This is a genomic window from Mycobacterium paraense (assembly GCF_002101815.1).
Taxonomy (GTDB): Bacteria; Actinomycetota; Actinomycetes; order Mycobacteriales; family Mycobacteriaceae; genus Mycobacterium; species Mycobacterium paraense.
Window position 1 is genome coordinate 1 of the sequence record NZ_LQPM01000025.1, and the last position, 56,602, is coordinate 56,602.

General features: G+C 68.8%; 51 protein-coding genes, 1 tRNA gene and 2 pseudogenes (1 of these 54 cut by a window edge). 29 read left to right on the forward strand and 25 right to left on the reverse strand.

Going from position 1 to position 56,602, the window contains the following annotated elements; genetic code table 11:
• From AWB89_RS27720 to AWB89_RS20020, 3 genes and pseudogenes are all read right to left on the reverse strand, one after another.
• Positions 1–188, reverse strand: a pseudogene (locus AWB89_RS27720) (cutinase family protein); the annotation flags it as partial.
• Positions 189–246: 58 nt separating this feature from the next.
• Positions 247–570, reverse strand: coding sequence for a DUF202 domain-containing protein (locus tag AWB89_RS20015; protein ID WP_085176001.1), 324 nt, complete (start codon positions 568–570; stop codon positions 247–249).
• Positions 567–935, reverse strand: coding sequence for a YidH family protein (locus AWB89_RS20020; protein ID WP_085101811.1), 369 nt, complete (start codon positions 933–935; stop codon positions 567–569). Before AWB89_RS20020 ends, AWB89_RS20015 begins: the two co-directional genes overlap by 4 nt.
• A gap of 65 nt (positions 936–1,000) precedes the next feature.
• Here AWB89_RS20020 and AWB89_RS20025 point away from each other — a divergent pair, with 65 nt between their 5' ends.
• Positions 1,001–1,708, forward strand: a complete 708-nt coding sequence (locus tag AWB89_RS20025) for a haloacid dehalogenase type II (protein ID WP_142282584.1) — start codon at positions 1,001–1,003, stop codon at positions 1,706–1,708.
• A gap of 51 nt (positions 1,709–1,759) precedes the next feature.
• Here AWB89_RS20025 and AWB89_RS20030 read toward each other — a convergent pair whose 3' ends face one another.
• The 4 genes from AWB89_RS20030 to AWB89_RS20045 all read right to left on the reverse strand — a co-directional run bounded on the left by AWB89_RS20030 (position 1,760) and on the right by AWB89_RS20045 (position 4,412).
• Positions 1,760–2,299 (reverse strand): ester cyclase, encoded by a 540-nt coding sequence (locus tag AWB89_RS20030; protein ID WP_085176003.1) that lies wholly within the window; start codon positions 2,297–2,299, stop codon positions 1,760–1,762.
• Positions 2,300–2,323: 24 nt separating this feature from the next.
• Positions 2,324–2,680, reverse strand: coding sequence for a hypothetical protein (locus AWB89_RS20035; RefSeq protein WP_085102090.1), 357 nt, complete (start codon positions 2,678–2,680; stop codon positions 2,324–2,326).
• 76 nt (positions 2,681–2,756) lie between these two features.
• Positions 2,757–4,052, reverse strand: a complete 1,296-nt coding sequence (locus AWB89_RS20040) for a cytochrome P450 (protein ID WP_085176005.1) — start codon at positions 4,050–4,052, stop codon at positions 2,757–2,759.
• 12 nt (positions 4,053–4,064) lie between these two features.
• On the reverse strand, positions 4,065–4,412 hold the full coding sequence (locus tag AWB89_RS20045) for an MmpS family transport accessory protein (RefSeq protein WP_085101805.1): 348 nt from the start codon (positions 4,410–4,412) through the stop codon (positions 4,065–4,067).
• A 93-nt stretch (positions 4,413–4,505) separates the two neighbouring features.
• Here AWB89_RS20045 and AWB89_RS20050 point away from each other — a divergent pair, with 93 nt between their 5' ends.
• Positions 4,506–5,591, forward strand: coding sequence for an NAD(P)H-dependent amine dehydrogenase family protein (locus AWB89_RS20050; protein ID WP_085176007.1), 1,086 nt, complete (start codon positions 4,506–4,508; stop codon positions 5,589–5,591).
• Between the two features lie 119 nt (positions 5,592–5,710).
• On the forward strand, positions 5,711–7,432 hold the full coding sequence (locus AWB89_RS20055; RefSeq protein ID WP_085176009.1) for an Hsp70 family protein: 1,722 nt from the start codon (positions 5,711–5,713) through the stop codon (positions 7,430–7,432).
• Positions 7,433–7,445: 13 nt separating this feature from the next.
• On the opposite strand, the gene AWB89_RS20060 is transcribed toward AWB89_RS20055, so the two are convergent.
• From AWB89_RS20060 to AWB89_RS20070, 3 genes are all read right to left on the reverse strand, one after another.
• A complete protein-coding gene (locus AWB89_RS20060; RefSeq protein ID WP_085101801.1) occupies positions 7,446–7,835 on the reverse strand; it encodes a hypothetical protein in 390 nt (129 codons plus the stop codon).
• Between the two features lie 74 nt (positions 7,836–7,909).
• Complete coding sequence (locus AWB89_RS20065; RefSeq protein ID WP_085176011.1) at positions 7,910–9,016, reverse strand: class I SAM-dependent methyltransferase; 1,107 nt, start codon at positions 9,014–9,016, stop codon at positions 7,910–7,912.
• A gap of 13 nt (positions 9,017–9,029) precedes the next feature.
• Positions 9,030–9,986: an SDR family oxidoreductase gene (locus AWB89_RS20070; RefSeq protein ID WP_085176013.1), complete on the reverse strand. Its 957-nt coding sequence runs from the start codon at positions 9,984–9,986 to the stop codon at positions 9,030–9,032.
• Between the two features lie 114 nt (positions 9,987–10,100).
• Here AWB89_RS20070 and AWB89_RS20075 point away from each other — a divergent pair, with 114 nt between their 5' ends.
• A complete protein-coding gene (locus tag AWB89_RS20075) occupies positions 10,101–10,832 on the forward strand; it encodes an SHOCT domain-containing protein (protein WP_085176015.1) in 732 nt (243 codons plus the stop codon).
• Between the two features lie 260 nt (positions 10,833–11,092).
• Positions 11,093–12,199, forward strand: a complete 1,107-nt coding sequence (locus tag AWB89_RS28325; RefSeq protein WP_085176017.1) for a PE family protein — start codon at positions 11,093–11,095, stop codon at positions 12,197–12,199.
• Between the two features lie 20 nt (positions 12,200–12,219).
• On the opposite strand, the gene AWB89_RS20085 is transcribed toward AWB89_RS28325, so the two are convergent.
• On the reverse strand, positions 12,220–12,843 hold the full coding sequence (locus AWB89_RS20085; RefSeq protein ID WP_085176020.1) for an MBL fold metallo-hydrolase: 624 nt from the start codon (positions 12,841–12,843) through the stop codon (positions 12,220–12,222).
• Positions 12,843–13,928 (reverse strand): S-(hydroxymethyl)mycothiol dehydrogenase, encoded by a 1,086-nt coding sequence (locus AWB89_RS20090; RefSeq protein ID WP_085176074.1) that lies wholly within the window; start codon positions 13,926–13,928, stop codon positions 12,843–12,845. The genes AWB89_RS20085 and AWB89_RS20090 overlap by 1 nt, the downstream gene beginning before the upstream one ends.
• 179 nt (positions 13,929–14,107) lie before the next feature.
• Between AWB89_RS20090 and AWB89_RS20095 the strand changes: the two genes are divergently transcribed.
• From AWB89_RS20095 to AWB89_RS20105, 3 genes are all read left to right on the forward strand, one after another.
• Entirely contained in the window at positions 14,108–15,127 is a 1,020-nt protein-coding gene (locus tag AWB89_RS20095) for a class I SAM-dependent methyltransferase (RefSeq protein WP_085102086.1), read from the forward strand.
• Positions 15,127–15,948 (forward strand): serine hydrolase domain-containing protein, encoded by an 822-nt coding sequence (locus AWB89_RS20100; RefSeq protein WP_085176022.1) that lies wholly within the window; start codon positions 15,127–15,129, stop codon positions 15,946–15,948. Before AWB89_RS20095 ends, AWB89_RS20100 begins: the two co-directional genes overlap by 1 nt.
• A gap of 146 nt (positions 15,949–16,094) precedes the next feature.
• Positions 16,095–16,607 carry a DUF3145 domain-containing protein gene (locus AWB89_RS20105; RefSeq protein ID WP_067160110.1) on the forward strand — a complete coding sequence of 171 codons (513 nt, stop codon included), beginning with the start codon at positions 16,095–16,097 and terminating at the stop codon, positions 16,605–16,607.
• Positions 16,608–16,630: 23 nt separating this feature from the next.
• On the opposite strand, the gene AWB89_RS20110 is transcribed toward AWB89_RS20105, so the two are convergent.
• Positions 16,631–17,110: a MarR family winged helix-turn-helix transcriptional regulator gene (locus AWB89_RS20110; RefSeq protein ID WP_085176024.1), complete on the reverse strand. Its 480-nt coding sequence runs from the start codon at positions 17,108–17,110 to the stop codon at positions 16,631–16,633.
• A 98-nt stretch (positions 17,111–17,208) separates the two neighbouring features.
• On the opposite strand from AWB89_RS20110, the gene AWB89_RS20115 reads away from it, so the two are divergent.
• From AWB89_RS20115 to AWB89_RS20125, 3 genes are all read left to right on the forward strand, one after another.
• The gene (locus AWB89_RS20115; RefSeq protein ID WP_085176026.1) at positions 17,209–17,832 is read left to right on the forward strand and encodes an NADPH-dependent F420 reductase; all 624 of its coding nucleotides are present in this window, start codon (positions 17,209–17,211) and stop codon (positions 17,830–17,832) included.
• A 72-nt stretch (positions 17,833–17,904) separates the two neighbouring features.
• Positions 17,905–18,804 (forward strand): TIGR03619 family F420-dependent LLM class oxidoreductase, encoded by a 900-nt coding sequence (locus tag AWB89_RS20120; RefSeq protein ID WP_142282585.1) that lies wholly within the window; start codon positions 17,905–17,907, stop codon positions 18,802–18,804.
• A complete protein-coding gene (locus AWB89_RS20125; RefSeq protein WP_085176031.1) occupies positions 18,791–19,525 on the forward strand; it encodes an SDR family NAD(P)-dependent oxidoreductase in 735 nt (244 codons plus the stop codon). The genes AWB89_RS20120 and AWB89_RS20125 overlap by 14 nt, the downstream gene beginning before the upstream one ends.
• A 15-nt stretch (positions 19,526–19,540) precedes the next feature.
• Here the strand turns inward: AWB89_RS20125 and AWB89_RS20130 are convergent, their stop codons facing one another.
• Both AWB89_RS20130 and AWB89_RS20135 read right to left on the reverse strand, forming a co-directional pair.
• Positions 19,541–20,452 carry a diacylglycerol kinase gene (locus AWB89_RS20130; RefSeq protein ID WP_085176033.1) on the reverse strand — a complete coding sequence of 304 codons (912 nt, stop codon included), beginning with the start codon at positions 20,450–20,452 and terminating at the stop codon, positions 19,541–19,543.
• A complete protein-coding gene (locus AWB89_RS20135; RefSeq protein WP_142282588.1) occupies positions 20,449–22,029 on the reverse strand; it encodes an FAD-binding oxidoreductase in 1,581 nt (526 codons plus the stop codon). The genes AWB89_RS20130 and AWB89_RS20135 overlap by 4 nt, the downstream gene beginning before the upstream one ends.
• A 47-nt stretch (positions 22,030–22,076) precedes the next feature.
• On the opposite strand from AWB89_RS20135, the gene AWB89_RS20140 reads away from it, so the two are divergent.
• From AWB89_RS20140 to AWB89_RS20175, 8 genes are all read left to right on the forward strand, one after another.
• On the forward strand, positions 22,077–22,646 hold the full coding sequence (locus AWB89_RS20140; RefSeq protein ID WP_085101775.1) for a TetR/AcrR family transcriptional regulator: 570 nt from the start codon (positions 22,077–22,079) through the stop codon (positions 22,644–22,646).
• A complete protein-coding gene (locus tag AWB89_RS20145) occupies positions 22,643–24,178 on the forward strand; it encodes a glycerol-3-phosphate dehydrogenase/oxidase (protein WP_372515249.1) in 1,536 nt (511 codons plus the stop codon). The genes AWB89_RS20140 and AWB89_RS20145 overlap by 4 nt, the downstream gene beginning before the upstream one ends.
• 52 nt (positions 24,179–24,230) lie before the next feature.
• The gene (locus AWB89_RS20150) at positions 24,231–24,851 is read left to right on the forward strand and encodes a TetR/AcrR family transcriptional regulator (protein WP_085176039.1); all 621 of its coding nucleotides are present in this window, start codon (positions 24,231–24,233) and stop codon (positions 24,849–24,851) included.
• A gap of 77 nt (positions 24,852–24,928) precedes the next feature.
• Positions 24,929–26,533: an FAD-dependent monooxygenase gene (locus AWB89_RS20155; protein ID WP_085176041.1), complete on the forward strand. Its 1,605-nt coding sequence runs from the start codon at positions 24,929–24,931 to the stop codon at positions 26,531–26,533.
• On the forward strand, positions 26,530–27,273 hold the full coding sequence (locus AWB89_RS20160; protein WP_158089838.1) for an SGNH/GDSL hydrolase family protein: 744 nt from the start codon (positions 26,530–26,532) through the stop codon (positions 27,271–27,273). The genes AWB89_RS20155 and AWB89_RS20160 overlap by 4 nt, the downstream gene beginning before the upstream one ends.
• A gap of 76 nt (positions 27,274–27,349) precedes the next feature.
• Positions 27,350–28,066: a TetR/AcrR family transcriptional regulator gene (locus tag AWB89_RS20165; RefSeq protein WP_085176043.1), complete on the forward strand. Its 717-nt coding sequence runs from the start codon at positions 27,350–27,352 to the stop codon at positions 28,064–28,066.
• On the forward strand, positions 28,059–28,826 hold the full coding sequence (locus AWB89_RS20170; protein ID WP_085176078.1) for a class I SAM-dependent methyltransferase: 768 nt from the start codon (positions 28,059–28,061) through the stop codon (positions 28,824–28,826). Before AWB89_RS20165 ends, AWB89_RS20170 begins: the two co-directional genes overlap by 8 nt.
• Positions 28,827–28,840: 14 nt before the next feature.
• Positions 28,841–29,956, forward strand: a complete 1,116-nt coding sequence (locus tag AWB89_RS20175) for an amidohydrolase family protein (RefSeq protein WP_085176045.1) — start codon at positions 28,841–28,843, stop codon at positions 29,954–29,956.
• Between the two features lie 21 nt (positions 29,957–29,977).
• On the opposite strand, the gene AWB89_RS20180 is transcribed toward AWB89_RS20175, so the two are convergent.
• The 7 genes from AWB89_RS20180 to aceE form a co-directional block, all read right to left on the reverse strand.
• Complete coding sequence (locus AWB89_RS20180; RefSeq protein WP_085176047.1) at positions 29,978–31,399, reverse strand: acyl-CoA carboxylase subunit beta; 1,422 nt, start codon at positions 31,397–31,399, stop codon at positions 29,978–29,980.
• Positions 31,400–31,442: 43 nt separating this feature from the next.
• The gene (gene kasB / locus AWB89_RS20185) at positions 31,443–32,696 is read right to left on the reverse strand and encodes a 3-oxoacyl-ACP synthase KasB (protein WP_085101758.1); all 1,254 of its coding nucleotides are present in this window, start codon (positions 32,694–32,696) and stop codon (positions 31,443–31,445) included.
• 35 nt (positions 32,697–32,731) lie between these two features.
• The gene (gene kasA, locus AWB89_RS20190) at positions 32,732–33,982 is read right to left on the reverse strand and encodes a 3-oxoacyl-ACP synthase KasA (RefSeq protein ID WP_085101756.1); all 1,251 of its coding nucleotides are present in this window, start codon (positions 33,980–33,982) and stop codon (positions 32,732–32,734) included.
• Complete coding sequence (gene acpM / locus AWB89_RS20195) at positions 33,979–34,326, reverse strand: meromycolate extension acyl carrier protein AcpM (RefSeq protein ID WP_003872368.1); 348 nt, start codon at positions 34,324–34,326, stop codon at positions 33,979–33,981. The genes kasA and acpM overlap by 4 nt, the downstream gene beginning before the upstream one ends.
• 81 nt (positions 34,327–34,407) lie before the next feature.
• Positions 34,408–35,316 carry an ACP S-malonyltransferase gene (locus AWB89_RS20200; RefSeq protein ID WP_085101754.1) on the reverse strand — a complete coding sequence of 303 codons (909 nt, stop codon included), beginning with the start codon at positions 35,314–35,316 and terminating at the stop codon, positions 34,408–34,410.
• A gap of 151 nt (positions 35,317–35,467) precedes the next feature.
• Positions 35,468–36,784, reverse strand: a complete 1,317-nt coding sequence (locus AWB89_RS20205) for a PucR family transcriptional regulator (RefSeq protein ID WP_085176049.1) — start codon at positions 36,782–36,784, stop codon at positions 35,468–35,470.
• Between the two features lie 145 nt (positions 36,785–36,929).
• Positions 36,930–39,719: a pyruvate dehydrogenase (acetyl-transferring), homodimeric type gene (gene aceE / locus AWB89_RS20210; protein ID WP_085176051.1), complete on the reverse strand. Its 2,790-nt coding sequence runs from the start codon at positions 39,717–39,719 to the stop codon at positions 36,930–36,932.
• A 104-nt stretch (positions 39,720–39,823) separates the two neighbouring features.
• Between aceE and AWB89_RS20215 the strand changes: the two genes are divergently transcribed.
• The 4 genes from AWB89_RS20215 to AWB89_RS20230 all read left to right on the forward strand — a co-directional run bounded on the left by AWB89_RS20215 (position 39,824) and on the right by AWB89_RS20230 (position 41,510).
• Positions 39,824–40,414 (forward strand): hypothetical protein, encoded by a 591-nt coding sequence (locus AWB89_RS20215; RefSeq protein WP_085101748.1) that lies wholly within the window; start codon positions 39,824–39,826, stop codon positions 40,412–40,414.
• A gap of 93 nt (positions 40,415–40,507) precedes the next feature.
• Entirely contained in the window at positions 40,508–40,930 is a 423-nt protein-coding gene (locus AWB89_RS20220) for a DUF3052 domain-containing protein (RefSeq protein WP_085101746.1), read from the forward strand.
• Complete coding sequence (locus AWB89_RS20225) at positions 40,930–41,391, forward strand: peroxiredoxin (RefSeq protein ID WP_085101744.1); 462 nt, start codon at positions 40,930–40,932, stop codon at positions 41,389–41,391. The genes AWB89_RS20220 and AWB89_RS20225 overlap by 1 nt, the downstream gene beginning before the upstream one ends.
• A gap of 47 nt (positions 41,392–41,438) precedes the next feature.
• A tRNA-Val gene (locus AWB89_RS20230) sits at positions 41,439–41,510 on the forward strand.
• Positions 41,511–41,531: 21 nt separating this feature from the next.
• Here the strand turns inward: AWB89_RS20230 and AWB89_RS20235 are convergent.
• Positions 41,532–42,272 (reverse strand): SPW repeat domain-containing protein, encoded by a 741-nt coding sequence (locus tag AWB89_RS20235; RefSeq protein ID WP_241520543.1) that lies wholly within the window; start codon positions 42,270–42,272, stop codon positions 41,532–41,534.
• A 212-nt stretch (positions 42,273–42,484) separates the two neighbouring features.
• On the opposite strand from AWB89_RS20235, the gene lipY reads away from it, so the two are divergent.
• Both lipY and AWB89_RS20245 read left to right on the forward strand, forming a co-directional pair.
• A complete protein-coding gene (gene lipY, locus AWB89_RS20240; RefSeq protein WP_085176053.1) occupies positions 42,485–43,810 on the forward strand; it encodes a triacylglycerol lipase LipY in 1,326 nt (441 codons plus the stop codon).
• A gap of 28 nt (positions 43,811–43,838) precedes the next feature.
• The gene (locus tag AWB89_RS20245; protein ID WP_085176055.1) at positions 43,839–44,624 is read left to right on the forward strand and encodes an alpha/beta hydrolase; all 786 of its coding nucleotides are present in this window, start codon (positions 43,839–43,841) and stop codon (positions 44,622–44,624) included.
• Positions 44,625–44,636: 12 nt separating this feature from the next.
• On the opposite strand, the gene AWB89_RS20250 is transcribed toward AWB89_RS20245, so the two are convergent.
• Complete coding sequence (locus tag AWB89_RS20250) at positions 44,637–47,801, reverse strand: ATP-binding protein (RefSeq protein ID WP_085176057.1); 3,165 nt, start codon at positions 47,799–47,801, stop codon at positions 44,637–44,639.
• A 134-nt stretch (positions 47,802–47,935) separates the two neighbouring features.
• Between AWB89_RS20250 and AWB89_RS20255 the strand changes: the two genes are divergently transcribed.
• From AWB89_RS20255 to AWB89_RS20265, 3 genes and pseudogenes are all read left to right on the forward strand, one after another.
• Positions 47,936–50,554: a LuxR C-terminal-related transcriptional regulator gene (locus AWB89_RS20255; protein ID WP_085176059.1), complete on the forward strand. Its 2,619-nt coding sequence runs from the start codon at positions 47,936–47,938 to the stop codon at positions 50,552–50,554.
• A 90-nt stretch (positions 50,555–50,644) separates the two neighbouring features.
• Positions 50,645–50,854 carry a hypothetical protein gene (locus tag AWB89_RS20260; RefSeq protein WP_085176061.1) on the forward strand — a complete coding sequence of 70 codons (210 nt, stop codon included), beginning with the start codon at positions 50,645–50,647 and terminating at the stop codon, positions 50,852–50,854.
• A gap of 585 nt (positions 50,855–51,439) precedes the next feature.
• Positions 51,440–51,756: pseudogene (locus tag AWB89_RS20265) on the forward strand (integrase core domain-containing protein); the annotation flags it as partial.
• 146 nt (positions 51,757–51,902) lie between these two features.
• On the opposite strand, the gene AWB89_RS20270 reads toward AWB89_RS20265, so the two are convergent.
• Entirely contained in the window at positions 51,903–55,178 is a 3,276-nt protein-coding gene (locus AWB89_RS20270) for a helix-turn-helix transcriptional regulator (RefSeq protein WP_142280327.1), read from the reverse strand.
• A 259-nt stretch (positions 55,179–55,437) separates the two neighbouring features.
• Here AWB89_RS20270 and AWB89_RS20275 point away from each other — a divergent pair, with 259 nt between their 5' ends.
• Positions 55,438–56,602, forward strand: the 5' portion of a protein-coding gene (locus AWB89_RS20275; protein ID WP_085176064.1) for a cytochrome P450. The gene runs 74 nt beyond the window's last position; the window shows 1,165 of its 1,239 coding nt (coding positions 1–1,165); it begins with the start codon at positions 55,438–55,440; its stop codon lies beyond the right edge, outside the window.

Below are 56,602 nucleotides of genomic sequence, written 5' to 3' on the forward strand. Positions count from 1 at the left end.
CCGGTCGGCCCGACACCCGGCGGCTCACCCGTACCCCGGGCGAACACCACCTGGACGTCCGGGCATTGGGCGGAGGCCAAGGGGAGATCAGGCGCGAGGACCGAAGCGCTCAGACCGGACGTCGCGCAGACTGCAGGGACAAGGAAACGGGTGATGTGACGTGCGATCATGCCGCAAAAATCCCCCAACGAGCGCGTCCCAAACCTGGGAGTTTGCTTGGGCTTTCATGCTTAAATGCTTAGGCCGTCAGGCCGCCAGCTGGGCGACCGTCGTCACCACGATGAGCGCCAGCACGGCGGTCCCGATGACGTGCACCGGGCGGCGCGGGTTGATGTCCGCCGGGAGGGGCCGCTGCTGCAGCGTTCGCTGGCGTCGCAGCGCGATCAGGTAGGTGCCCAACGCCACCGCGGCGGCCAGGTAGGCGGGCAGCAGCTGCAGCGGCCCGACCGGGCCGTGCAGGTTCTTGATCATCAGCAGCGCGCCGTTGCCCAGGAAGGCAAAGGATGTTCGGGTCCAGGCCAGCGTGGTCCGGTCCTCGGTCTGCCCGGGCGGCGGCCGGTAGTCGCTCAACCGACGACCGCCTTGGCGATCACCAGCCCGAGCGCGACCAGCCCGACGACGCTGAGGCCCACCGCGAGGTAGGCCGGGGTGGGGTGGCGCGGCAGCGGATCACCGTGCCGCATGGCGCGATCCGCCTGCTGCCAGCGCAACAGCCCCATCCCGCTGGTGAGCGTCGCCAGCGCCGCGAGCCCGATGCCGAGCGCGCGCCGTGCGCCGGGAACGGTCAGCTCCGGAACCAGCTGCACCAGCGCGACCGCCGCGGCGAGCAACCCCAGCGCGGTGCGCTGCCAGGCCAGGAACGTGCGCTCGTTCGCGAGGGTGAATCGATAGTCGGGCTCGCGCTCGTCGTGCCCGGTCTCGGTGTCGTCGGCCACGGGCCACCTCGCAGGACGTCAGGGGTCAAGCGTTTGGACGCCGCAGAGTCTAATCGCCGGGGTGCATGATGAGCCTTGTGGTCAAGGCGCTGTTGTTCGACGTGCAGGGCACGGCAACGGATTTTCATTCGACGGTGTGCGACGAGGCGGCGCGGATCAGCGCCGGGCGTCATCCGGACGCCGACTGGGGCGACCTCGTGCGGCGTTGGCGCGCAGGCTACTTCGCGGCGTTGGAGGCCGCGCAGGGCAACGGATGGGTTTCGGTGCACTCGGTGTATCGCCGCGCGCTCGACACCGTCCTGGACGACTGCGGCATCGTCGGCTTCTCCGGCGCCGACCGCGACGAGCTCACCCTGGCCTGGCAACGGCTGAGGCCCTGGCCCGACGTGGTGCCCGGGCTGACGCGGCTGAAGACCGCCTACACGCTGGCCACGCTGTCCAACGCCGACGTGTCAGCGGTGGTCAACCTCTCCAAGCGCGCGGGCCTGCCCTGGGACGCGATCTTCGCCGCGGAGATGGCCGGGGTGTTCAAGCCGGATCCGGCGATCTATCGCCTGGCCGCGACCTACCTCGGCCTGGATCCGGCCGACATCATGATGGTCGCCAGCCACAAATACGACATCCGCGCGGCGGGCCGGCTCGGCTTCGCGACGGCCTTCGTCGCGCGCCCGCTGGAATTCGGGGCCGACGGCGACGCCGACGTGGCCTACTCGGACGAGTTCGACGTCAACGCGTCCGACTTCCTCGACCTGGCAGCACAACTCGGCTGCTAGCGGCGCGCCGACCCGGTCAGCCCGCGCGCTTCGGACCCGCATTGCCGCAGTTTACGCGGAAGTCAGTGCGGGGTCGGGCTTTTCCGACGACATCGACAGGAATCCGCGCACGCAACGCGCGGCCAGCAACCAATTCGCCGGCTTCTTCATGTCCAGCCCGCCCAGCAGCTGCTTGATCATGGTCAGGGTGTCGAAGTAGATGCGTTCGCAGACAAGGGTTTCGGTGTCGTCGAACACGAAGTAGGCGTTCATGCGGACCCGGAAGCGGCTGCCGGTCGGCGGGACCTTGCCGAGATAGCCGCGGTGGGTGCCCATCAGCCAGAACTCGACGATCACCGCGTCGGCGCTGTGCCGCAGCGCGATGATCTCGTGGTCCTGGTCGGGAAACGCGGTCCGGGTGTAGACGTAGTAGCCGCGCACCGCCTCGTCGCCGTCGTGGACGACCATCTGCGGGATCAGCTCGTAGCGCGGATGCGGGAAGGTCGCCAGCACGTCGTCCCAGTCCTGGCGGACCTCGTCGTGAAAGTGGTCGAGCACGAGTTTCTCGCGGGCGGCGAGGACCTCGGGAGGAGGGAACGCGGGAATGGTCACTGGGTCAGGGTAAACCTGGTGGCGCTACCACCGCTGCAGCGAAAAGGGATAAGTGTTCACCCCACCCGGCGACCCGCCGCAACCCGTCGCGAACGTCGACTCCACCTGCCCCTGCAACGTCACCGCGTCCCACGAATAGACGTCGTGCGAGGGGAAGAACGCGACCACGCAGCGCACGCCGTCGGGCACGTCGACGGCCAACGTGTAGCGGCCGTCGGACAGATACGCATTACCGTCGTACGGCGCGGCCTGCCCGTTGGGCTGCGGAACCGCCGAAACGTGAACGCATCCCGCCGGACCGTCGACGCACTGCCGAACCGACCACAGCCACTCGTGTCCGGGATCCCGGTTGGTGTTCACCTTGTAGTTGCCGAGCACCATGCCGGCGTGCGCGGTGGGCGCCAAAGTCACTGCGGCGACGGCGAACACAACGACTAGCGCGAACCTTTTCACAGCCTCAGCTCCTGGGGGTCCACGCGACCGGCAGCCGCTTGATGCCGTGGATGAACTGGGACAGCAGCATCGAGGGTTCCTCGACCGCGACGATGTCGGGGATCTCGCGCCGCAACTCGTCGAACACGACCCTGATCTCGCGGCGGGCCAGGTTGGCGCCCAGGCAGAAATGGGCGCCGCCGCCGCCGAAGCCGAGATGCGGATTGGGGTCGCGGGCCACGTCAAACATCCACGGGTTGGCGAACTTCGACTCGTCGCGGTTGGCCGAGTTGTACCACAGCGCGGCCTTGTCGCCGGCCGCCATCTTGACGCCGCTCAACTCGATGTCGCGGGTCAGGGTGCGCCGCATGTAGACCACCGGCGAGGCCCACCGCACGATCTCCTCGACCGCGGTGGGGGCCAGCGCGTCGTAGTTGGCCCACCACTTCTCCCGCTCGGCGGGGTAGCGCGACAGCGCCAGCACCCCGTGGCTGATCGCGTTGCGGGTCGTCTCGTTGCCGGCGACCACCAGCAGGATGAAGAACGACGCGATCTCCGACGACGACAGCTGGTCGCCGTCGACCTCGGCCTCGACCAGGCTGGTGGTCAGGTCGTCGTGGTGGTTGACGCGGCGATCCTCGGCCAGCGCGGTGGCGTAGGCGCCGATGTCCATCGAAACCTGAAGGAACTCCTCATAATCCGTCGCCAGGTCCGGGTCGCCGAACCCGAGAATGACGTTCGTCCAATGGAACACCCGCTGATGGTCCTCCTCGGGGATCCCCATCATGTCGCAGATGACCTGCTGCGGCAGCGGCCCGGCGAGCTCGCTGACCAGGTCGGCCTCGCCGTCGGGATGATTGGCGATCAGCGACGACACCAACCGGTGCGCCCGCTCGCGCACCGACGCCTCGATGCGGGCCACCACCTTCGGGGTGAACGCCCGGCTGACGATCGAGCGCAGCCGCTGATGCCGCGGATCGTCCGTCACGATCATCGAACCGAAGTACTCCGCCAGCTCCGGCATCTGGTCGTTGATCGTGATCCCGCCGGCCGAGCTGAAGACGTCCGGATGGCGGCTCGCGTAGTGCACGTCGTCCAGCTTGGTCAGCGCCCAGTACCCGGTGCCGGCCTCGAACCCCTCGTACTCGACGGCGGGCCAGAACGAGATCGGCGCCTCGCGGCGCAGCGTCGCGAAGGCGCCGTCGCGGTAGTCGTCGTCGCGCCCCCAGAACTCGAGCGACTCGAGATGAATGTCGGCGAGCGGCACCTCGGGCGGTGGCGCCCCGTTCACTCGCGTCGCGATACCGGTCGTGAGTGGCACGGCAAACCCCTCTCAGTGGGTGCAGACGGTCCTGGCCGGCGCCCCCACCGTTGCCGTCGCATCACTCACGACGTTGCCGTCCATCAGGATCTTGCAGTTGATCGGCCCCGGCCCTTGGGCGCTGATCACCAACACCTCGCCGCCGAAGGAGGTGAACTGCGTCGACCAGGGCAGCTTCGCGTTCACCGCGCGCTGCTGCCCGCCGTCGGTCTGGTAGGAGATGTACTCCGCGACACCGGGGCCGCTGACCTCGTAGCGGACTTGCGGGTTGTCGTTCGCGCTCGCCACTCCGCCGCAGAAATTGGCGACCCCGACGCCGATGGCGAACAGGATCGCGGGCCCCCTGAGATAACTGGTCATGGTTTCACATCGTGTCATTACCGACATTGCCTGGTCTAGATGCGATCAGAGGCAATGCTTAGGGTGAACCGGGGGCTGATGAGGAAGGTGTGTATGTCGCAAAGCGGCTCAAAGCGCGTGGTGGTCTGGGGTACCGGCTTCGTCGGCAGGATGGTGATCGCGGAGATCGTCAAGCATCCGCTGTTCGAGTTGGTCGGCGTCGGCGTCAGCAACCCCAACAAGGTCGGCCGCGACGTCGGCGATATCTGCGGGCTGCCCGAACCGGTGGGCATCACCGCGACCGACGACGTCGACGCCCTGATCGCGCTCAAGCCCGACGCCCTGGTGCACTACGGCCCGACGGCGATGCACGCCAAGGACAACATCGCGCTGATCACCCGCTTCCTGCGGGCCGGCATCGACGTGTGCTCGACGGCGATGACGCCGTGGGTGTGGCCGACGATGCACCTCAACCCGCCCAACTGGATCGAGCCCATCACCGAGGCCTGCGAGCTCGGCGAATCGTCCTGCTTCACCACCGGCATCGACCCCGGCTTCGCCAACGACCTGTTCCCGATGACGCTGATGGGCCTGTGCTCGGAGGTGCGCCGGGTGCGGGCGTCGGAGCTGCTGGACTACACCAACTACGAGGGCGACTACGAAGTCGAGATGGGCATCGGCCGCGAGCCCGAATACAGCCCGCTGCTCGAAGACTCCAACATGCTGATCTTCGCGTGGGGCGCCACCGTCCCGATGATCGCCCACGCCGCCGGCATCATGCTCGACGAGATCACCACCACGTGGGACAAGTGGGTGACCCCGACCGAGCGCACGACGGCCAAGGGCGTCATCAAGGCCGGGCACGTCGCCGCCGTCCGGTTCACCATCAACGGGGTCTACAAGGGCGAGACGCGGATTCAGCTCGAACACGTCAACCGCATCGGGCTCGACGCCGCGCCCGACTGGCCGTCGGGCCACGACAACGACGTCTACCGGGTGGACATCGAGGGGACGCCGAGCATCTTTCAGGAGACCGCGTTCCGGTTCACCGACGGCTCCGGGCGGGACGCGGCCACGGCCGGATGCCTGGCGACCGGGATGCGGGCGCTCAACGCGGTTCCCGCGGTCAACGACCTGCGGCCGGGCTGGGTCACCCCGCTGGACCTTCCGCTGATCGCCGGGGCGGGCGCGATCCGCTGACCAAACCCGCTCCCGGAGTCGCACAGCTCACGCATAGCTGGCGCTACGAATGGCTATAGGAATCGGCGACACAATTGCGCAAAGGTGGAATACGCGCCGCTGACTACGGGGATGGGTAGATGGCCGACAGAGCGACACCGGCGCTGGGCTTGTCGATTGGTTCCACCAACTTGGCGGCCGTGACCGCCGATCTCGCGATCACCCGTAAGCCCGTCCTCACGCTGTATCGCCAACGCCCGCCCGAGGTCGGCGTGCCCTCGGAGAATCCCAAGCTCGACGAGCCGGGCCTGGTCGTCACCGGCTTCGTGGACCGGGTGGGAGACCCGGCCGGAATCGTGGCGGCCGACGGCTCCGTGCACCGCAGCGACGCGCTGCTCGCCGACGGCCTGCGCGCGCTGGCCTACGCCGCCAGCGGCGGGCGCCCGTTGCCCGACAGCGTCGCGGTGACCTACCCGGCGCACTGGTCCGCCCCGTCGGTCGACGCCCTGAGCGCCGCGCTGGCCGGGGTGTCGGAATGGTCGGACGGCGCCCGGCGGCCGATGGTCATGCCCGACGCCGCGGCGGCGCTGGCCGCGGTGCGGACCAACCCCGGCATCCCCGCGCACGGGACCGTGGCGGTCTGCGATTTCGGCGGCAGCGGCACCAGCATCACGCTGATGGCCGCCGCGGGCGGGGAGCCCCTCGCCCCGACCGTCCGGCATCACGACTTCAGCGGCGACATGATCGACCAGGCGCTGCTGAGCGCCGCCATGGCCAACATGCCGAGCACGGGCGCGTTCGTTCCGGGCAGCTCGGCCGTCGGCTCGGTGAGCCGGCTGCGCAGCGGGTGCCGCAGCGCCAAGGAGCAGCTCTCGTCGAACACGGTCGCCACCCTGGCCGACGTCCGGCTCACCCGCGACGAGCTCGACGACGCGATCCGCGGGCCACTGACCACCTTGGTGGCCGTGCTCGATGACGCGTTGCGGCGCAACGGCATTCGCGATCTCGTCGCGGTGGTGTCGGTGGGCGGAGGGGCGCACATCCCCGTGGTCACCACGCGGCTGTCCGGCCATCTACGCGTCCCGGTCGTCACGACGCCCCGCCCGCAACTGGCGGCCGCCACCGGCGCGGTGCTGCTCGCGGCCTACCGTCCCGACGACAACGGCCCGACCGCGCAGGCCCCGGCGGCGACGGCCACAGCCACGGCGGCCGCCTTGGTGCCGGCCGCGGTGTCGGGTGGGATGCCCGCCCGGGCCTGGGCGCAGGACGGTGCCGGCTCGGGCGCCATGCCCACCGCCGCGCGCCCGTGGCCCAAGCCCGCCAGCTCCGGCCAGACGTCGGCGGGTCCGGCGCTGAAGGTCGAGCAACCCGAGCCCGCCGCGCCGGAGCCCGAGAAGTCGGAGCCCAAGAAATCTGTTATTCCGTGGCGGCGGGTGCCGATGATCCTCACCCTTGCCGCCCTGGGGGTGGTGGTGCTGGCCGGCGTTGCCCTGGCGATCGGGCTGGGCTCCAAGAACCAGCCGATGACGAACCCGGGCGGCAGCACGGCCCCCGCCTCGCCGGCGCCGCCGACGACCACCACGACCGCCCCGCCGCCGCCGACCACCCAAGAGGCGCCGCCGCCGTCGAGCCCGGACACCAATCCGCCGCCCGCACCGGACACGCCGACCCCCGTCGCACCGCCGGCGGCTCAGGACGTCCCGGCGGCGCCTGCGCCTCCGCGGGCCCAACCCGTGATTCCGCGCATCCCGCGCATCCCCGAGATCCCGCCGCTGCCGCCGATACCCGGGCTCAACGAGCCGATCCCCGGCTTCCCGGGGATCCCCACCCTAATCAGCCAGATCGCGCCGCGGGCTCACTGAATGAGCTTTCAGCTCAGCGCTTTTCGCCCTTGTTCTCGGCCGCCGCGGCTTCGCGCAGTTCCTCGTTGAGGGCCTTGTCCTTCTCGATCTGCTCTTTGCGTTCCTCGTCGTCCCGGCCCTCGTCGGCCTTGGCTTGCTCGTCGGAGCCGCCGCCCTCGTCGGGCTCCTGGTGTTGCGGGTTGCCGTCTTCGTCGAGCCAGTCGTTGACCGCCGTCCCGGAAACCATGCCGCCGGAGCCGGGCAGCACCACGGTGGCCTCGTCCTTGTAGGCCTTCATCATCTCGGCGGCCTGTTGCTTGTGCTCTTCCTTGACTTCAGGCTTTTCGGTTAACTTCTGGTCCTCTTCTTGGCCGGCCTCTTTGTCGTCTTCGTGGCCGGCCTCTTTGTCGTCCTGCACGCTCATGCATCTACCCCCTTGGAGTCGCAGTTTTGAGCATGCCCGGGGGTACCCGTTGCCGCGCTGTGTCGAAACTCTCGTCAGTCGGGGCGGCGGTTCTTGACCAGCACCACCGAGGCGAGCGGGATCCGCATCGGCTCTGGCGCGCTTGACAGATGTTCCGCGACCGCGGCCTCCAATCGGTCGGAGAACTCGGTCGCCCGCGGGTCGGCGGCGGCGCCGTCCAGGCCGCAGACCAGGGCGGGAAACAGCGCGGCCCGGGCGAATGCCGCCCACTGCGCGCCGAAAGCGTTTGCGTCACCGTCAATTCGGTATCGGGCCCAGAATCGGTCCTCGGCGTCGAACATCTCGAGGTGCTCGATCGTGAGGCCTTCGAACCGGCCGCTCGGGGAGAACGGGGCGCGAAAGTCCCTCTCGCTGCGGCCCGATGTGGGAATGACCATGCGCCGAAGCTCGTCCTCGCTGAGCAGGCCGTCGCGCACCTGATCTTCCAGCGCCGCGACGATCGCGTCGAGCAGCGTCCTGAAGCCGGGCTTGTCGTCCTCGTCGACGCCCAGCGTCAGCACCACCAGCCGTCCCTCGGGGGCCAGCTCGCGCCCGCGGAACGCGACGAAGTCGTGCCAGTCGGTGGCGGCCTGGTGGGTGTAGGCGGCGCGGGCCGCGTCGTCGCTGCTGTAGGCGACGTGCACGTGATCGTGGAGCTCGTAGGGGATCCGGCTCACCCACTGGGTCGCCCACGACGTCCAGCCCAGGTTGACCGTCTTGGACGGCACGATCTGGCCGTAGAAGGATCGGCCGATCGCCGACGCGAAACTCGTTGTGTCCGTGTGCAAGTAGCTGTCCGGGTCGTCGGCCAGGGTTTGGAACAGCGCGGTGAAGTCGTTGCCCGGAACGTCGGTGTGCGCCACCAGGATCGCGTGGTCCTGGCGGGTGCGCCGGCGCAGCACCGCGATGGCCGCCGACAGCGGCTTCAGCGAGTTGTGCCCGTTGGCCGCGCCGTAGTCGGCGATGACGATCGGCTGCGGGGCCGCCGGGAGCGGCACCTGTTCCGCGGCCCGCTCGAACAATGCGATGGCCTGCGCCAGGCCGGCGGCCTGCAGCCGCGACGACTGGGTGTAGTTCGCGCTGTCGGTCGGCTCGGGCCGGACCACGATGCTCGATTCGGGCAGACGAGGTTCCGGCCGCATGCACCAACGATAGTCAGTCCGGCTGCGGGTAGCTCACCCCGGTGAGCTGCTCGGACAGCTCCCACAGCCGACGGCAGTCGTCCTCGTTGCGCGCCCGCTCGGGCACCCGGGCCAGCCGCACGCCGCCACCGGCCAGCTCCTGGAACCCGCGGGGCCCGTAGAACGCGCCGCCCTCGGCGTGCGGCGCGGCGGCCGCGTAGAGCGCGGGCAGGATGCCCTCGTCGATCTCCTGCCACAAAAAGGGCGTGAACCGCCACGACGCCTTGTAGAGGCGTTCCATCAGCGCCGGCTTCTCCCGGCCGTGCGAGGGCCCGGCGACCTGCAGGTTGGTCTTCGTCAGCCCGGGGTGCGCGGCGTTGGACGTGATGCCCCAGCCGGCCGCGCGGCTGCGCCGGTCCAGCTCCAGGGCGAACATCAACACCGCCAGCTTGGACTGGCCGTAGGCCGACATGGCGGCATAGGACTTCTCGAAGTCGGGGTCGTCGAAGTGGATCTTGCCGCTTTGGCGGGCCGCGAGGCTGCTCAGCGAGACGACGCGCGCTTTGCCGGCGGCGCGCAGCAGCGGCAGCACGTGCCCGGTCAGCGCGAAGTGGCCGAGATGGTTGCTGCCGAACTGCAATTCGAAACCGTCGGCGGTGGTGTCGCGTTCCGGCGGGGTCATGACGCCGGCGTTGTTGATCAGGATGTCGATCGGGCGGCCCTCGGCGTTGAGTTGTTCGCCCAGCGCGGCGACGGACGCCAGCGACGACAGGTCGAGGGCCTTGATGGTCAGCTTCGCGTCGGGGACCGTCGCGCGGATTTCCTCGATCGCCGTTTCCCCTTTGGCGCGGTTGCGGATCGCCATGACGACGTCGGCTCCGGCGGCCGAGAGGCGGCGAGCGAGCCCGAACCCCAGGCCGCTGTTGGCCCCGGTGACGATTGCCAGCTTCCCGGACAGGTCGGGCACGGTGGCGACGAGATCGTTGGCCATGCGTAGCACTCCTTTCGTAGGCGCCCCGTCACAGTGTGCTCTTTGTGCCCGTTCGTCGACAGGGTTGGCGTGCGACCGGTGGCATCGCCCCGCCCGCGGTGACACACTGCCTGGATGAACAGCAGGCGGCTCGCCAAGGTTTCGCTGGCCGCCGCCGTGGTGCTGATGATCGTGTCGGTGGGCGGCTTCATCGTCGCCCTGGTGCTCAACGCCTTCTTCCTGGACAAGTACAACGCCTACGGCGAGGTGCCGATCCCGGGAACGAGCAGCGTGTACCTGCCCGCCGGCGAGGTCACGGTCAGCCTGCACACCGTCGTCGTCGGCAGCCCCAACGGCGGCCTGCCGGTGCCGCCGCTGGGCGTCACGATCGCGCCGCCCGAGGGCGCGGCGCAGCCGGCGTTGAACGAAAGCATCGGCAGCACAACGACTGTCAACAACGACGCGCACGTGCGGGTGTGGGTGGCTCAGATTCCCGTCAGCGGCAACTACAACATCACCACCGACGGCCAGGTCAACGGGTACATCAACCCGCGACTGGCCTTCGGCCACAAGAGTTCCTACGGCTTCTTGGTGTGGTTGTTCGTCGGGCTGTTCGTGGTGGGGCTGGTCGATTCGATCCTGTCCGGGCTGTGGCTGGGGCGCACCCGGCGCCGGGCCGTGGTGGCGGCCAACCCGTACTACCCGCCGCCCGTCGCGTCGCCGGCGGTGCCGGCCGGGCCGATGGAGCCCAGCGGCGAGGGGGTGCGCCTCGAGCGGCTCAAAACGCTGGCGGCGCTGCGGGATTCGGGGGCGCTGACCAACGAGGAGTTCGAGGCCGAGAAGCGCCGCATCCTCGAGGGGCACTGAGGCGGCAGCGACGAAATCCCAACCGTCACATGCGTCTCCGGAACTGGAGACACTCGATGTGCCCGCCTCATAGCGACAACGCGGCGACGATGCCGCTATCGCTGCGTTTGTCGCTATGAGGTGGACAAAAGGTTGCCGCCTCGTGCGCGGTGACTGCTGTGACAGATATGACCACCACGGGCCAGCCGTCGCCTAAAGCCCTAGGCTGTCGGTCCCGACCGCGTTACGCTCTGGGTGGCACCGGGGTTGGGAGCTGACTCATGTCGCACGTGACGACGACACCGCACCTGCTGGCGGCCGCGGCCGGAGATTTGGCCTCGGTCGGCTGGACGATCCACGCGGCCAACGCGAACGCGGCGGCCGGGACCGCCGGATTGCACGCCCCGGGCGGTGACGCGGTGTCGGCGTTCGTGGCGGCGCTGTTCGCCGCGCACGCCCAGGCCTATCAGGCCGCGGGCAGCCAGGCGACCAACTTCCACAACCAGTTTGTGCAGGCCCTGCGCGAAAGCGCGGGGACCTACGCCAACGCCGAGGCCGCCAACGCGTCGCCCCTGGACAAGGTGGCGGGCATGGTCCACGCGTCCGCCGGGCACCTGAACGGCAACGGCGCGGCCGCCGCCCAGCACGGCGGCGTGGCCGCGCCGGTGGCCAGCAGCGGCGGCGCCGGCGGACCCGGTGCCGGCAACCCGGCGGGCGGCGGGCCCGGCCCCTCCGGCGCGGACGCCCACCCGGTCGCGACCGGTGGCCCGCAAGGCGCCAACGGAGTCTCCACCGGTGATGGCGGCGCGCCCGCCGGTGGGACCAGCGGGGGCGTCGTCGCGGACCCGGGCGGTGGTGCTGCCGCGGCGGTCCCGGCCGCTTGGGGTCCGGTGGCGCCGCCGGCTCCCGGCGGCCCGGCGATGCCGAACCTTGCCGCGCCGCCGCCCGCGCCCCCCGCCATCGCGGGTGGCTACCCGGCCGCGGCGGGGCTCGCCGGGCCGGGCGCAGCCTTCCTCACCGGTGACTCCGCCGCCCTCGGCGGCCTGCCCGAGCCGGCGGCGCCGGTGGCCTCCGCCGCGGCGGCGTCCCCGCCGGCCGTGCCGCCGATACCGACGGCGCCCAAGGGGCAGCCGCTGCACGAGAGCAACCCGGGGCACCCGGGCGACGCGGCGCCGCCGGCCGACGCCGATCACGACAAGGCGGCCATGCCTCTTCCGCTGCTCAGGCTTCGCCTACCAAGCCTGCGGGGCTTCTTCCGCGGTACGCGGTCGGGGCTTCGGGACAAAGAGGAATGGCGCGAGGAGCTGCGCGAGGCGGCCCGGACCAAGCCGTGGGGACACGAGGAACTCCTGGGCGCGCTGGGCCTTCGGCCGCCCGGGAACGCATAGCCGTTCGCCGGCAACGCCTTTCAGTGGCCGCGCGCCACCCACTCCTCGTAGTGGACGATCTCGTCGCCGATCGTGGTGCTGTCGCCGTGGCCGGTGTGTACGACGGTCTCGCCGGGCAGCGTGCCCAGCCGCTCGGAGATGGACTGCAGGATCGTCGGGAAGTCGGAGTAGGAGCGGCCCGTCGCGCCGGGGCCGCCGGCGAACAGGGTGTCGCCGCTGAACACCACGCCCAGGTCATGCACGTACCAGCACACCGAGCCGGGGGAATGGCCCGGGGTGTGCAGCGCGGTCAGCTCGGTGCCGCCGACGGTCAGCCTCTCGCCGTCGGATATGCCGCGAAAATCTCTGTCCGGGTGCGTCATTCGCCACAGCACGTCGTCGGCCGGATGCAGTAGCACCGGCGCGTCGAGCGTCTCGCCGAGCTCGGGAGCGACGGTGACGTGGTCGTTGTGCCCGTGCGTGCACACCACCGCCACCACGTGGCGGCCTGCCACGGCCTCGACGATCGGCGCCGCGTCATGGGCGGCGTCGAAGACCACGACGTTCGAATTGTCGCCGATGAGCCAGATGTTGTTGTCGACTTCCCAACTGCCGCCGTCCAATTCGAAGGTGCCGTGCGTGACCACCCGATCGATCGTCACCATTACAGGAGCACCACCGAACGCAGCACCTTGCCGCCGTGCATCTTATGGAAGGCCTCCTCTACGCCGTCGAGCCCGATGCGTTCGGACACGAACTTGTCCAGCGGCAGCCGGCCCTGCAGGTACAGGTCGATCAGGGTGGGGAAGTCGCGCTCGGGCAGGCAGTCGCCGTACCACGACGACTTCAGCGACCCGCCATGGCTGAAGAAGTCCAGCAGCGGCATCTCCAGCTGCATGTCGGGCGTCGGAACCCCAACCAGCACAACGGTTCCGGCGAGGTCGCGGGCGTAGAACGCCTGCTTCCACGTTTCGGGCCGGCCCACCGCGTCGATCGCCACGTTGACCCCGAAGCCCTCGGTGAGGTCCTGGATGGTCTTGACGACGTCGAATTCGCGGGCATTGATCGTGTGCGTGGCGCCGAACTTGCGGGCCCAGTCCAGCTTGGTGTTGTCGGTGTCGACGGCGATGATCTGCCGGGCCCCGACCAGGGCGGCGCCCGCGATCGCGGCGTCCCCCACGCCGCCGCAGCCGATCACGGCGACGGTGTCGTCGCGGGTGACGGCCCCGGTGTTGATCGCGGCGCCCAGCCCCGCCATCACGCCGCAGCCCAGCAGGCCGGCGACCGCCGGGTCGGCCTGGCGATCGACCTTGGTGCATTGCCCGGAGTGCACCAGCGTCTTGTCGGCGAACGCCCCGATGCCCAGCGCCGGTGTCAGCTCGGTGCCGTCGGTCAGCGTCATCTTCTGCTCGGCGTTGAAGCTGCTGAAGCAGTACTGCGGCCGCCCGCGCTTGCAGGCCCGGCACTGCCCGCACACCGCGCGCCAGTTCAGGATCACGAAGTCGCCCGGCTCGACGTTGGTCACGCCCGGCCCGACCGCCTCGACGGTGCCGGCCGCCTCGTGGCCGAGCAGGAACGGGTACTCGTCGTTGATGCCGCCCTCGCGGTAGGTCAGGTCGGTGTGACACACCCCGCAGGCGATGATGTCGACCACCGCCTCGCCGGGCCCGGGGTCCGGGACGACGATGTCCACCAGCTCGACGGGTTCGCCCTTCTTGCGTGAAATCACTCCGCGCACTGTCTGACTCATGCGCTCCAACCTACGGTGTAGCCGGCCCGTGATGGCATCGAGCCTGCGCTCAGATCGCCCAACATGGCGAAAAGCACGCGCTGAGCGCAGTCTCGGCGTGCAGCGAGGCGGTGTAGCGTCTGCAGAGCGTGACGGCACCTGACACCACCTCGGAAACCACCGAAGATTTCGCCGGTCGCATGATCGCGGCCATCGACGGCGCGAGCCTCACGCTCCTGCTGAGCATCGGGCATCAGACCGGCCTGCTTGACACGATGGCCGGGCTGCCGCCCGCCACCAGCGCGCAGATCGCCGAGGCCGCCGGCCTCAACGAACGCTACGTGCGAGAGTGGCTGGCCGGCATGACCACCGGGCACGTCATCGAGTACGACGCCGTCGCCGGCACCTACTCGTTGCCCGCGCACCGCGCCGGCGTGCTCACCCGCGCCGCCGGACCGGACAACCTGGCTCTGGTGGCGCTGTTCCTCCCGCACCTCGGCGAGGTCGAGCAGAAAATCGTCGGCTGCTTCCGGGAGGGCGGCGGGCTGCCGTATAGCGAATTCCCGCGATTCCACGCGCTGATGGCCGAGCAGAGCGCCGCGGTGTTCGACATCGCGCTCATCGACGTCGTGCTGCCGTTGGTCGACGAACTGCCCGACCGGCTGCGCGCGGGGGCCGACGTCGCCGACTTCGGTTGCGGCAGCGGCCATGCGATCAACGTGATGGCCCAAGCCTTCCCGGCGAGCCGGTTCACCGGCATCGACTTCTCCGACGAGGCCATCGCGTCCGGCGTCGCCGAGGCGGCACGCCTCGGCCTGACGAACGCCACCTTCGAGAGCCACAACCTGGCGCAGCTCGACAAGCGCGAGGCCTACGACGTCATCACCGTGTTCGACGCCATCCACGATCAGGCGCAGCCGGCGCGGGTGCTGGAGAACATCTACAACGCGCTGCGGCCGGGCGGGGTCTTCCTGATGGCCGACATCAAGGCGTCGAGCCGGCTGGAAGAAAACGTCGGGATCCCGATGAGCACCTACCTCTACACCGTCTCGCTGATGCACTGCATGACGGTGTCGCTGGCGCTGGACGGCGCCGGGCTGGGCACCGCGTGGGGCACGCAGCTGGCCACCTCGATGCTGGGTGACGCCGGGTTCGGCGACGTCCGGGTGACCGAGGTGGAGGGGGACCCGATCAACAACTACTACATCGCCCGGAAGTGATGCCCGCTCTCAACGGGCTGGAGGCCATCGCCGACTGGCCGGTGACGGCCGCCGCGGCCGCGGTCGTCGGGCCCGACGGGGTGCTGGCGAGCCACGGCGACACCGAGCGGGTCTTCGAGCTGGCGTCGGTCACCAAGCCGCTGGTGGCCCGGGCCGCGCACGTCGCCATCGAGGAGGGCGTCGTCGAGCTGGACACCCCGGCCGGCCCGCCCGGCTCCACGATCCGCCACCTGCTGGCGCACGCGTCGGGCCTGGCGATGCACGACGATCGCGTGCTGGCCAAGCCCGGCACCCGGCGGATGTATTCAAACTATGGGTTCGGCGTGCTGGCCCGCGCCATCGAGGCGGAGTCGGGGATCGAGTTCGGCCGCTACCTCGCCGAGGCGGTCTGCGAGCCGCTGGGCCTGGCGGCCACCCGGCTGAACGGCGGCGCCGAGGCCGCCGGGTTCGGCGCGACGTCGACGGTCGCGGATCTGGCGTCGTTCGCCCGCGAGCTGCTGCGGCCGGCGACGGTGTCCGCGCAGCTGCACGCGCAGGCCACCAGCGTGCAATTTCCCGGCCTGGACGGGGTGCTGCCCGGCTACGGCGTGCAGCGGCCCAACGATTGGGGCCTGGGTTTCGAGATCAGGAACGGCAAGTCGCCGCACTGGACCGGCGCGCGCAACTCGGCGCGCACGTACGGCCATTTCGGTCAGGCGGGCGGGTTCGTCTGGGTGGACCCGGAGGTTGACCGGGCGCTCGTGGTCCTCACCAACCGCAACTTCGGAGAGTGGGCTTTGGCGCCCTGGCCTGCGCTTTCCGACCGGGTGCTGGCCGAGTGATATTCAGCCACTCCGCACACTAGCGCAACAGGGGTATCACAGGGCACAATAGACACGCAGGACACAAAAATTTACATGCATTCCGCTTCGAGCGGTCCACCAGGTCGTTGGGGAAGACGTCCCTCGTGGAACCGAAGGAGCAGGAGATGCGTGCGTCGAACCAATTTGCCGACGTGACGACGGGTGTGGTGTACGTCCACGCCTCGCCCGCGGCGGTGTGCCCGCATGTCGAGTGGGCGTTGTCATCGACCCTGCAGTCCAAGGCCAACCTGGTCTGGACACCGCAGCCGGCGATGCCCGGGCAGCTGCGCGCTGTCACCAACTGGGTGGGGCCGGTGGGCACGGGCGCCCGGCTGGCCAACGCGCTGCGCTCCTGGTCGGTGCTGCGCTTCGAGGTCACCGAGGATCCCAGCCCCGGCGTCGACGGCCAGCGGTTCAGCCACACCCCGCAGCTGGGGCTGTGGAGCGGGTCGATGAGCGCCAACGGCGACGTCATGGTCGGCGAGATGCGACTGCGCTCGATGATGGCCCAGGGCGCCGACTATCTGGCCGCCGAGCTGGATTCGGTGCTGGGCACGGCGTGGGACGAGGCGCTCGAGGTGTATCGCGACGGTGGCGACGCCGGCGAGGTGACCTGGCTCAGCCGGGGCGTCGGCTAGGTAGGCCGCGGGCACTTAAAGGGCTACGAGGGCCCGTCTTCGCCGGCGGAGTCGTCTTCGGCCAGGTGGCGCAGCACTCGTTCGTGGAGGGCGGCGAGCATGTCGAGCTCGGCCGGGCTGAGCAGGTCGATGAAGTTTCGCCGGACGTCCTCCACGTGCGCGGGTGCCGCCTTCTCGATGGCGGCGCGGCCGGCCGGGAGCAGGCAGACCATGGTGCTGCGGGCGTCGTTGGGATTCGGCTCGCGGCAGATCAGCCCGTCCTGCTGCATGCGCCGCACCTGGTGGGAGACGCGGCTCTTCTCCCAGCCCAGCGTATTGCACAGGTCATGCGCGGGCATGCGATCGCCGTCGTGGGCCGAGAGCACCGCCAGGATCTCGTAGTCGGCCCCGGATAGTCCCGATTTCTGCAGGCCCCGGTTCAGGTGCACGTCAAGCTGATGATGCGCGTGCTGGAAGGCCCGCCAGGCGCGGTCTTCACGGGGATTCAGCCAGTTCGGTTCCATCGGCCCCCATGCTACCCGATTGGTTGACGTGTCACCCAACTTTGCATAAGGTGGACACGTCAACCTTTCCGATTCACTAGTTCAAGGCGGGGAATTTCATGAGCAGCATCAGCATCATCGGCACCGGCAACATGGCCCGCGCCATCGGCGCGCTGGCGGTCGCGGGCGGCAACACCGTCGAGGTCATCGGCCGCGATCGGTCCAAGGCCGCTGACCTGGCCAAGGATCTCGGCGCCGGCGCCACGACGGGCGAGTTCGGCGCCGTCCCGGCGGGCGACATCGTCATCGTGTCCGTGCTGTACGCCGACGTCGTTCCGGTCGTCACCCAGTACGGGGACGCCCTCGCGGGCAAGGTGATCGTCGACATCAGCAACCCGTTCAATGCGGCGGCCGATGGCCTGGCCATCCCCGATGACACCTCGGTTGCGCAGGAAGTGGCCAAGGCGGCCCCGGCCAGCGCCAGCGTGGTCAAGGCCTTCAACACCGTCTTCGGAGTCGTCCTGGCCCAGGGCCGCCCGCTCGACGTCTTCTTCGCCGGCGACGACGCGCGCGCCAAGGCGGGCATGGCGGAGTTCATCGAGAGCCTGGGGCTGCGCCCGCTGGACGTCGGCGGCTTGAACATGGCGCACTGGCTGGAGGGAACGGGCCTGGTCATGATGGGCCTCGCCCGCCACGGGGTGGGGAACTTCGATTTCGCCCTCGGAGCGGCCGTTCCCGCCTGACCCCACGCCACGAACGACCGGGGCGCCCGCGCGCCCGGGCAATGGTTGATGGATCACCGAAAGGAATCCCTGATGAAGCTTGGTTTCGCACTTCCCATAGTCGGGCCCGCTATTACGAGCGCCGCCGGTCTGAGCGCGTTCTGCCGCGGACTCGAGGACCTCGGCTACGACACGCTGTGGGTCGGCGATCGCCTGGTCACGCCGGTCGAGATGCACAGCACGTATCCGGGCAAAGAGCAGCCGTACCCGCCGCAGATGACCCGTTACCTCGATCCGGTGCTGCTGTGGACGGTCGCCGCCACGGCGACCAACCGGATCCGGCTGAACTCCAGCACGCTCAGCACGTTCTACTACGAGCCGGTCCACCTGGCCCGGATGCTGACCACGCTCGACGTGCTCAGCGACGGCCGCCTCGGCGTTGGCGTGGGAATCGGGTGGATGAAGGACGAGCACGACATCGCCCGCGGCGCGGACTGGCGCCGGCGCGGACGGATGCTCGACGACCTGCTGGCGTTCCTGCAGAAGTGGTGGACGACCACCCCGGTGTCCTGGGAGAGCGAGTTTTTCTCGCTCCCGCCGGTCCATGCCGACCTGCGCCCGGTCCAGCCCGGCGGTCCGCCCATCTGGATTGGTGGTGCCAGCGAGGCCGCGATGCGCCGGGTGGGCCGCACCGGCACCGGTTGGCTCGGGGTCGAGGGGTTGCAGGACGAGGTCACCGACCAGCTGTGGTCGATCGCGCGCCGTGCGGCGGAAGACGCCGGCCGCGATCCCGACGCGCTGAAGAAGGCCATGCGACTCAACCTCGAAGCGGGCACGTCGGTCGACTCGGTTGCCGACAGGCTCGAGCGCTTGGCCGTCTCCGGGACTGAGGAGGCGATCGTGGATGCCTTCGGAATGTTTCCCAGCCTTGACCAGTTGCTTGACTTCGCTAGCCAGGTAATCGATCGATGGGGTGGTCATGGGAAAGCTTGACGGCAAGGTGGCGGTGATCACGGGTGGATCAAGCGGTATGGCGCTGGCCGGTGCCAAGCTGTTCGTCGACGAAGGGGCGCACGTCTTCATCTCCGGTCGGCGGCAACAAGCTCTGGATGAAGCCGTCGAGCTGATCGGCCGCAATGTGACGGGCGTGCAAGCGGATTCGTCCAATCTGGACGATCTGGACCGGTTGTTCGACGCGGTCAGGCGGGAAAAGGGCGCCGTCGACGTGGTGTGGGCAAGTGCCGGGACAGGGGAGGAGGGCAAGCTCGGCGAGATCACGGAGCAGCACTTCGACGCGACTTTCGGGCTGAACGCGCGCGGCACGCTCTTCACGGTGCAAAAGGCTCTGCCGCTGTTGCGCGACGGCGGCTCGATCTTCATGACCGGGTCGACCGCTTCGGTCAAGGGCTATCCGTCCTGGAGTGTGTACGCGGCGAGCAAGGCCGTGCTGCATGCCTATGCGCGCGTGTGGTTGAACGAGTTGAAAGACAGGAGGATTCGGGTCAACGTGCTGACCCCGGGCCAGGTCGCCACGCCGATACAGGAGCAGTTGTTCGACGAGGAGACGAAGGCACAGTTCGAAGCAACGATCCCGCGGGGAAAGATGGGCAGCCCCGAGGAGATCGCATCGGTCGCACTGTTTCTCGCCTCGGACGACTCGAGCTACGTCAACGGTATGGAGTTGATCGCCGACGGCGGTACCACCGCGGTTTGACTGGCGTGCCCGAATTCACGGCCGGGCCGGACGAAGGATCTTCAGCGACGCGGGCACCGCGGAGATTTCGGCGGGCAGCGGGCACGCGAAGTCGCCGTCGGCGTAGACGTTGATGCCGGGGCACTCGACGTGGATCGTCTTGGCGCGCGCCGTGGTCACCTCGTCGAGGTTGACGTGTGTGCCCTTCATGACGGTGGGGAACAGGCGGACCAGCTTGGTGCGCGAGGCGGAGTGGGCCATGGTGATGTCGAGCAGGCCGTCGGTGGGGTCGGCGTTGGGGCAGATCAGCAGCCCGCCGCCGTAGCTGCGGGTGTTGCCGAAGGCCGCGAGCGTGATGTCGGCGTCGATCTCCTCATCGCCGTCGAGCACCAGCCGGAACGGCAACAGCCGCAGCTGCGACAGCTCGGCGAGCATCGCGATGTAGTAGCGCAACCGGCCGTGCGGCCAGCTCATCCGGTTGGCGCGATCGGTCACCAGGGAGTCGAAGCCGGTGGCGGCCACGGTGCCGAACCACTTTTCGGCGTCGGCCCACCGGATCCGGCCCAGGTCAATGGTTTCCGTCCAGCCGTCGGCGATGACGTCCGCGGCGGCCGCGGGATCCTTTGTGGGGATCGCGAATTCACGGGCGTGGTCGTTGCCGGTGCCGGCCGGGACGATGCCCAGCGGGACGTCGGTGCCGGCGAGCACCTGCAGGGCGTTGGAGACGACGCCGTCGCCGCCGGTGACCATCACCGCGTCGGTTCCCCGTTCGAGTTCGGCGGCGACGAGGTGGCGCGCGTCCTCGGCGTCGTCGCCGATGATCTCGGTGACCTGCACACCCCTCTCGTGCAGGCGGGCGATCGCGACCTGGGCCGCGCGAATGGCGGCGCCGTGCCCGGAGGCGGGATTGGTCAGCGCGGTGACTTTGCCGACCTCGCGGCGGGTCACGGAATCAGCTTGCCGGGGTTGAGGATTCCGGCCGGGTCGAGCACCGCCTTGACCGCGCGCAACACCTGGACGCCCAGCTCGCCGACCTCCTCGCGCATCCAGGGCCGGTGGTCGGCGCCGACGGCGTGGTGGTGGGTGATGGTGCCGCCGTTGGCGATGATCGCGTCCGACGCGGCCTTCTTGGCGGCCCACCATTGTTCGATCGGATTGCCTCGCTGCCCGGCGACGATGGTGAAGTAGAGCGAGGCGCCGGTGGGGTAGACGTGCGAGATGTGGCACATCACCAGCGCCGGGGTGCCCGACTCGGCCAGCGCGCTCGTAAGCGCCTGGGTGACAGCGGCTTTCAGCGCGGACACGTTCGACCAGTCGGTGGCCGTCTCGAGCGTCTCGCAGAGCGCGCCCGCGGACAACAGCGAGTCGCGCAGGTACGGCGCGCCGAACCGGCCGCGCTCCCAGGCCTGCGCCGGCCCCTCGCCCAGTGACGTGCCGCCCCGCGCCGCGAGCAGGGCGCTGGTTTCGGCGTGCCGGCTTTCGACGTGTTCCTTGGTGCCCTCGAACACGGTGAGCCCCAGGCACCCTCCGGTGATCTGGCTTTCGCCGATCGCCTCGGTGGTGGCCAGGTTGACCCCGGTCTCAACCTCGTCGGAGAGCCGGATGACGGTGGGGCCGGTGCCGTTTTGGGTGACGGCGCGCAGCGCGGCGGCGCCGGTTTCGAAATCGGGGAACGACCACGCCTCGTATTCGACGGCCTCGGGGATGCGGTGCACGCGCAGCCGCACCTGCGTGATGACGCCGAACGTTCCCTCCGAGCCGAGCAGCAGCTGGCGCAGGTCGGGGCCCGCGGCCGACGCGGGTGCGCGCCCGAGCTCCAGCGTGCCCACCGGGGTGACCATCCGCAGGCCGCGCACCATGTCGTCGAATCGGCCGTAGCCCGCCGAGTCCTGGCCCGACGATCGCGTGGCGGCGAATCCGCCGATGGTGGCGTACTCGAAGCTCTGCGGGAAATGCCCGAGCGAAAAGCCGTGCGCGCCGAGCAGGCGTTCGGCGTCCGGTCCGGTGACGCCGGCGCCGAGGGTGGCCTGGCCGGACACCTCGTCGAGCTCGACGAGCTGGTCGAAGCGGCGCAGGTCGAGCGACACCACGGCTTCGAACGCGCCGCGGGTGGGATCGAGGCCGCCGACCACGCTGGTGCCCCCGCCGAACGGGACCACGGAGATGCGGTGCTCGGAGCAGTAGCGCAGGATCGCGGCGACGGCCTCGTCGTCCCCGGGCAGCAGCACGGCGTCGGGGGCGTCCTGGACGCCGGGGTCCCGGCGTCGCAGCAGGTCGAGGGTGGACTTGCCGCCGGCGCGCAGCAGCCGGTCGCGGTCGTCGGTGCGGCAGTACTCGGCGCCGACGATGCCGGCCAGCGCGTCCGTGTGGGCCGGGGACAGCGCCGACGGGCGCAGCCTGACGTCGTCGGCGCCGATCTCGGTTACCGTCGAATCCTCCAGTCCCACAGCCTGTTTCAACAGGGAGCGGATGCCTTCCGAGAGCGGCTTCGCCGCGGCGGGATCCCCCCAGGCGTTCCAGTTCATCGGCGGAAGGAGTTCCTCGGCGTGCGTCATGCGTTACAGTATTACACATGCTGTCAATCAGTAACGCGCCGTCGGATACCGGGGACCGGATCCTGGCGGCGGCGGCCAGCTGCGTGGTCGATTTCGGGGTGGACCGGGTCACCCTGGCGGAGATCGCGCGCCGGGCTGGCGTCAGCCGGCCGACGGTGTACCGCCGCTGGCCGGACACCAAGTCGATCGTGGCGGCGCTGCTCACCCGGCACATCACCGGCGTCATGCGCGACGCCCCGCTGCTCGGCGACGACCGGGAATCGCTGGTGCGACAGATCGTCACCGTGGCCGACCTGCTGCGCCGCGACGACCTCGTGATGTCGGTGCTGCATTCGGAGCTCGCGCCGATCTACATCACCGAACGCCTCGGGGCCAGCCAGCAGATGCTGATCGACGCCCTGGCCGAGCGGCTGCGCGCCGCCCAGCGCCACGGCAGCGTCCGCGCCGGCGACCCGCTGCAGATGGCCACCATGGTGTTGCTCATCGCCCAGTCGACCATCCAGTCCGAACGGATCGTCCGCCCGATCCTGGACGCCGACGCGCTGGCCGCCGAGCTCGCCTACTCGCTGAACGGATACCTCTCGTGAACCTGTCCGCATTGAACGCCGCGCGCCGCACCGCCGACCTGAACGCCCTGGCCGACGGCGCGCCGCTCGACGTCGTCGTGATCGGCGGCGGCATCACCGGCGTCGGGATCGCGCTCGACGCCGCGTCGCGCGGCCTGCGGGTGGCGCTGGTGGAGAAGCACGACCTGGCGTTCGGCACCAGCCGGTGGAGCTCCAAGCTGGTGCACGGCGGCCTGCGCTACCTGGCGAGCGGCAACGTGGCCATCGCCCGGCGCAGCGCCGTCGAGCGCGGAATCCTGATGACGCGCAACGCCCCTCATCTCGTGCACGCCATGCCGCAGTTGGTGCCGCTGCTGCCGTCGATGAGCCGCGGCAAGCGCGCGTTGGTGCGCGCCGGGTTTCTGGCCGGCGACGGATTGCGGGCACTCGCGGGCACGCCGTCGTCCGTGCTGCCGCGGTCGCGGCGGGTGTCGGCGCAGCGCGTCGTGGAGATGGCGCCCACGGTGCGACGCGACGGGCTCGACGGCGGCTTTCTGGCGTACGACGGGCAATTGATCGACGACGCCCGGCTGGTGACCGCGGTCGCGCGCACCGCGGCCCAGCACGGCGCCCGCATCCTGACCTACGTCGCGGCGTCCGAGGCGACGGGCACCTCGGCGCGGTTGACCGATCAGCGCACCGGGCAGTCGTTGGACGTGTCGGCCGGCGCGGTGATCAACGCGACCGGGGTGTGGGCGGCCGAGATCGACGACTCGCTGCGGCTGCGGCCCAGCCGGGGTACGCACCTCGTCTTCGACGCTCGCGCGTTCGGGAATCCGACTGCGGCCCTGACGGTTCCGATCCCCGGCGAGCTCAACCGCTTCGTGTTCGCCATGCCCGAGCAGCTGGGCCGGGTTTATCTGGGCCTGACCGACGAAGACGCGCCCGGCCCGATCCCCGACGTGCCGCAACCGTCCGGTGACGAAATCACCTTCCTGCTGGACACGGTGAACACCGCGCTCGGCACCGCGCTGGGCACGGCCGACGTGCTCGGCGCCTACGCCGGCCTGCGCCCGCTGATCGACACCGGCGAGGGCCGCACGGCCGACGTGTCGCGCGAGCACGCCGTCATCGAGTCGCCATCGGGCGTCATCAGCATCATCGGCGGCAAGCTGACCGAATACCGCTACATGGCCGAGGATGTCGTGGACTTCGCCGTCGGCCGGCGGGGGCTGCGCGCGGCCGACTGCCACACCCGCGACCTGCCGCTGATCGGGGCGCCTGCGAACCCTGGCCCCGCCGCGGGGTCGGTCGCCGGGTTGCCCGCGTCGCTGGTGGCGCGTTACGGCGCCGAAGCGTTCGGTGTCGTCGCGAACGCGACTTGTGAGCGCCCGGCCGAGCCGGTCGCCGAGGGCATCGACGTGACCCGGGCGGAGTTCGAGTTCGCGGTGACGCACGAGGGCGCGCTGGACGTCGACGACATCGTCGATCGACGGACCCGCATCGGACTGGTCGCGGGGGATCGCGAGCGGGTGGTCGCCGTGGCCGAGGAGTTCGTGGCGCGCTTTGGCTGAGGCACGGCAACGGATACCATAGACGGAACTAATCCGTATCGTTAGGAAGCCCATGGAGCTCGAAAGCGGCCAGCCGCCCCGCGCCCGACGGCCGGGACGCCTCGATCGATCGTTGGACACGGCGATCCTCGACGCGACGCTGGCCGGCGTGGCCGAAGTGGGGTATGACCGGTTAAGCATGGACGACGTCGCCTCGCGCGCCGGCGTGGGCAAGGCGGCGATATACCGCCGCTGGCCATCGAAGGCCGTGGTGGTTGCGGATGCCATCGCCCACTGGCGGCGGCGGCTGGGCCCCATAGAACCGCCCGACACCGGCAGCCTTCGCGGCGACATCGACGCGGTGGTCGCGGCCGCCCCCAACCTGAATGAGTCTGACGCGCAAATGATTCGGGTCGTGGTCGGGGTGGCGACGGCGGCCATGCACAACCCGGTGCTGGCGGCCGCCCTGGACGACCTGGTGCTCTCCCCGCCGCGCCAGGTGGTCCGGACGATGCTCGACCGGGCGGTGGCTCGCGGGGAGATTCCGGCCGGCCGCGACCTGAGCCTGATCCCCGACGCCCTGCTCGGCCTCAACATCCTGCGGGTGATCACGGGACGGCCGGTCGACCGCGTCTACGTGCGGCGCGTGCTCGAAGACGTGATCTTGCCGCTCGCCGGTTCGCCCGCGCCGTAGTTGTTGCGCATTCCGCTGCTTCGTGCCACATTGGCTCTAGATGGAACTGGTCAGTTCCGTCTAGAGGGGAGAAGGCGATGACCGTCAAGCACGTCCCGGTGCTGATCGTCGGCGCCGGCGCCGCCGGCCTTGCAACCTCCGCGCTGCTCACCAAACACGGGGTTCGCTCCCTGCTGGTCGAAAAGCGCAGTGAGACCTTCATCTACCCGAAGGCGCGCAACCTCAGCTTCCGCAGCCTGGAGATCCTGCGCGGCCTGGGCCTTGCCGACGAGATCCACGCGATCGCCCACGGCGTTTCGGACATGCTCACCAGGCCGACGCTCAACAGCGCCGACGAGAGGCGCGCGTTCGACGTGAACGCGATCTTCGCGCCCTTCAAGGATCTGAGCCCCGAGCCGGGCGGGCAGTACTGTCCGCAGAGCGCCTTCGAACCGATCCTGCTCGCGCACATCCGTCGGGACGGCGGCGAGGTGCGCTACAACACGGGGCTGGACTCCTTCGAGCAGGATGAGGGCGGCATCACCGCGGTCATCCGCGACCGGGAGTCGGGCGAAACGGAGGCCGTGCGTGCCGAGTACCTCGTCGCTGCCGACGGTGTGCACAGCCCGATCCGCGACGCCGTGGGCGTGACCACCGCGGGCTACGGGGCGCTGCCCATCTACGTCGTTTTCATCTACTTCCGGGCGCCGTGGCGAAAGTTTGTCCCACGGCTCGAAGGCGGCGACGGGATCCAGGTGAGCAATCCGGACGTGGAGGGCATCTTTCTTTCGGTGCGCGACGACTTCGGCATGTTCATCACCACCTACTTTCCCGGCCGCGGGGAGAGCGCCGATCAGTTCACCGCGCAGCGGTGCCGCGAGCTGCTGACGAAAGCGGTCGGCGAGCCGATCGACGTGGAGGTCATCGACGTCGCGCCGTGGCAACCGTACGAGCGGGTGGCCGACCAATTTCGCTGCGGCCGAGCGTTTCTCGTCGGGGACGCGGCCCACACCATGCCGCCGTTCAAGGCCGGCGGAGCCAACACCGCCATCCAAAGCGCGCACAACCTGGCCTGGAAGCTGGCCGCCGTCCTGAAGGGGACCGCCGGCTCCGACCTGCTGGACACCTACCATGCCGAGCGGCACCCGGTCGGGCGCTTCAACGCGCGCCAGTCGCTCACCGGGCCGTCGCTGGCGTTCCTGAAGCTGGACGACAACCGGCCCACCTTGCCGGCGCAGGAAGAGGCGCCGATGTTCGCGTTGCTGATCGGCTATCAATACCGTTCGGCCGCAGTGGTTTCCGACGAACCAGGTCCGACCGATCCGGGCGCCGTGTCGCTGGTGCAGGAATTGCGCGGGCAATCCGGCACCCGGGTCCCGCACGCCTGGGTGGTCGACGACGGTAGGCGCGTCTCCACCCTCGACCTGCTCGGTCCCGGCTTCACGCTGTTCACCGGGGACGACGATGCCGCGTGGTCCGAGGCCGCGGCCGAGGCATCAAAGACGATTGGAGTCCCAATCACGGTGCGGCGCATCGGCACTGCGCTCGACGTCGACGGCGCCTGGGCGGCGGTGACGGGCCTGGCACCGGACGCGGCGTTACTGGTGCGCCCCGACGACTTCGTCGGCTGGCGCGCCGACAGCTGTGCTCAGGAAGCCGATCTCGACCGGGTGGTGTCTCAGATTCTCGGCCGCGCGCCGTGACCCATCCGACGGGGCCCGAAACGGTGGCCTGCCTCGGCTCGAGCACCACCGCGTCGAGGGGAACCTACAAATGGATCGACGAGCTGGAAAAGCGGCCGCACAACAATCGATTTCGATTCGTCAACCTCGGTGTGGGCGGGGACCTGTCGTTCAATGCCGTGCGGCGCCTCGACCGCGTGATCGCGCTACGGCCGAGCCGGGTCATCGTGCTCATCGGCGCCAACGACATCATGGCCAGCGCCTTTCCCAATTTCGCGCGATTCGTTCGGATTGTGAAGCGAGTCTCGGAAGGACCCTCACCGACGCGCTTCGCAGAGAACCTCGCCGCCATCGTGCACAGGCTGCAACGGGAGGCCAATGCCCGGGTCGCGCTGAGTTCCCTTGCCCCGGTGGGCGAAGAGCCCCGTTCGGGCCATCCGGTTCAGGCGCGGCTCAACGAGCTGTTCGGCACCTACAACGGCATCATCCGCGAGGCAGCGGCGGTCGGGTCCACCGACTACATCGCGTTCAACGAGGCCTTCGAGGAGGAGCTCGCACGGACTTCGACGACCAAACCGTTCACCCGCTTCTCGTTCGCGTCCTTGTACCGGGACTATCTATGGCGGGAAATGGTGATGCGGCAGAGCTTTGACGAGATCTCCCGACGCAACGGCTGGCAGCTCCACATCGACGGCATTCACCTCAACACCGCGGGCGGCCGCATCCTCACCGATACCGTGCAGCACTTCTTGGACTCCTGACATCCTCCAGTTGATGACTTATGACCAATATTGTATTTTGGTCATAAGTCACAGTTCGCACGGGGAAGGAGCGCCGATGGTGGAACGTGCGCGCCTCGATCAACGGGAGCGGGCCGACCGGATCCTCGATACCGCCAGGGACCTGTTGCTGTCGTGGGGATTTCGGCGGGTGACGGTCGATGAGTTGGCGCGTCGCGCCGGAGTGGGCAAGGGCACCATCTACCTGCATTGGCGATCCCGCGAGGACGTCTTTCACGCGGTCAGCGCCCGGGAGGCCGCGGCGATGGCGGACGCGATCGTGGATGCGATCCGCGAAAATCCGGCCGAGGTCGCGCTGAACCGCTACCTGCGCCGGCTCTTCATCGAGGCGATGAACCGACCCGTGTTGCGCGCGCTGTACACCCGCGACGCCGACACCCTCGGCGCTTTCCTCGCCGCGGAGAATCATCGGCGGCTCGAGGAAAACAAGCTTGGTGTCCACCGCGACTACGTGGGTGCGCTCGCCGCGGAGGGCATGCTGCGCCCGGACCTGCGCCTAGAGGACCTCGACTACACCCTGCCCGTCATCGTGTTCGGGTTTTTCGCGGCCGAGCCGTTTTTGCCACCGGTCATCAGGCTGACCTTGAAGCAGAAGGCCGATCGACTTGCCGACACGGTGCGCCGCGCGTTCGAGCCAACCGAGGCGCCGAACAGCGACACGGTGAAACGCGCTGCGGCGAAAGCCCTCCCGATCCTGGAACGTCTCGCCCGAAGTTACCGGACGGCGGCCTACGGAGGTGATCTCGATGACTGAACCGGCACCCGAACTTGCCCGCCCGCGGGGGCAGTACGGGGTAGACGGCGACTACCGGCTGATTCCCGCGCCGGTGGCCCTCATCGGCTATCTGTTGTTGTGCGCTGCGGCAACGGTTTCGGCGGCCCTGTGGTTGGCGAAGGGACACACACTTATCGGGCTCGGGGCCGCCGCGGTTGCCGCCCTCCTGGTTGCTGCCGGCATCGGCGTCCTGCGGTTCAGCAAGCGAGGAAAGTTCGAAGTATGGGCACGGCTGCTGACCCGGATCGGACTGCGGGGCGACGAACGCGTGCTCGACCTCGGCTGCGGGCGCGGCGCGGTCCTGCTGGCCGCGGCCAAACTGCTACCCCGGGGAAGGGCGGTGGGCGTGGACATTTGGCGGGCCGACCAAACCGGTAACTCCCTGCAGGCAACGCGGGCGAACGCGGAGGCCGAAGGAGTCGCCGATCGGGTCGAATTGCACACCTGCGACATGACCGCCCTGCAATTCCCCGACGCGTCTTTCGATTTGGTGGTGAGCAACCTCGCGATCCACAACCTGCCGGACAATAGGGCGAGGCTGTCCGCCATCGACGAGGCCGTACGCGTCCTGCGGCCGGGAGGCCGCCTCGTGATCGCAGACCTCGGCTTCACCCGACTGTACGCCAGGAGGCTTCGTGAGCGCGGCATGGCCCAGGTCGAGCGTCGCGACCTTGGCTGGCGCGCGTGGTGGGGGTTACCACTGCTCCGCACGCACGCCGTCACCGCGGCCAAGCCGTAGCGGCAGGATCGACGATGGCCACGAAATCCGTTTCTCGCGTGGTGGCTTTGGAAGAGGCGTTCCTGCATCCCCGGGTCTGGGACCTGTACCCCGAGCCGTTGCAGCGGAGGTATGCCGCCGTGCGCGGCAGGCTCAGCGATGTCGGGGCCGAGCGAATTCGACTCATGGACGCGGCCGGAATCGGCATGCAGGTGCTCTCACACGCCCAGCCCGGGATCCAGATCCTCGCCGACGACCAGGCGGACTTGGCGATCGCCGTCTGCCGCGAAGTCAACGATTGGCTGGCCGAGGCGATCGCCGCACACCCGGCGCGGTTCGCGGGTTTTGCGATGCTGCCGACCCAGTCGCCGGCCGACGCCGCACACGAGCTGGAGCGCGCCGTGCGAGACCTCGGCTTCAAGGGCGCGCTGATCAACGGCCACACCAACGGCCGTTATCTGGACGACCCGTCGTTCGACCCGCTCCTGCGCCGGGCCGAGTCCCTCGGTGTCCCTGTCTACATTCACCCCACCGACCCGCCGCCGGCGGTGTCGAATGCGTATTACGCCCCCTTCGATTCGGCCCTCATACCAACCTGGGGTTGGCCCGTCGAAACCGGGACGCACGTGCTCAGGCTGATCTGTGCCGGGGTCTTCGATCGGCACCCAAACTTGAAGGTCATCGTCGGGCACATGGGAGAACTTCTTCCCTACTGCTTCACGCGGCTCAACGTCGGGCTGACGATGGCCGGATGGTTGCTGGCATCGCCAGAGCGCGACCAGGCACACGTCGGAATGCGCCAAACGGTCGGCTACTATCTGCGCCGCAACGTCTTCATCACCAGCAGCGGCGTGTTCGACGTCCCCGTGTTCGATTGCGCCCGAGCGATGTTGGGCCTCGACAACCTGATGTTTTCCGTCGACTATCCGTTCCAGGACAACTTTGCGGCGATGGAATTCCTGCAACGGTGCGACCTTTCGCCGCGGGACAGGGAACGGTTCGCCCACGGCATCGCCGAAAGCCTTCTCGCGCTCGACAACCCGCGACGGACCGCCAGAGTCAAGAGCTCCGTCGCCGGCGTCTGGTACCGGCTGAGGAGTCGCACCACATCGAAGATCGGCAGGGCGCTCGTTTCGGCCCTCGTCAAGTAGGGAGCCGTTTAAAAGTCGCCGTTACAGCGGGATGTTCTTGTGGCGGCCGCGGCGAACGGGCGCCTGCGCCAGCGCCTCGGTGAGCTTGCTGCGGGTGTGCGCCGGGTCGATCTTCTCGTCGACCACGCCGATCTCGATGGCGCTGTCCACACCACCGGCGATCCGCTCGTGCTCGGCGGCCAGCTCCTCGTGCAGCGCCTCGCGCTCGTCGTCGGGCGCGGCGGCCAGCTTCTTCTTGTGCAGAATGCCGACGGCGGCCTTGGCGCCCATCACCGCGACCTCGGCGTCCGGCCACGCGAACACCTTGGTCGCGTTCAGCGAACGGGAGTTCATCGCGATGTAGGCCCCGCCGTAGGTCTTTCGGGTCACCAGCGTGACGCGCGGAACGGTGCACTCGCCGAAGGCGTGCAGCAGCTTGGCGCCGCGCCGCACCACGCCGCCCCACTCCTGGTCGACGCCCGGCAGGTAGCCCGGCACGTCGACGACCACGATCAGCGGGATGCCGAACGCGTCGCACAGCCGCACGAAACGCGCTGCCTTCTCGGCGCTTTCGGAGTTCAGGCAGCCGCCGAGGCGCAGCGGGTTGTTCGCCAGCACGCCGACCGTGCGGCCGGACAGCCGGCCCAGCCCTACCACCATCGAGGGCGCCCAGTTGGCCTGGAACTCGTCGAACGGCGCGTCCTTGTCGACGATCGCGGTCACGATCGGGTGCACGTCGTAGGCCCGCCGCGCCGACTCGGGCAGCAGCGCGTGGATGTCGGTGTCGCCGGCCTCCGCCTTGCTGCGGTCGAAATGACCCTGCTGGCAGAACAATCCGACCAACCGGCGGCCGCGCTCGTAGGCGTCGAGCTCGTCGTCGGCGACGATGTGGCACACCCCGGACTTCTTGTGGTGGGTCTCCGGGCCGCCGAGCGAGGCCATGTCGACGTCCTCGCCGGTGACGCTGCGCACCACGTCGGGGCCGGTGACGAACACCCGGCTCTCCGGCGCCATCACGATGACGTCGGTGAGCGCGGGCCCGTAAGCAGCGCCGCCGGCGGCGAAGCCGACGACCACCGAGACCTGGGGGATGTAGCCCGAGGCGCGAATCATGGCCTCGAACACCGTGCCCACCGCGTGCAGCGCCTTGACGCCCTCGGCCAGCCGCGCCCCACCGGAGTGCCAGATGCCCACGATCGGGCTCTGCTCCTCGATGGCGGTGTCGTAGGCGTCGACGATGTGCTTGCAGCCCTCGGTGCCCATCGCGCCGCCCATCACCGTCCCGTCCGTGCAGAACGCGATGGTGCGCACACCGTTCACGGACCCCGCGGCGGCGAGCACGCCGGAGCGGTCGCGCTCGTGCAGGAGCTCCAGGGTGCCGTCGTCGAAGAAGTTGCTCAGACGCAGCAACGGGTCCCGGGGGTCGAGCGACTCACCAACCGACGCGGGGGCCATGATTGTCATCCCAGGTCTCCTGTTCCGAGTGTGCTCGCCAATTAAGGCGGGGTTAGTACCGCCCGAAGGCGAGTGCGACGTTGTGGCCGCCGAATCCGAACGAGTTGTTGATCGCGTACTTGTAGTCGCCCGGGCGAGGCTTGCCCGCCACCACGTCCAAATCGATCTCCGGATCGAGGTTTTCCAGGTTCAGTGTCGGGGGGATGACCTGGTCCCGCAACGCGAGCACGGTCAGGATCGACTCCACCGCGCCGACCGCACCCACCGAGTGGCCGAGTGCGGCCTTGGGGGCGTACACCGCCGGCTTGTGGCCGCCGAGCGCCTTGTTGATCGCGCGGCTCTCGGCCACGTCGCCCACCGAGGTGCCGGTGGCGTGCGCGTTGACGTGGTCGATGTCCGTGGGGGACAGGCCCGCCAGCTGGATCGCCCGCGCCATCGCGTGCCCGGCGCGCTCGCCGTTGGGGTCCGGGGCGACCATGTGGTAGCCGTCGGAGGTGATGCTGGCCCCCATCAATCGCGCGAGAATGTTGGCGCCGCGGGCCTTGGCGTGCTCCTCGGTCTCGATGACCATCAGCGCGCCGGCCTCACCGAACACGAATCCGGTGCGGTCCCGGTCGAACGGGCGGCAGGCGCCCACCGGGTCGTCGTTCTTGGTGGACATCACGATGCGCATCTGGGCGAACGCGGCGATCGGCACGGCCTCGATCTTCGTCTCGACCCCACCACAGATGGCGATGTCGGCCTCGCCGAACACGATGTTGCGCCACGCCTGGGCGATGCCCTCGGAACCCGACGCACACGCCGAAACCGGTGTGATCACACCGGCTTTGGCGTGCCGTTCCAGACCCACCGCCGCGGCGGCACCGTTGGGCATGTACTTCTGCACACCCAGCGGCGAGACGGCCTTGAGGCCCCGAGTCCGCATGTCGTCGTAGCTGAAGACCATTTCCTCCGACGAGCCCATCCCCGTACCGATGGACACCATCAGCCGGTCGGTGTCGACCTCGGGCGAGCCGGCGTTCTCCCACACCCGTCGGCCCAGGATGGTCGACATGCGTTGCAGGTAGCCCGTCCGGCGCAGCTCGATGCGCGTCAGCTGACTGTCGAACTCTTCCAGCAGGTGTCCGCCGATGCGCACCGGGAGGTCGAACTCCTCGACGAACGGGTCGTCGAGGACGCGGATGCCACTCTGGCCATCCTGCAACAACTTCCAGGTGTTCTCGGCGTCGGTCGCCAGAGCGGTCGTCATGGCAATGCCGGTGACGACGACATTCGGGAGCGTTTTCCCGGTAACCAGCTCTGTCATGGGTCTTGCGATGGTTCCTTCCGTGCTGTCCGGCTCTAGTAGCGCCCGAACGCGAGCGCCACGTTGTGGCCGCCGAACCCAAACGAGTTGTTGATCGCGTAACGGAATTCGCCGTAGCGGGGTTCGCCCGCGACCACATCAAGGTCGATCTCAGGGTCGGGTGTTTCGTAGTTGAGGGTGGGCGGTATCACGCCGTCCCGAAGGCTCAATACCGTCAAAACGGATTCCAGCGCACCGACCGCGCCGATGGAGTGGCCCAGCGCCGACTTCGGCGCGTAGACCGCGGCCCCCTCGCAGCCGGCCACCCGGATGGCGTTCGCCTCCGCGGTGTCACCGATCGGCGTCGCGGTCCCGTGCGCGTTGATGTGGTCGATGTCCTTGGCAGACAAGCCCGCCAGCTCCAACGACCGCGTCATCGCGCGACCGGCACGCACGCCGTCCGCTGCGGGCGCCACCATGTGGAAGGCGTCCGAGGTGATGCCGGCGCCCATCAACCGGGCCAGCGGCTTGGCGCCGCGGGCCTTGGCGTGCTCTTCGGTCTCGATGAGCATCAGCGCCCCGGCCTCGCCGAACACGAAGCCGTCGCGGTCCTTGTCGAACGGACGCGAGGCACGCTCGGGCTCGTCGTTGCGGGTCGACATGGCGCGCATCATCGAGAACGCCGCGATGGGCAGCGCCTCGATGGGGCCCTCCACACCGCCGCAGACGGCGACGTCGGCGTCGCCCATCACGATCTGACGCCACGCGTGGGCGATCGCCTCCGAACCCGACGAGCACGCCGACACCGGGGTCATCACCCCGGCGCGGGCGCCGAGCTGCAGACCCACCACCGCAGCGGCGCCGTTGGGCATGATCATCTGAACCGCGAGCGGCGACACCTTGCGGGGGCCGCCCTCGTTCATCAGGTCATAGCTCTCGATCACCCGCTCGGCCCCACCGAGACCGGTGCCGACCACGACGCTGAAGCGGTCGGGGTCGACCTCGGGATTGCCCGCGGTCTCCCAGAGCTGACCGGACAGCAACTTGCCCATCCGCTGGACGTAGGACATGCGACGCAGGTCGAGCCTGCCCATGTGGTTATCGACGGGCTCCTTGAGGTGTCCACCGATCCGGACGGGCAGGTCCCACTTGGTGACGAACTCGTCCTCGAGCACGCGGATGCCGCTCTCGCCGGCTAACAAACCCTTCCACGTGCTCTCGATGTCCGGCGCGAGCGATGTCGTCGCCGTGACGGCGGTTACCACAACGCTGGGGTAACCGCCATTGGCAGTGGAAGGCTTCGTCACTTGCTGTCCGCTTCCAGCCTCGCCTTGACGTTGGCAACGGCCTCGGGGTTCTCGGTCTCCAGCTTGGCGCGCAGAGCCTCGGCGGCCTCGGGGTTCTCTTCCTCGAGCTTCTGGATGTAGGCGACCACGTCACCGACGGTGCGCAGACCGGCGAGGTCCTCGTCGGGGATCTTGACGCCGTACTTGTCCTCGGTCTGCACCGCGATCTCGACCATCGACAGCGAGTCGATGTCCAGGTCGTCGACGAACGACTTCTCCGGGGTGACCTCGGACGGCTCGATACCGGTCACCTCTTCGATGATCTCGGCGATACCGGCAATGATTTCTTCCTGACTGACGGCCACGGCCTATTCCCTTCGTAATGTGTTGTGTGCAAATCGGTTTGACGTTTGCAGTTGTTATTTGCTCTGGCGAAAGCGGGCGGTTTAGAGGTTTGCCAACTCGTCCAGATCTGCGGGTGACTTCACGGCACGCGCCGTAACCCCCCGAAGTTCGCGCTTGGCGATGCCGGTGAGCGTCCCCGCCGGGGGGAACTCCACGATCGCCGTCACGTTGCGCTCGCGCAGCGTCTCGGTGCACAGGTCCCAGCGCACCGGCTGGGTCAGCTGGGCAACCAGGGTCTCCATCGCGGCCGCCGCCGAGGCGACGGGCTTGCCGTCGCGGTTGGACAGCAGCGTGGCGGTGGGCTCCGCGGTCACGACGGCGGCCGCCGCTGCGGCGTAGCCGTCCAGGGCCGGAGCCATGTACTTGGTGTGGAACGCCCCGGCCACGCCGAGCGCCCGGACCCGCGCCTTGGCCGGCGGGTCTTCGGCGAGCTTCTCCAACGACGACAGCGGGCCCGCGGCCACGATCTGGCCGGGCGCGTTGCGGTTGGCGGGGAACAGCTCGAGCTCCTCGAGGCGGCTCAGCACCTCGGCCTCGTCGCCGCCGAGCACCGCGGACATGCCGGTCGGCTCGAGGGCGCAGGCCTTGGCCATCTCGGCGCCGCGGGTGGCGGCCAGCGCGACGGCGTCATCGGCGGCGAGCACCCCGGCGATCGCGTAGGCCGCGATCTCCCCGACGGAGTGGCCCGCGACGACGACGTCCGCGCCGGCGAGCAGGCCGCGACGGGTCAGCTCCTGGTGGGCGAGCAGCGTGTTGGCGACGACGAGCGGCTGCGTCACCGCGGTGTCGGTGATTTCCTCGGTCGACGCGGTGGTGCCCAGCCGCACCAGGTCCAGGCCACTGGCCTTCGACCACAGCGCGAGCTGGTCGGCGGCGCCTGGCAGCTCCAGCCACGGCGACAGCATCCCCTCCGTCTGCGACCCTTGTCCGGGCGCAAGCAATGCGATCACGTGTCTAAGAGAACACTGTGGAAACGGTTTTGGCGGGTGTAACAGATTATGAACCTCGTCTTAGGTTTTTGTATACACCCCACAAAACGGCTCCGTAAGCGACGTTTTTGATACCCGGCTGCGATCTGTTGCCTAAATCACTGCCCGCCGACTAGCCCGTCGTACCGCTTCTGACCGGCAGGGGAACCGGCGCGACGGTGTTCGCGGCGGCGCCGGAGGGCGCCGCCGGGTAGTTCAGCTGCCCGACCGTCGAGGCCACACGCAGCACGTATGCGTCGCGCGGTTGGGTGGGATCGCGCCCGGTGAAGTCGGTGACGCGCTTGAGCCGGTAGCGCACCGTGTTTGGATGAACGAACAACTTCCTGGCACAAGCCTCAATCGCGCCGCCACAATCTAAGTAAGCGTCAAGAGTCTCGATCAGCGTCGGGCCGGCGTCGGCCAGTGGCCCCATCACGTCGGTGTGCAGCGCCACGATCGCCGACGCGTCGCCCATCAGGGCCCGTTCGGGCAGCAGCTCGCGGGCCAGCACGGGCCGTGGCGCGCCGCGCCAGCCGGCGACGGCGTTCATCCCGGATATCGCCTCGCTGGCGCTGTGGTAGGCCGCGGTCAGCATGGGCGCCGTGGGCCCGATGACCACCGGGCCGTCGGCGAAAGCGGTCAACAGGTCGCCCAGGAATTTATCGGTCAGTGACAACTGGCCCGACACGATCGCCACCAGCCAGGTGCCGTGCACGTCGGTGAGCGCCGCCCGGCCGTGGCGGGCGGCGATGTCGCGGACGTCCTGGCTGGCCCGCGGGGTGCCGATCTCGCCGTCCGGCCCGTCGCGGCCCGGAGCCGGGATCCCGACCACGACCGTCGCCGGTGCGGTGGTGTCCCAGTTCAGCGCCGCCGCCCGGGACAGCAGCTCCGGGCCGGTGTCGCCGCGCACCACCGCGTCGACGACGCTGGCCTCCATCCGGCTGTCCCAGGTGCCGCGCGCCTCGGCGGCCTCGGCGTAGGACGAGGCGGCGGTGAACGCCAGGTCGCGGCTGTACTTCAGGACGCCGACCGTCAGGGCGGTCAGCTGCTCCTCGGAGCGCGCCACCAGCGGCAGCACCTCCTCGAAGAACTCCATCGTCACGCGCACCATGTCCACGCTGTGCCGCAGCGCGATCCGGCGGGCCAGGTCCTGGGGCACCAGCTCGAAGGCCTGCGCGGTGTAGCTGACGTTGCTGTGCGGGTCCTGCATCCACTCGACGAAGTTGTTGATCGCCGTCTGCACGACCAGCGCCACGCTGGCCCGCTGGGAGGCCTCCAGGTCGGCGAAGAACGGCAACCGGTCCTGCATGACCGCGACGGCTTCGGTGGCCAGCCGCCCGGAGTACTGCTTCAGCCGCCGCAGCACCGACTCCGGCACGTGGTCCAGCAGTTCGAGCGGCGACCTGGGCCGCGACGACGCGAACGGGCCGGCGAAGGCGTTGTCATTCACCCCTCAAAACCTACGCCAGAATTTGGAACTTTTCGCCAAGGCGGCGGGGGTGTTGCGGCAGGGGCCGGCGTCGAGTGTGCCGCCTGCCGCACACTGGGCGCCCACTGTGCGGCTGGCCGCACACTCGGCGGGAAGGGGAGCGACGTCAGGCCACTCCGGGGTCCGACGTCTGCTCGGGCGCGGCCAGCACGTCGTCGATGCGGTACTGGCGGGCGGCCGCACGGGGCACCGACGGATCGATCTCCCCGTCGCGGGCCAGCGCCTCGAGGACCGCGACAACCTGCGACTCGGCGTCGGTGTTGAAGTAGCGCCGCGCGGCGGGGCGGGTGTCGGAGAAGCCGAACCCGTCGGTGCCCAGCGTGACGAACGTGTTCGGCACCCACGGCCGGATCTGCTCGGGCACGGCCCGCATCCAGTCCGAGACGGCGATCACCGGCCCGGTGGCCCCTTCGAGGGCCCGGGTCACGTACGGGGTGGCGGCCGGCTGGTCCGGGTGGCGCAGCCTGGCCCGCTCGACGCAGACGCCGTCGCGGTTCAGCTCGCCCCAGCTGGTCACCGACCACACGTCGGCGGCGACGTCCCACTCGGCGGCCAGCATGTCGGCGGCCTGCAGCGCCGCCGGCATGGCCACCCCCGACGCCAGGATCTGCGCCGTGTTGGTGCGCTGCTCGGTCGCGGCGCGGTAGCGGTAGATGCCGCGCAGCAGCCCCTCGGGATCGAAGTTCTCCGGCTCGGGCGGCTGCGGGTACGGCTCGTTGTAGACGGTGATGTAGAAGAACACGTTCTCCGGGTTCTCCCCGAACATGCGGGCCAGCCCGCTCTCCACGATGTAGGCGATCTCGAAGGCGAACGCCGGGTCGTAGGACACCACCGCCGGGTTGGTGGCGGCCAGCAGCAGCGAGTGGCCGTCGGCGTGCTGCAGGCCCTCGCCGGTCAGCGTGGTGCGCCCGGCCGTCGCCCCCAGCAAAAAGCCGCGCGTCATCTGGTCGGCGGCCGCCCACAGGCCGTCGCCGGTGCGCTGGAACCCGAACATCGAATAGAAGATGTAGATCGGGATCATCGGCTCGTTGTGCGTCGCGTACGACGTGCCGGCCGCGATGAAGGAGCCCACCGACCCCGCCTCGTTGATGCCCTCGTGCAGGATCTGGCCGACTTCGCTTTCCTTGTACGCCAGCATCAGCTCGGCGTCGACGGCGGTGTACAGCTGGCCGAGGCGGTTGTAGATCTTCAGCGACGGGAACCACGAGTCCATGCCGAACGTGCGCGCCTCGTCGGGAATGATCGGCACGATGCGCGGCCCGATCTCCTTGTCCCGCAATACTTCCTTGAACGTGCGCACGGTCGCCATGGTGGTGGCGACCTCCTGGGTCCCCGATCCCTTCTTCAGGGCGGCGTAGATTTCGCGGCCGGGGAGCTTGAGCGCCTTGGCCTTGGTGCGCCGTTCGGGCAGAAAGCCGCCGAGGGTGCGGCGGCGGTCCAGCATGTAGCGGATCTCCGGGGCGTCGGGGCCGGGGTGGTAGTAGGGCGGCAGGTAGGGATTCTCGTCCAGCTGGGCGTCGCTGATAGGGATCCGCATGGAGTCGCGGAAGTGCTTAAGGTCTTCCAGCGCAAGCTTTTTCATCTGGTGGGTGGCGTTGCGGCCCTGGAAGTGCGCGCCCAGCGAGTAGCCCTTGATGGTCTTGGCCAGGATCACCGTCGGCTGGCCCTTGTGGTCGATGGCGGCCCGGTAGGCCGCGTAGACCTTGCGGTAGTCGTGCCCGCCGCGCTTGAGGTTCCAGATTTCGGAGTCGGTCATGTGGTCGACCAGCGCCTTGGTGCGCGGATCGCGGCCGAAGAAGTGGTCGCGCACGTAGGCCCCGTCGTTGGCCTTGTAGGTCTGGTAGTCCCCGTCGGGCGTGGTGTTCATCAGGTTGACCAGCGCGCCGTCCTTGTCGGCGTGCAGCAGGGCGTCCCACTCGCGGCCCCAGACCACCTTGATGACATTCCAGCCGGCGCCGCGGAAGAACGACTCCAGCTCCTGGATGATCTTGCCGTTGCCGCGCACCGGGCCGTCGAGGCGCTGCAGGTTGCAGTTGATCACGAAGGTCAGGTTGTCCAGGCCCTCCAGCGCCCCCACGTGCGCCAGCCCGCGGCTCTCCGGTTCGTCCATCTCGCCGTCGCCCAAAAAGCACCACACGTGCTGGTCGGAGGTGTCCTTGATGCCCCGGTCGTGCAGGTAGTGGTTGAACCGGGCCTGATAGATCGCGTTGAGCGGGCCCAGGCCCATCGACACGGTGGGGAATTCCCAGAAGTCGGGCATCAGCCGCGGGTGCGGGTAGGAGGGCAGCCCGCCGCCGGCGTGGCTGTGCTCCTGGCGGAAGCCGTCGAGCCGGTCCTCGCTGAGCCGGCCCTCGAGGAAGGCGCGCGCGTAGATGCCGGGGGAGGCGTGGCCCTGGATGAACACCTGGTCCCCGCCGCCGGGATGCGACTTGCCGCGGAAGAAGTGGTTGAAGCCGACCTCGTACAGCGCCGCCGACGAGGCGTAGGTCGAAATGTGGCCGCCCACACCGATTCCCGGGCGCTGGGCGCGGTGCACCATGATCGCGGCGTTCCAGCGGATCCACGCCCGGAAGCGGCGTTCGACATCCTCGTCGCCGGGGAACCACGGCTCCAGTTCGGTCGGGATGGTGTTGACGTAGTCGGTCGACGTCAGCGCCGGGATGGTGACCCGCTTCTCACGGGACCGCTCCAGCAGCCGCAGCATCAGGTAGCGGGCCCGCGCCGGACCCGAGCGCTCCAGCAGCTCGTCGAAGGACTCGAGCCACTCCGACGTCTCGTCGGGGTCGATGTCCGGCAGGTAGGAAGCGACGCCTTCGCGGATCACCCGAACGCGGTCGGGTTCGCTTGCGCTGCTGGGGGATTTGGCCAGATCGTGGCGCGCGAACTCCGTGGTCAACTTCCGCTCCTGTAATCGGCTGCTTCTTGTCCTCCTATCGTGCCGCACCGACGTTTCGGGCGGGTAGCCGCGCCCGCAATCGGCACCCGGTAACGTCAGCAATCGTGCTCATCGGATGGCGTGCCGTCCCTCGCATGCACGTGGGGGATTTCCCGCGGCGGGGCGCGCTGGCGCTCGGCTGCATCGCGGCGCTGGTCATGGGGATCGTCGGGTGTACCAGCGTCACCAACGGCACGGCCACCCCGGACACCAACGTCGCCCCGGCGTACCGGCAGTCGGTGTCCGCGTCGGTGTCGGCCTCCTCCGCCACCTCGCGGGTCAAGGAGTCGCAGCGGCAGCAGTCGCTGACGACCCGGGCCGTGCGTACCTCCTGCGACACGCTGGCCACCTCGGCCAAGGACGCGATCGACAAGGTGAACGCCTACGTCGCGGCGTTCAACGGCGGCCGCAACACCGGCCCGGCCGAGGGCCCGGCGATCGGCGCGCTGAACGACAGCGCCACCACGGTGTCCAACAGCTTCAACGACGCGCTGTCACAGCAGTTGAAGGACGCGTTCAATGCCTACGTCGACGCGGCGCGCGGGGTGGCCAACGCCATCGGGACGCACGCGTCGATCGCGGAGTTCAACAGGCGGGTCGACCAGCTCAACGACACCAAGACGAAGGCGCTGAAACTCTGCCTGGCATCCTTCTGAGACACCTGACGAGGTACGGGTATGGTCCGCGTTCTGGCTGTGCGACGATAATCCCCATCGCACGGTGCGCGGACGGATTAAGGAGGGTCCACGGTGGTCGCGGCGGATGACGCCTCGAGCTTCGCTCGCAAACTGGGCATCCAACGGGACCAAGTCGTGCAGGAGTGGGGCTGGGACGAGGACTCCAACGACGACATCCGGGCCGCGGTCGAGGAGGCGTGCGGCAGCGAGTTGCTCGACGAGGACAGCGACGAGGTCATCGACGTCGTGCTGCTGTGGTGGCGCGACGGCGACGGCGACCTGGTGGACACCCTGATGGACGCGATCGGCCCGCTGGCCGAGGACGGCGTGATCTGGGTCCTGACGCCCAAGACCGGCAAGCCCGGCCACGTGCTGCCCGCCGAGATCGCCGAGGCGGCCCCCACCGCCGGCCTGATGCCGACCTCGTCGGTCAACCTCGGCGACTGGAGCGCCAGCCGGCTGGTACAGCCCAAGTCGCGGACCGGGAAGCGTTGATGCTGCCCGTCGGCACCACGGCCCCCGACTTCACATTGCGCGACCAGAACCAGCAGCCCGTCACCCTGAGCTCGTTTCGCGGCGCCAAGAACGTCCTGCTCGTGTTCTTCCCGCTGGCGTTCACGGGGATCTGCCAGGGCGAGCTGGATCAGCTGCGCGACCACCTGCCGCAGTTCGAAAACGACGACAGCGTGGCGATGGCGATCTCGGTGGGGCCGCCGCCCACGCACAAGATCTGGTCGCTCGAGAGCGGGTTCATGTTCCCGGTGCTCTCGGATTTCTGGCCGCACGGCGAGGTCAGCCAGGCCTACGGCGTGTTCAACGCCGACGCCGGCTACCCCAATCGCGGCACCTTCGTCATCGACCGGTCGGGGATAATTCGTTTCGCCGAGATGAAACAGCCCGGCGAGTCCCGCGACCAGCGGCTCTGGCTCGACGCGCTGGCGGCTTTGCAGGCCTGAAATTTTGGGTGCTCTGCCCGTCGGCGTGTAGCCTGCTGCGGGCATAGGGGCGCGTAGCTCAGTGGTAGAGCTCTGGTTTTACACACCAGCGGTCGGCGGTTCGATACCGTCCGCGCCCACGGCAACAGGTGCCTGCCGGATCAGCGATACCGCGCCTGGTACTTGGCGTCGGCATCCGTGCGGACTTTCGATGCGAAGTCGAGGTGCTCGCCACGCAGGTACCCGGCCACGCCGAGGGCGGTCGTCAAAACACCCGCCACCCACGCGGTCCACGCGGCCCGGTCCCCGTCGAAGCCGGCCACCCACGGCGCAAGAAACAAAGCGAAGCCCGTCACGGCCAAGGTCAGAAAGTCGCGAGTCGGATCGACGGCGAGCAGCGACCAGACACTGATCAGGGCCGTTAACCCACCGAGCCCGACAACGACGGCCGTCGCGGGTGCGGTTGAGGGCGTCGCGATGGTCACTAGGACGGCGGCGAGTCCGATTACCAGAGCGGCACGTCCCATCCAGAAGCTCAAGCCGCTCCGCAGCGATTGACCGCCGCCGACTTCATTCATGCCGTACTCCGACGGCGTTCTACCCGTCGTCCATCCGATGCCACCCAGCACCATCGCGAGACCCCCGGCGATCCAGCACGTCCACGAGGCACCCGCATCAGCGCGGTACCCATTGCCGAGGAACGGAACTATGAACATCGCCAACCCGACGACGACGAGACCCCAGTGTTCGGGCCTGCGGTTGCGAACGAAGACCGCCAGTGCACCGAACAGCACGATGAACGCGCCGAAACCGAACGCGAAACCTTCGCCGACCCGCGTGGAGCTGGCCGCAAATGCCGCGATGATCGCGCCGACACCGACGACCAATGCGGCCGAGCCCACCCACGGCCTGTTATCAGTCATGTACTCCAGCTACCCACTCTGGGCCGGAATTCCCCCTCCCGAACACCGATTGTTCGCACACCGGGCCCGTGCGGCGGGTCATGCGCCGCGATCAGCACGTCGTCGGGACCGGGGCCGACCGAAATTCAGTATGCGACTACTGCAGACCCTCGCGTCGGTTCGCGTGAGGCTGGGGTCGTGGGTGGACCGACATGTCTTTTGTGATCGCGGCGCCGGAGTACGTGGCAGCGGCGGCAACGGATTTGGCGGGCATCGGTTTGTCGCTCGGCGAGGCGAACACGGTGGCCGCGGGCTCGACCACGGCGGTGGTGGCGGCGGCCGGGGACGAGGTTTCGGGCGCGATTGCGGCGCTGTTCTCCTCCAACGGCCAGCACTTTCAGGCGCTCGCCGGTCGGGCGGCGGCGTTTTGTGAGCAGTTCGCTCAGGCGCTGACCGCGGGGGCGGGCTCCTATTCCGGCGCCGAGGCCGCCAACGTGGGCAACGTTATCGCCGCGGGATTCGTCCGGCTGGGCAACATGATCGTCACCGACATCTTCGGCGCACCGGCCAATCCGCCATTCCCGGCAACGCAGCCGGGGACATTCACCGGAATGCCTTCGCTGGCAACCAGAATCGAAGACGCCGCGTTGTGGCCGGTCAAGGATTTCCTGACCTTCTCCGGAATCTACAACCAATGGGGGATGCCGGGTTCCCTGTTCAACCGAGTGGTCGCCAGCGGTCTGCTGTCGCCGATCCTCGGCGACTCCCCGCCGAAGCTGCTGCCGTTGCTGTTCGGGGAAACGGTGCAGCACACCACCTATGAAGGGATGCCCGTCGTGCAGATCACCCCGGCCCACCCCAACGGCAACTACGTGGTCGCCATTCACGGCGGCGCGTTCATCCTGCCGCCGACAATCCTGCACTGGCTCGACTACACGGTGATGGCCTACCAGACCGGCGCGACCATCGAGGTGCCGATCTATCCGTTGATGCAGCAGGGCGGTACCGCCGGCACGGTCGTTCCCGCAATGGCCGGGCTGATATCCACGGAAATCGCCGCGCACGGGGCCTCGCACGTCAGCGTGCTCGGTGACTCCGCCGGCGGCACCCTCGCACTCGCGGCCGTCGAATTGATGGTGGCCAACAACCAAACCGTGCCGGCGTCAATGGTTTTGCTGTCCCCGTGGCTGGACGTCAGCGATACCAACCCCAACATCGGGTTCGTCCACGATCCCCTGCTTCCTCCCCTCGGGACCGGGGCGCAACAGATCGGAAAGGTATGGGCCGGCGGTCTTCCCGAGAACAACCCCCTGGTGAGTCCGCTGTACGGGTCACTCAAGGGGTTGCCGCCGACGTATGTCTACTCGGGCTCCCTGGATTCGGTCGCGCCCGACGCGCTCGTCCTGCAGCAAGAAGCCGCAGTCGCGGGGGCCCCGGTCAGCTTCGTACTGGGCACCGGCGGCATTCACGACTGGGTCCTGCTCACTGTGGACGGATTCCGATACTGGCCGCAGATCGACCAGGAACTCGGTATCTAAACGCGGCACGCCTGTCATCCTGTGAGTCATGTGCGCCACCAAGCACGTCGTCCTCGTCCATGGGGCCTGGAGCCGCGGGGAGCAGTTGGCCGCCGCGCGCGCCGCGTTCGAGCAGCGGGGCTTTACGGCGCACACACCGACGCTGCGCCACCACGAACTTCCCTTGCGCGACGGCGCGACAAAAGTCGCCGCGCTGAGCCTGCGCGACTACGCCGACGACCTGGTCACGCTGGTGAATGCCCTGGATTCGCCGCCGCTTCTGGTGGGTCACTCGATGGGCGGGCTGGTGGCGCAGTTGGTCGCCGCGCGCACGGCCCCGGCGGGCCTGGTGGCGGCGTGCCCGGGCCCGGTGGCGGGCGTCCTGGGCGGAACCCGCAGCAGCTTGCGGATGTCGCTGCCGCACGTGCTGCGGCCGCGCTCCTGGGCCAAGCCGTGGTGCCCGCCGACGTTCGAGCAGTTCTGCCGCTGGATCGCCAACACGCAGACCGAGGACACCGCCCGGGAGATATACGACGGTCTGGTCTGCGAAACCGGCCGCTATCTGTGGGAACTGCTCCTTGCGGTGCCGAGGCTTTCGAAGGTCACCGTGGTCGATTTCGCGGCGGTCACCGTTCCCGTGCTGGCGATCGGGGCGGAGCGCGATCGCATCGTGCCGCCCACAGTCGTCCGACGCACCGCGGCCAAGTACCCGAACGGCACGGCCGTCGAGATTCCCCGCTCCGATCACATGGTGTTCTCCGGAGCGGCGCTGCCGGTCACCATGGGCTGCATCGACGAGTGGATGGCGAGGAACCATGTCCTGGCCGCGCGCTAGCTCCGCGTGCCGTCACGCCATCGCATCGGCCAAGGCGATATGCCCTTCGAAGCCAAGGGTTTTCGCCATGTCGCGGTAGCGATCGCGGAAGCGCTGATAGGTCGCGTCATCGCCGCGAGCCCTTGCCAGTAAGGCCCGCAGCCGCAGCAGCGGAACCTCGAAGAGCACGTAGCCCGGATCGGTCGGCTCCGCCGCCAGCCGGTCGATCGCGGCCTGCGCCTCCTCGACGTCGGCGCCGGTGCCGCGCTGCAGCAGCGCCTCCACGAAGACCCTGTTGGCCTCGCCCAGGGAGAGCGCGTCTCCCGCGTCGAATGTGTAGTCGACGACGGCGCGTGCCAATCCGATCGCGCCGTCGATGTCGCCGGTTCTGGCCTTCTCCTTGGCGATTTCGGTGTCGACGGTCCGCACGACGTTGTCCGCGTACCCGTGCCGCACGTTGGCTTCACGAAACTGGGCGAGCAGCGCGAAGCCGGCCGCGCGGTGCGAAGCGCCCTGTTTAACAAGGACAAGGCCGCGACTCACCCGGGCGCCATCCACCGCGAAGTCATCGCCGGAATGCTCGGCCATCTTCATCGCTTCGGCGGTGTCACGACTGGCCGTCGCGTCGGGGAGGAGCACCCCGGCGTGGGTGGCGAAGCGGTACTTGTACAAGACAGGGGCCCCTAAAGACAGCGGGTCGACGCTGCGGGTCATCTCCGTCGCCTGCTCGAGGTCGTCCCTCCAGCCCGGAAGGCCGAGGCAATATCGGCAGCTGCCGCGCATGAGAAACGCCATCGCCAGGGGTGACGCGACGGGACCCAGACCACCCTTGGTGGGATCGCCGCCGGCCAGATCGATGACGCGCTGCGCCAACGTCAGGCCCTCGGCTGCCTGTCCCGCGAACCACCTGGCACTGCTCATCAGCAGCATCAGCGTCAACGGCGGTTCGGCGAACGACTCGAGCAGTTGGCTGCAGTCCGACGCCAGCCGTGCCGCTTCGCGGTAGCGGTTATGGAATACCAGCGTCGTCATCAGGCCGCCCATGCCGATCGCCAGCGATACGGTGTCACCGGCGGCGGTGCACAGGTCGCGCAGTTCGTCGAAGCCGGTGTCGGCGACGCTGCCCGCCACCCGAACGGTGTTGAGGCACAACAGCGTCCGCGGGGCGATACGCATCGACGCTCGGCCCGGGTCGTCGGTGGGCAACCGGTCGGCGACCGCTCGGGCCCGTTCCCAGCTGTTGCGCGCGGACCTGATATCGCGGGCTTGCGCCCATGCCCCGGCGCGCATGTGCCAGCCGAACGCGGCGCGCAGGTCACCGGCGGCCTCGAAGTGCTCGGCGATCAGCGCGGCGTTCTCGTCGAGCGAATCGGGGTCGCGTTGCTGGAGCGCGGTCGCCAGCCGCCGATGCAGTTCGGCGCGGTCGGATTTCAGCTGTGTTTCATAGGCGACGGTCCGGATCAGCGGGTGGTGGAAGGCGTACTCCGCGTGCGGGGTGAACCTCACCTGGTCGACGAGTTCGGCGGCGATCAACGCGGGCAGCTCGGCGGCACCATCGAGCAACGCCAATTGCTCCGCATCGAACCGCAACCCGATCACCGCCGCGGCGTTCAGCGTCTGCTTGGCGGCCAGGCCCAGCCGGTCGATGCGGGCGGCGATGGTGGCCTGCAGGGTCGCCGGGACGGCCGCGTCGGCATGGTCGACCTGGCAGGCGTAGCTGCCGCGGGCCCCGCTCAGCACACCCCGCTCCGCCAGGTCGCGCACCATCTCCTCGACGAAAAAGGGGTTTCCCGCGGCCCTTTCGGCGATCGTGGTGGCAAGGCCGGCGACCGAGGGGTCCGGTCCGAGCAGCTGCAGGACCAGCGCCGCGGTCTCCGAATCGCTCAGCGGCGCAAGGGCGATGGTTTGCGCACCGGGCACCCGGCTCAGTGCGCCCCGATATTCGGGGCGGTAGCTGATCAGCACCAGCGAGTGGGTCTGGGGGACCACCGCAACGAAGTCGTCAACCCATGATTCGCTGACCCCGTCGATCCAGTGCAGGTCCTCAACGACATAGACCGTCGGGGCTTTTCGGGCCAGCGATGCCGAATTGACCAGCGCGGTCAACCGCCGCCGCCGCGCATCCGGATCGACCTTGGCCAGCGCCGCCTCGGGGTCGGCGATGCCCAGCAGGTCCTCCAGCAGCAGCACGTCCTCGGGGTCGGCATCGGGGAACTGCGCCCGCACCCGGTCACGGGCGGCGACGGTCTCCAGACCGCGCACGCCGGTGGCGGCGCGCAGCAGCTGCGCCACGACGCGGAACGGGACGTCGCTGGCATGTGATTCGCAGAAGGCGCTGAATACCTCGACGCCCCGGGCCGCCGCCGTGGCGCTGACCTCGCGCACCAGGCGGCTCTTGCCGATGCCGGGCGGCCCGACCACGCCGACCACGGCGCCGCTCCCGTCGATGGCGCGGGCCAGCAACCCCTCGACGGCGGCCATCTCCCAGTCCCGGCCGACCAGATTCGACTCGGCGCGTCCGGTCGCGCGTCGCCCATCAACCATGCCCAACAGCCGGCGGGCCGGCACCGGCTGCGCGACGCCCTTGATGTGAACCAGCTCCGTCCCAGCCAGATTCGCCGCGCCCTCCACCAAGCTCGCGGTCGAGGCGCTCAGCATCACCCCGCCGGGGGGCGCCACCGATTCCATGCGTTGCGCCATGCCGACCTGCTCGCCCACGGCGGCGTAGCCAAACTGGCCCGAACCCATCTCCCCGGCGATCACCTGACCTGAGTTCAGCCCGACCCGCAACTGCAGATCGATGCCGTGACGCTGGTGGAAGTCAACGGCCAGCCGCTGGGCCTCCTCCTGAAGCCCCAGGGCCGCCAGGCAGGCCCGGACGGCGTGGTCTTCCAGCGCGATCGGCGCGCCGAAGACCGCCATGATCCCGTCGCCGGTCCACTGCGCGACCGTGCTGCCGTACCGCTGCACCACCGCCGCACACCGGTCGGAGAGCTCGGCCATGATCTCGCGCAGCCGCTCCGCGCCCACCGCCGCCGCGATGTCCATCGAGTGCACCACGTCGGCGAACAAGACCGTGACCTGCTTGTACTCCGCGGGGAAATCGTGCGTCGTGATCGGTGCACCGCAGCCATCACAGAATCGCGCACCCTCGCGCGGGTCCGTGCCACACGTGCGGCACGCGGTCGTTGCGGTCATCAGACCCTCCGCCGCCTTCGGCCCCCAGGTCCCGTTTGACCAGCATAGGGGCGCTGCAGGGTTCCCAGAAGAGCTTTGATCCACCCGGTCCGATTACCGTCGGATGGCGCGGTGATGCCACGTACGCTTTCTTGGTGCGATTGCAGTGGCCGTTGGTCGGCCGCTCGGAGGAGATGGCGGCAATCGACGCCGCCATCTCGGCTTCGGATGCTTCCGGGATCGTCGTCCACGGGGCGGCGGGCGTGGGCAAGAGCCGGATCGCGCGGGAGGCCTTGACTGCTGCCGAGTCGCGGGGATGCGAATGCCGGGTGGCGGTCGGTACGTCGTCGGCCCGGGCGATTCCGCTGGGTGCCTTCACCGCGTGGGCGCCCTCGGATGTCAGCGACACCGTTCAGCTGCTGCGGGGGGTGATCGCGTCGCTGACGGCCGCCGCTTCGGACGCCACGGTGGTGGTGTGCGTCGACGATGTGCATCTGCTCGACGATCTGTCGATATTCGTTGTGCACCAAATCGTTCAGCGCGGCGTTGCGAAAGTTCTGCTTACCGTTCGCGACGGCTCGCCCATTTCCCCCGCCGTGCAAGAGATTTGGAAGGGCGGCCGGTTCGAGCGGCTCGATCTGCAGCCGCTGTCACTCGACGAAACCAGCAGGCTGCTGTCGGCGACGTTGGCGGGGCCGGTGGATTCGGATGCGGCTCAGCGGCTCTGGAACCTCACCCGCGGCAATGCCTTGTATCTACGGAACATCGTCGAGCAGGAGGTCGCCGACGGCCGCCTCGTTCAACAGCAGGGGTGCTGGCGCTGGATCGGTGATCCGGTGCTGCCGCCCAACCTGGTCGAGCTGATCGAGTCCCGCATCGGGGACCTACCCGCCGCGGTCAACGACGTGATCGACCTGCTGGCTGTCGGGGAACCCGTCGAGCTGGCGGCGCTGCGGCGGCTCACCGACCCCGCCGCGGTCGAAGAGGCCGACACCCGCGGTCTGATCACGCTCGAGCCCGGGGTCGGTGGTGTGCAGGTGCGGGTGGCGCATCCGCTCTACGGCGAGGCGCGCCGCAGGGGAGCGCCAGCCACGAAGCTGCGGCGCTTGCGCGGGTTGGTGGCCGCCGAACTCGCCGAATCCGCTGAGCGTGACGACATCCAGGTCGTCGTGCGGCGGGCCACCTTGAGCCTCGACTCCGACCTCGCGCGCGACGTGGACCTGCTCGTCCGGGCAGCCCGGGGCGCCGTCTGGCTGGCGGACCTGCCGCTGGCCGACCGGCTCGCGGAGGCGGCGGTCCGCGCCGGAGCGGGGCCCGAACCGAATTTTGTTCGCGCGCATGCCCTTTCATGGCTCGGCCGTGGTGAAGAGGCGGACGCGGTGCTGAGCGAGATCGACATCGACCAATTGAACGACGCCGACCGCGCCAGGTTCGCGTTCTTTCGCGCGAGCAACCTGCTCTGGGCGCTGGGTGATCCCGCGCGGGCGAAGGATGTCGTCGATGACGCGGCGCGCGCCACGCCGTCGCGGGCGCACAGCTATATCGACGCCTTCCTCACCGTGTACTGGTTCGCGATGGATCAGCCCGGTCGGGCGTTGCAGGCGTCGACCAAACTCGTGTTGGACGACCTGCCCGCGGTGGTTGGGGCGGAAATAGCCTGGGCTCTGGCCACCATCGCCGCGGACGCCGGGCGCACCACCGCGGCCGTGGGCACCGCAGAGGCCGGTTACGTCGCCGCGACTCGCTCGTTCGACGCCCCGCACATGAGGTTCAACATTGCCGATTCACACGTGAGCGCGCTGTTGCTGTCGGGGCGGATCGGCGACGCCGCGGACGTGGCCGAACGCGTGCAACAGCAGGCGCGCGACCTTCCGGGCGCGGCCGCACTGCTCGGTGCCGCCGTCGCGGGCCGGGCCGCCCTCGGCGCGGGCGACGTTCGTTCCGCCTGTGTGTTGTTGGAGAAGGCGGCCGTCGGGATGTCCGGAACGCACCCGCTGGGCTGGGGCTACCGCTACCGCATCCCGTACGCGATGGCGCTCGCCGTCCGCGGGTCGACGGACGAGGCGGCCGCCGCGCTTGCCGCGCTCGGCAAGGTGCAACGCCCGTTTCGGTCGCTGGACTACGAATTGAGCCTGGCCCGGGGATGGGTGGCCGCGGGCCAGGGCGCGGTGAGCCAGGCGATCGCTGTGGTGCTGGCGGCGGCCCAAAAGGCAGCCCGGCAAGAGCAATTCGCGGCGGAAGTGATGTGCTTGCAGGTCGCCGCCCAGTTCGGCGACTCCTCGGGCGCTCCTCGGCTGCGTGAGCTCGAGGGGATCGTCGAGGGGCCCCGGGCGGGCGTGGCCGCGCGATTCGCCGAGGCCCTGCGCGACGGCGATGCCCCCCAATTGGGCCGGGTGTCGGAAGACTTCGAGCGTCTGGGCGATCTTGTCGCCGCCCTCGACGCGGCCGCTCACGCCGCCCTGACGTATCGCCGGCAGGGCCTTCGAGGGTCGGCGTTGGGTTGCTCGACGCGCGCCGCCGCCTTGGCCAATCATTGCGGCGCAAGCACTTTGGCGCTTCGTCAGGCCGGCGAGCCCTTGCCGTTCACCGATCGGGAACGGGAGATCGTGATGCTGATCGGCGAAGGATTGTCGAGCCGCGAAATCGCCGAGCGGCTGACCCTGTCCGCGCGCACCGTCGAAAGCCACATCTATCGGGCGATGTCGAAGACGGGGACCAGCAGCCGCGAGGAACTCGCCGCCCTGCTACCCCGACCACGGGCGCACACAAAGTGAACGGTCCGACCGCGTGGCCTCCCGCGCCGGCGACAATTGCAGTAGGTCCATACTGAGTCGGCATTGTGAAAACGTGTCCATGCTGCTCAGATGGCCAATGAACTCAGCCAACGCGAGCGGGCCCTGCGCCGGCTGCCGTTACCCTATTCGCTGGCATTGAGGCTACGCGACGCCGGCATCTCCGCCGACGTGATCTGCCAGTACGTCAACGTCGAGCAGTCCGCCCTGGATGGCCTGTACCGTATGGCCGAAGCGAAACTTGTTGCGGCGCAAAACGCAGCAGATGCGCGCTCCCGCTGATGCCGGTGAGACAGGCGAGTGTCACGTTAAGCACCGCCCAGCTGTCCAATCGCGGACGACTCAGCCTCCCTCGTCTGGCCTGGGAATAAGCCGGGGCCCAAGACCGCGACTCCGTGGCCGGCGTGATATCCGGCCCAAGCGCGAACAGAGCCACGTTGCGCCAGACGATGTGCGCCTGGACAGCGAATGATTTAAGTATCGGACTACTGACTCAGCGTCACGAGAACGGACGCATGCTGCCCAGATGATCGATGAACTCACAAGTTGCGAGCGGGCGTTACCTTCACCGGTGAGCGAGGCGCAGCTGGCGGCGGTGTTGCCGCCGGTGCGCATGTTGGCGCGGGCCCGCACGGTGCTTGGCTATCAGCTCCGCGCCGCGGCGCGTCGGGTGGTGGGACTGCTACCGGGTCTGGGCGAGCGGTTGGATGTGCCGCGGCTGCAGCCGCTGCGCAGCAGCAGCCTGGCGATGTACCGGTTTTGGAAGCTGCCCTACGGGATGGCCGAAAAGCCGCACTCGCTGGCCGATGTGCCGTGGGAGTATGTGCGGGCCAACTGGGACAAAATCCCGTTTTTGGGTTTGCGGGAGTATTGGTACCCGGCGCTACAGATGTGCTGCGTTGTGACAACGGGCCCGAGCTGGCCTGCGCAGCGATGGCCGACTGGGCCGGTGATCGCCTATTACTGGCGTTCATCCCGCCAGGCCAGCCGTGGCGCAATGGCTATATCGAATCTTTCAACAGCAGGGTCCGCGACGAATGCCTCAACATCAACATCTTCTGGTCACTGGCGCACGCCCGCGTCGTCATCGGCGATTGGAAGTATCAATACAACCACCACCGCCCCACTCCGCCCTGGGCTACCAGCCGCCAGCCCGCTACGCCGCCAACTGCACCCACCAATAGACCCCCAAAGCAGTGAGAACAGTGACGCACCTTGCGATCCGGTAACACCGTCGGCTGCGACGCGGGTACGCGAAGTCGATGCAACACCGGTAGTTGTCAGTGGCCCGATAATCCGACCCCGTCGAAAGGCTTGGCCGCCCCATCGGTCAGGCGTGACGTGCTGCCTCTTGGGCAAGTTGGACGCGCGAAGCCAGGCCCAGCTTGGTGTAGACATGAGTGAGGTGGGTTTCGACGGTGCGTGGTGAGACGAAAAGCCTTGTCGCGATGTCCTTGTTGCCCAAGCCGGCACTGACGAGCCGGACGACGTCCAGTTCGGTTGGCGTCAGCGATGCCCAGCCGCTGGCCGGGCGTTTGCGCTCGCCGCGGCCGCGTTGGGCGTAGGCGATCGCTTTGCCGGTGGACAGCGCGGCGCCCTCGGCCCGTGCAGACTCGAAGTCGGCTGCGCCCAATGCATTACGAAGCGTCGCGACCGCGGCATCGTGCCCGGCGTCATAGATCTTGAACCGGACCGCACCCATGCGTTCCCGCAGGGCCTGCGCCGCGCCGAATAGTCGCGCGGCTTCTCGGTGACTGTCGGCGGCGCCGGCCAGCGTTGCCAGGCACTCGACAGTATCGGGGAGAGCCAGATGCGCCTCGACTTCGGCGGCGCACGCGAGCGCCCGGTAGGCGTCGCGATCGGCCTGCTCCGGCTCGCCTTGTGCGATCGCAACCCGCGCACGCGTCGTCAGCGCCACCGCTAGGTGCCAGCCCCTCATCACCGAGACGGCATCGTCCGCCCAGCGGCGGGCCGCGACCAAATCACCACGCGCAAGGGCAACCTGCGCTACTGGGTTGATATTCACCACCCCCAGCTGGGCACTCAACCGCTGCGAGGCCGCCTCGCTCGCATTGGCCGCGGCCGCTACATCACCTGCGGCCAGGCTCGCCGTAGCCAACGCCGCGTAGCTAAAGCCCTCAATGAACCCACCGATCTCCGCTGCGGCCTCGATCGCCGCGTCGGCCGCGGCTCGCGCCGCACTGATGTCACCGTGGTACGCCAACACCATGCCCTGGCAGAACAGCATTGCCGCCGTCCCGACCACGTCGTGATTGGTCTCGGCGTCGGCAGCCGCGCCGCGAAACTGTGCGACGGCCCCGGCCAACTCGCCCTGCATCCACTGTGCCAAACCGAGGCTCCAGCGACAGCGAAACGCGGCAGGCCGGTCACCGATCGACTCGGCGAGGTCGCGTCCTTCTTCACCGGCCGCACGCGCGGCGATCGGGTCACCCGCGATGAATGCGGCGTACGCCTGAAAGCCGAGGATCTCGCTCAACATCCCTTGGTCGCCGAGGCCCCGGGCCAGTTCGTTCGCCTCGGCGAGGTAGCGCGAAGCCACCTCGGTGTTGTAGGCGGCGATACCTCCGCAGGCGGTGAGCGCCCGGGCCACCAGGGCCGGGTCGCCAATTCCACGCGCGATCGCCAGGGCTTCTTCGGCCTGATCGAGGCTGTCGACGGCGACGACCTGGGTGGCGAGCGCGGCCTTGTCGGCGAGCGCCCGCGCCCGTACCCCGGCCGCTACCTCGATGCCGTGCGCGGTGTCGTCGCTGAGGATGGCGTCGTACCAGGCCAGTCCTTCCTGGATACGGCCACGCCCTAGCCAGAGCGGCTGCAGTGACGACACGAGCTGCAGCGCACGCTCGACGTCTGAGTTCTCCTGGCTCCAGGCGAAGGCCGAGCGCAGGTTGTCGATCTCGCTCTCGGCTTGCTCGACACGCTGCTGGTGGCCGCTGGCCGTCGGGGCATCGAGCTGGCTAGCCATCAAGGTGAAGTAATCGCGGTGACGCGCCCGCACGGTATCGGCTTCACCGGACTCGCCGAGCTTTTCCAGGGCGTACTGGCGCACGGTTTCAAGTAGCCGGTACCGCATTCGGCCGCCCGTGTCGTCGGCCACCACCAACGACTTGCCCACGAGCAGAGTGAGTTGGTCGAGGACCTGGTATCGCTCGACCTCGGTGCCGCCGGCGACGGCACGGGCGGCGGCGAGGTCGAATCCACCCATGAACGGCGCAAGCCGGCGAAACAAGACTCGCTCGGGCTCGGTCAGCAGCGCATGCGACCAATCCACCGACGCATGCAGTGTCTGTTGGCGACGCACCGAAGTGCGGGAACCACCGGTCAACAAGCGGAAGCGGTCGTGCAAACTGTCGATGATCTCGTGGAGCGTCAACGCACGCACCCGGGCCGCGGCGAGTTCGATGGCCAGCGGCATGCCGTCGAGGCGACGGCAGATCTCCTTCACAGCGTCGTTGTCGTCGTCGGTGACTGTGAATCCGGATCGCACCCGGCGCGCTCGGTCGACGAACAGCTCGATGGCCTCGTCGTCCAACGAGAGCGATGGCACTTGCCAAGTCACCTCGCCGGCGACCCCGATCGGCTCACGACTCGTTGCCAGCAGCGTCAGCCGCGGACAGGCGCTCAGCAGCGCGGTGATCAGCGCAGCACTCGCATCCAGAAGGTGTTCACAGTTGTCCAGCAGCACCAACATCCGACGATCTCTTACGAACCCGATGAGCGTCTCTGTTGTGGGGCGGCTCGGCTGATCCGCCAGGCCGAGGGCACCTACCATCGCGACTGGCACCAGGTCGGGGTCGGTGATCGGCGCCAGCTCGACATACCACACTCCGTCACCGAAATCGGTAGCCATCTGACCCGCGACCTGTATGGCCAGACGGGTCTTACCGGCACCGCCGGCGCCGGTCAAGGTGACCAGCCGGTTGGCAACGAGGGTCTGCCGCACATCGTGAATCTCCGCGCCGCGGCCGACAAAACTGGTGAGCTGCACCGGTAAATGCTCCGCGGCAACGGGTTTCGACGTCCGAAGCGGCGGGAAGTCGTTGCGGATATCGGGGTGGCACAGCTGCACCACCCGTTCGGGACGGGCGACACCGCGCAGTTCGTGACTGCCGAGATCGGTCAGCCACGCGTCGGCCGGAAGCGTATCGACAACCAAATCCTCGGCGGTGCCCGAGAGCACCGTCTGGCCGCCGTGCGCGAGATCGCGCAGCCGCGCCGTCCGGTTGATCGTCGGGCCAACGTAATTACCGTCATCGCGCAGCTGCACCTCTCCGGTATGCACACCGATGCGCAACCGGATCGGGGCCAGCGGCGCCCGCTGCAACTCCAATGCGCACGCGGCCGCCTCGCTCGCGCGGGCGAACGCGACCACAAAGCTGTCGCCCTCACCCTGCTCGACCGGCCGCACCCCGCCGTGGGCGGCGAGCAGGTCTCCTAGCATGCGGTCCAAGCGAGCGACGGCGGCCGTCATCTCCTCCGGTTGGGTCTCCCACAACCGCGTCGAGCCCTCGACGTCGGCGAGCAGCAGCGTCACCGTTCCGGTTGGCAGCTCGCCCACGCCCAACTCACTCCAGTTCACCGGCGGCATGTCCGCACGTGGATCAGTTTCGGTCATGCTAGCCAGCATCTCGGGGCAGGGAGCCGCAAACATCAGTGAAAACCCGTATCCCGACGTCGCTGAGCGGTCGGTTCGGTGAAACATCGCGCCACCGGGGGAACCACGTAGGGCAAAACACCATGCCGGTGCGCGCCTATAGAACGGGCCCGTCAGTTACGAGTTCTCCCCGATGATCAGGCGCTCCGGAAGCCCCACAGTCGAGTCGAGGACCCGACCGAGGAGGACCACCATGACCGTAACCGTTGACGGATCGGGCTGCCCAAGCGTCTTCGATGCCGGACTACCGACGATCAACTACGAATACGCTCAACACCCCGACGAAGCCCACGCAATCATCAGCCAGGCCCGCGAGAAGGCGCCGATCGCGATCGGGCCATACGGGCCCGAGCTGCTGACCTACGATCTCGTGCGCACCGCGCTCCGCGACCCGCGATTCCGGGTGCCTCAAGGGATGTTCCTTGCAGCGCAAGGCATCACCTCTGGCCCGCTTTGGGACCGCGTCGCCGCCAACATTCTCAGCCTCAACGGGGAGGAACACCACCGGCTACGCCGACTGGTGTGCAAAGCCTTCACACCCAAAGCGACGCCACGGCTGCGCACGACGATCGTCGACATCATCACGGGACTGGTTGACCGCCACAGCGCCCACGGGCGCTGCGACGTGGTCACCGACATTGCCCGCCAATACCCGATCCCGGTCATCTGCGCGCTACTGGGCGCACCGCCCGAAGACTGGGAACTGTTCTCCAGCTGGACAGATGACATCTTGAAGGCTTTCAGCTGGAATGCCGCCAAGGAAACATCGGCGATCCTGACCGCCTGGGATGCTCTCGACACCTACATCGACGACATGCTCGCGCACCGGCGGCACGCATTGACCGACGACCTGATCTCCGAGCTGATCCGCGCCGAGGACGATGGCGATCGCCTCAGCGCCGACGAACTCCGCATGCTCGTGGCCGCGCTGTTGCTGGCAGGCACCGACACCACCCGCCTCCAGTTGAGTGCGGCGGTACACGTGCTGTGCGATCACCCCGACCAGTGGGCACTCCTGGGCCGGCATCCGGAGCTTGCGGTCAATGCCGTCGAGGAGCTCATCCGCCATTCGCCGATCACCTTCGTCACGTTGCGCGCCACGATGGAGGATGTCGAAGTCGCCGGCGTCAAAATCGCGGCCGACACAATAGTCGTCGTCAACACTGGGGCGGCCAACCGGGATCCCGCGGTCTGCGACGACCCCGACCGTCTCGAGATCAGCCGCGTGGGCGCCCCACCGATCCAGACATTCGGCGCCGGCATGCACTACTGCCTCGGTGCCCATCTCGCCCGCCTCGAGTTGGCCGAAGCCCTGGCGGTGATGACACGGCGCATGCCCAACGCCCGCCGCACCGGTC

Bases quoted from the DNA above. Each gene is read 5' to 3' on its own strand.
- AWB89_RS20025 (WP_142282584.1), top strand. From the start codon at position 1,001: ATGATGAGCCTTGTGGTCAAGGCGCTGTTGTTCGACGTGCAGGGCACG.
- AWB89_RS20035 (WP_085102090.1), bottom strand. From the start codon at position 2,680: ATGGTGCTCGGCAACTACAAGGTGAACACCAACCGGGATCCCGGACAC.
- AWB89_RS20045 (WP_085101805.1), bottom strand. From the start codon at position 4,412: ATGACCAGTTATCTCAGGGGGCCCGCGATCCTGTTCGCCATCGGCGTC.
- AWB89_RS20050 (WP_085176007.1), top strand. From the start codon at position 4,506: ATGTCGCAAAGCGGCTCAAAGCGCGTGGTGGTCTGGGGTACCGGCTTC.
- AWB89_RS20055 (WP_085176009.1), top strand. From the start codon at position 5,711: ATGGCCGACAGAGCGACACCGGCGCTGGGCTTGTCGATTGGTTCCACC.
- AWB89_RS20060 (WP_085101801.1), bottom strand. From the start codon at position 7,835: ATGAGCGTGCAGGACGACAAAGAGGCCGGCCACGAAGACGACAAAGAG.
- AWB89_RS20065 (WP_085176011.1), bottom strand. From the start codon at position 9,016: ATGCGGCCGGAACCTCGTCTGCCCGAATCGAGCATCGTGGTCCGGCCC.
- AWB89_RS20070 (WP_085176013.1), bottom strand. From the start codon at position 9,986: ATGGCCAACGATCTCGTCGCCACCGTGCCCGACCTGTCCGGGAAGCTG.
- AWB89_RS20075 (WP_085176015.1), top strand. From the start codon at position 10,101: ATGAACAGCAGGCGGCTCGCCAAGGTTTCGCTGGCCGCCGCCGTGGTG.
- AWB89_RS28325 (WP_085176017.1), top strand. From the start codon at position 11,093: ATGTCGCACGTGACGACGACACCGCACCTGCTGGCGGCCGCGGCCGGA.
- AWB89_RS20085 (WP_085176020.1), bottom strand. From the start codon at position 12,843: ATGGTGACGATCGATCGGGTGGTCACGCACGGCACCTTCGAATTGGAC.
- AWB89_RS20090 (WP_085176074.1), bottom strand. From the start codon at position 13,928: ATGAGTCAGACAGTGCGCGGAGTGATTTCACGCAAGAAGGGCGAACCC.
- AWB89_RS20095 (WP_085102086.1), top strand. From the start codon at position 14,108: ATGATCGCGGCCATCGACGGCGCGAGCCTCACGCTCCTGCTGAGCATC.
- AWB89_RS20100 (WP_085176022.1), top strand. From the start codon at position 15,127: ATGCCCGCTCTCAACGGGCTGGAGGCCATCGCCGACTGGCCGGTGACG.
- AWB89_RS20105 (WP_067160110.1), top strand. From the start codon at position 16,095: ATGCGTGCGTCGAACCAATTTGCCGACGTGACGACGGGTGTGGTGTAC.
- AWB89_RS20110 (WP_085176024.1), bottom strand. From the start codon at position 17,110: ATGGAACCGAACTGGCTGAATCCCCGTGAAGACCGCGCCTGGCGGGCC.
- AWB89_RS20115 (WP_085176026.1), top strand. From the start codon at position 17,209: ATGAGCAGCATCAGCATCATCGGCACCGGCAACATGGCCCGCGCCATC.
- AWB89_RS20120 (WP_142282585.1), top strand. From the start codon at position 17,905: ATGAAGCTTGGTTTCGCACTTCCCATAGTCGGGCCCGCTATTACGAGC.
- AWB89_RS20125 (WP_085176031.1), top strand. From the start codon at position 18,791: ATGGGAAAGCTTGACGGCAAGGTGGCGGTGATCACGGGTGGATCAAGC.
- AWB89_RS20135 (WP_142282588.1), bottom strand. From the start codon at position 22,029: ATGAACTGGAACGCCTGGGGGGATCCCGCCGCGGCGAAGCCGCTCTCG.
- AWB89_RS20140 (WP_085101775.1), top strand. From the start codon at position 22,077: ATGCTGTCAATCAGTAACGCGCCGTCGGATACCGGGGACCGGATCCTG.
- AWB89_RS20150 (WP_085176039.1), top strand. From the start codon at position 24,231: ATGGAGCTCGAAAGCGGCCAGCCGCCCCGCGCCCGACGGCCGGGACGC.
- AWB89_RS20155 (WP_085176041.1), top strand. From the start codon at position 24,929: ATGACCGTCAAGCACGTCCCGGTGCTGATCGTCGGCGCCGGCGCCGCC.
- AWB89_RS20165 (WP_085176043.1), top strand. From the start codon at position 27,350: ATGGTGGAACGTGCGCGCCTCGATCAACGGGAGCGGGCCGACCGGATC.
- AWB89_RS20170 (WP_085176078.1), top strand. From the start codon at position 28,059: ATGACTGAACCGGCACCCGAACTTGCCCGCCCGCGGGGGCAGTACGGG.
- AWB89_RS20175 (WP_085176045.1), top strand. From the start codon at position 28,841: ATGGCCACGAAATCCGTTTCTCGCGTGGTGGCTTTGGAAGAGGCGTTC.
- AWB89_RS20180 (WP_085176047.1), bottom strand. From the start codon at position 31,399: ATGACAATCATGGCCCCCGCGTCGGTTGGTGAGTCGCTCGACCCCCGG.
- kasB (WP_085101758.1), bottom strand. From the start codon at position 32,696: ATGACAGAGCTGGTTACCGGGAAAACGCTCCCGAATGTCGTCGTCACC.
- AWB89_RS20225 (WP_085101744.1), top strand. From the start codon at position 40,930: ATGCTGCCCGTCGGCACCACGGCCCCCGACTTCACATTGCGCGACCAG.
- lipY (WP_085176053.1), top strand. From the start codon at position 42,485: ATGTCTTTTGTGATCGCGGCGCCGGAGTACGTGGCAGCGGCGGCAACG.
- AWB89_RS20245 (WP_085176055.1), top strand. From the start codon at position 43,839: ATGTGCGCCACCAAGCACGTCGTCCTCGTCCATGGGGCCTGGAGCCGC.
- AWB89_RS20250 (WP_085176057.1), bottom strand. From the start codon at position 47,801: ATGACCGCAACGACCGCGTGCCGCACGTGTGGCACGGACCCGCGCGAG.
- AWB89_RS20260 (WP_085176061.1), top strand. From the start codon at position 50,645: ATGGCCAATGAACTCAGCCAACGCGAGCGGGCCCTGCGCCGGCTGCCG.
- AWB89_RS20270 (WP_142280327.1), bottom strand. From the start codon at position 55,178: ATGCCGCCGGTGAACTGGAGTGAGTTGGGCGTGGGCGAGCTGCCAACC.